Annotated in this window: 44 protein-coding genes; 23 read left to right on the forward strand and 21 right to left on the reverse strand. The window is 64.9% G+C overall.

Going from position 1 to position 42636, the window contains the following annotated elements; all coding sequences use genetic code 11:
* Window positions 1–218 precede the first annotated feature (218 nt).
* A complete protein-coding gene (locus tag AC628_RS22530; protein ID WP_050426020.1) occupies window positions 219–404 on the forward strand; it encodes a hypothetical protein in 186 nt (61 codons plus the stop codon).
* Between the two features lie 24 nt (window positions 405–428).
* Here the strand turns inward: AC628_RS22530 and AC628_RS22535 are convergent, their stop codons facing one another.
* Window positions 429–1640 carry an ABC transporter substrate-binding protein gene (locus AC628_RS22535; protein ID WP_074128913.1) on the reverse strand — a complete coding sequence of 404 codons (1212 nt, stop codon included), beginning with the start codon at window positions 1638–1640 and terminating at the stop codon, window positions 429–431.
* A 351-nt stretch (window positions 1641–1991) separates the two neighbouring features.
* Here AC628_RS22535 and AC628_RS22540 point away from each other — a divergent pair, with 351 nt between their 5' ends.
* Complete coding sequence (locus tag AC628_RS22540) at window positions 1992–2357, forward strand: hypothetical protein (protein ID WP_074128914.1); 366 nt, start codon at window positions 1992–1994, stop codon at window positions 2355–2357.
* Between the two features lie 152 nt (window positions 2358–2509).
* On the opposite strand, the gene AC628_RS22545 is transcribed toward AC628_RS22540, so the two are convergent.
* The 5 genes from AC628_RS22545 to AC628_RS22565 all read right to left on the reverse strand — a co-directional run bounded on the left by AC628_RS22545 (window position 2510) and on the right by AC628_RS22565 (window position 6841).
* Window positions 2510–3283, reverse strand: a complete 774-nt coding sequence (locus AC628_RS22545; protein ID WP_074128915.1) for a CPBP family intramembrane glutamic endopeptidase — start codon at window positions 3281–3283, stop codon at window positions 2510–2512.
* A 10-nt stretch (window positions 3284–3293) separates the two neighbouring features.
* A complete protein-coding gene (locus AC628_RS22550) occupies window positions 3294–4937 on the reverse strand; it encodes an acyl-CoA dehydrogenase family protein (protein WP_074128956.1) in 1644 nt (547 codons plus the stop codon).
* Between the two features lie 136 nt (window positions 4938–5073).
* Window positions 5074–5526 (reverse strand): hypothetical protein, encoded by a 453-nt coding sequence (locus AC628_RS22555; RefSeq protein ID WP_074128916.1) that lies wholly within the window; start codon window positions 5524–5526, stop codon window positions 5074–5076.
* Between the two features lie 26 nt (window positions 5527–5552).
* Entirely contained in the window at window positions 5553–5966 is a 414-nt protein-coding gene (locus tag AC628_RS22560) for a hypothetical protein (RefSeq protein WP_074128917.1), read from the reverse strand.
* Between the two features lie 128 nt (window positions 5967–6094).
* Window positions 6095–6841: a M15 family metallopeptidase gene (locus AC628_RS22565; protein WP_143201748.1), complete on the reverse strand. Its 747-nt coding sequence runs from the start codon at window positions 6839–6841 to the stop codon at window positions 6095–6097.
* A gap of 202 nt (window positions 6842–7043) precedes the next feature.
* Here AC628_RS22565 and AC628_RS22570 point away from each other — a divergent pair, with 202 nt between their 5' ends.
* The 3 genes from AC628_RS22570 (at window position 7044) to plsY (ending at window position 10127) form a co-directional block, all read left to right on the forward strand.
* Window positions 7044–7997 (forward strand): aspartate carbamoyltransferase catalytic subunit, encoded by a 954-nt coding sequence (locus AC628_RS22570; protein WP_026192854.1) that lies wholly within the window; start codon window positions 7044–7046, stop codon window positions 7995–7997.
* A gap of 5 nt (window positions 7998–8002) precedes the next feature.
* Window positions 8003–9304 (forward strand): dihydroorotase, encoded by a 1302-nt coding sequence (locus AC628_RS22575; protein WP_074128918.1) that lies wholly within the window; start codon window positions 8003–8005, stop codon window positions 9302–9304.
* A 226-nt stretch (window positions 9305–9530) separates the two neighbouring features.
* Complete coding sequence (plsY, locus tag AC628_RS22580) at window positions 9531–10127, forward strand: glycerol-3-phosphate 1-O-acyltransferase PlsY (protein WP_074128919.1); 597 nt, start codon at window positions 9531–9533, stop codon at window positions 10125–10127.
* 137 nt (window positions 10128–10264) lie between these two features.
* On the opposite strand, the gene AC628_RS22585 is transcribed toward plsY, so the two are convergent.
* The gene (locus tag AC628_RS22585; protein WP_074128920.1) at window positions 10265–11503 is read right to left on the reverse strand and encodes an amidase; all 1239 of its coding nucleotides are present in this window, start codon (window positions 11501–11503) and stop codon (window positions 10265–10267) included.
* 103 nt (window positions 11504–11606) lie between these two features.
* On the opposite strand from AC628_RS22585, the gene dprA reads away from it, so the two are divergent.
* Complete coding sequence (gene dprA, locus AC628_RS22590) at window positions 11607–12722, forward strand: DNA-processing protein DprA (RefSeq protein ID WP_074128921.1); 1116 nt, start codon at window positions 11607–11609, stop codon at window positions 12720–12722.
* 153 nt (window positions 12723–12875) lie between these two features.
* Here dprA and AC628_RS22595 read toward each other — a convergent pair whose 3' ends face one another.
* Complete coding sequence (locus tag AC628_RS22595) at window positions 12876–13274, reverse strand: winged helix-turn-helix transcriptional regulator (RefSeq protein WP_074128922.1); 399 nt, start codon at window positions 13272–13274, stop codon at window positions 12876–12878.
* A 99-nt stretch (window positions 13275–13373) separates the two neighbouring features.
* On the opposite strand from AC628_RS22595, the gene AC628_RS22600 reads away from it, so the two are divergent.
* Complete coding sequence (locus AC628_RS22600) at window positions 13374–13982, forward strand: FMN-dependent NADH-azoreductase (RefSeq protein WP_074128923.1); 609 nt, start codon at window positions 13374–13376, stop codon at window positions 13980–13982.
* A gap of 135 nt (window positions 13983–14117) precedes the next feature.
* On the opposite strand, the gene AC628_RS44145 is transcribed toward AC628_RS22600, so the two are convergent.
* Window positions 14118–14285 (reverse strand): hypothetical protein, encoded by a 168-nt coding sequence (locus AC628_RS44145; RefSeq protein ID WP_168193423.1) that lies wholly within the window; start codon window positions 14283–14285, stop codon window positions 14118–14120.
* Window positions 14286–14495: 210 nt separating this feature from the next.
* Window positions 14496–15269 carry an SDR family NAD(P)-dependent oxidoreductase gene (locus AC628_RS22605; RefSeq protein WP_074128924.1) on the reverse strand — a complete coding sequence of 258 codons (774 nt, stop codon included), beginning with the start codon at window positions 15267–15269 and terminating at the stop codon, window positions 14496–14498.
* Window positions 15270–15434: 165 nt separating this feature from the next.
* Here AC628_RS22605 and AC628_RS22610 point away from each other — a divergent pair, with 165 nt between their 5' ends.
* Window positions 15435–15911 carry a winged helix-turn-helix transcriptional regulator gene (locus AC628_RS22610; protein ID WP_074128925.1) on the forward strand — a complete coding sequence of 159 codons (477 nt, stop codon included), beginning with the start codon at window positions 15435–15437 and terminating at the stop codon, window positions 15909–15911.
* Between the two features lie 367 nt (window positions 15912–16278).
* Here the strand turns inward: AC628_RS22610 and AC628_RS44150 are convergent, their stop codons facing one another.
* On the reverse strand, window positions 16279–16452 hold the full coding sequence (locus AC628_RS44150) for a hypothetical protein (RefSeq protein ID WP_168193424.1): 174 nt from the start codon (window positions 16450–16452) through the stop codon (window positions 16279–16281).
* A gap of 295 nt (window positions 16453–16747) precedes the next feature.
* Between AC628_RS44150 and topA the strand changes: the two genes are divergently transcribed.
* The 7 genes from topA (at window position 16748) to AC628_RS22650 (ending at window position 25597) form a co-directional block, all read left to right on the forward strand.
* Window positions 16748–19510, forward strand: coding sequence for a type I DNA topoisomerase (topA, locus tag AC628_RS22620; RefSeq protein WP_074128927.1), 2763 nt, complete (start codon window positions 16748–16750; stop codon window positions 19508–19510).
* Window positions 19511–21868, forward strand: coding sequence for a ribonuclease R (gene rnr / locus AC628_RS22625; RefSeq protein ID WP_074128928.1), 2358 nt, complete (start codon window positions 19511–19513; stop codon window positions 21866–21868).
* Window positions 21859–22296 carry a DUF983 domain-containing protein gene (locus tag AC628_RS22630; RefSeq protein ID WP_050425570.1) on the forward strand — a complete coding sequence of 146 codons (438 nt, stop codon included), beginning with the start codon at window positions 21859–21861 and terminating at the stop codon, window positions 22294–22296. The genes rnr and AC628_RS22630 overlap by 10 nt, the downstream gene beginning before the upstream one ends.
* Window positions 22297–22332: 36 nt before the next feature.
* The gene (locus AC628_RS22635) at window positions 22333–23082 is read left to right on the forward strand and encodes an NUDIX hydrolase (protein ID WP_074128929.1); all 750 of its coding nucleotides are present in this window, start codon (window positions 22333–22335) and stop codon (window positions 23080–23082) included.
* A gap of 257 nt (window positions 23083–23339) precedes the next feature.
* Window positions 23340–24665, forward strand: coding sequence for an LLM class flavin-dependent oxidoreductase (locus AC628_RS22640; protein WP_074128930.1), 1326 nt, complete (start codon window positions 23340–23342; stop codon window positions 24663–24665).
* A gap of 127 nt (window positions 24666–24792) precedes the next feature.
* Window positions 24793–24960, forward strand: coding sequence for a 50S ribosomal protein L33 (gene rpmG, locus AC628_RS22645; protein WP_018271988.1), 168 nt, complete (start codon window positions 24793–24795; stop codon window positions 24958–24960).
* 118 nt (window positions 24961–25078) lie between these two features.
* Window positions 25079–25597, forward strand: coding sequence for a hypothetical protein (locus AC628_RS22650; RefSeq protein WP_245321272.1), 519 nt, complete (start codon window positions 25079–25081; stop codon window positions 25595–25597).
* Between the two features lie 98 nt (window positions 25598–25695).
* Here the strand turns inward: AC628_RS22650 and AC628_RS45435 are convergent, their stop codons facing one another.
* The 3 genes from AC628_RS45435 to AC628_RS22660 all read right to left on the reverse strand — a co-directional run bounded on the left by AC628_RS45435 (window position 25696) and on the right by AC628_RS22660 (window position 29033).
* On the reverse strand, window positions 25696–25827 hold the full coding sequence (locus tag AC628_RS45435) for an inositol phosphorylceramide synthase regulatory subunit KEI1 (protein ID WP_244485707.1): 132 nt from the start codon (window positions 25825–25827) through the stop codon (window positions 25696–25698).
* A 72-nt stretch (window positions 25828–25899) separates the two neighbouring features.
* A complete protein-coding gene (locus AC628_RS22655; protein WP_074128932.1) occupies window positions 25900–27297 on the reverse strand; it encodes an ammonium transporter in 1398 nt (465 codons plus the stop codon).
* Window positions 27298–27800: 503 nt separating this feature from the next.
* Entirely contained in the window at window positions 27801–29033 is a 1233-nt protein-coding gene (locus tag AC628_RS22660; RefSeq protein ID WP_074128933.1) for an MFS transporter, read from the reverse strand.
* Between the two features lie 133 nt (window positions 29034–29166).
* Between AC628_RS22660 and AC628_RS22665 the strand changes: the two genes are divergently transcribed.
* Both AC628_RS22665 and AC628_RS22670 read left to right on the forward strand, forming a co-directional pair.
* Complete coding sequence (locus tag AC628_RS22665; protein ID WP_074128934.1) at window positions 29167–29763, forward strand: TetR/AcrR family transcriptional regulator; 597 nt, start codon at window positions 29167–29169, stop codon at window positions 29761–29763.
* A 127-nt stretch (window positions 29764–29890) separates the two neighbouring features.
* Entirely contained in the window at window positions 29891–31093 is a 1203-nt protein-coding gene (locus AC628_RS22670; protein ID WP_143201749.1) for a serine hydrolase domain-containing protein, read from the forward strand.
* 116 nt (window positions 31094–31209) lie between these two features.
* On the opposite strand, the gene AC628_RS22675 is transcribed toward AC628_RS22670, so the two are convergent.
* Together AC628_RS22675 and AC628_RS22680 are read right to left on the reverse strand one after the other, a co-directional pair.
* A complete protein-coding gene (locus tag AC628_RS22675; protein WP_074128935.1) occupies window positions 31210–32583 on the reverse strand; it encodes a PleD family two-component system response regulator in 1374 nt (457 codons plus the stop codon).
* A 15-nt stretch (window positions 32584–32598) separates the two neighbouring features.
* Complete coding sequence (locus tag AC628_RS22680) at window positions 32599–32964, reverse strand: response regulator (RefSeq protein WP_016845968.1); 366 nt, start codon at window positions 32962–32964, stop codon at window positions 32599–32601.
* Window positions 32965–33192: 228 nt separating this feature from the next.
* Here AC628_RS22680 and AC628_RS22685 point away from each other — a divergent pair, with 228 nt between their 5' ends.
* Both AC628_RS22685 and AC628_RS22690 read left to right on the forward strand, forming a co-directional pair.
* Window positions 33193–33492: a DUF3572 domain-containing protein gene (locus tag AC628_RS22685; RefSeq protein WP_074128936.1), complete on the forward strand. Its 300-nt coding sequence runs from the start codon at window positions 33193–33195 to the stop codon at window positions 33490–33492.
* A complete protein-coding gene (locus AC628_RS22690; protein WP_143201750.1) occupies window positions 33471–34781 on the forward strand; it encodes a DNA polymerase IV in 1311 nt (436 codons plus the stop codon). Before AC628_RS22685 ends, AC628_RS22690 begins: the two co-directional genes overlap by 22 nt.
* Window positions 34782–34908: 127 nt before the next feature.
* On the opposite strand, the gene AC628_RS22695 is transcribed toward AC628_RS22690, so the two are convergent.
* Both AC628_RS22695 and AC628_RS22700 read right to left on the reverse strand, forming a co-directional pair.
* Window positions 34909–35310 carry a RidA family protein gene (locus AC628_RS22695; protein WP_074128937.1) on the reverse strand — a complete coding sequence of 134 codons (402 nt, stop codon included), beginning with the start codon at window positions 35308–35310 and terminating at the stop codon, window positions 34909–34911.
* 235 nt (window positions 35311–35545) lie between these two features.
* Entirely contained in the window at window positions 35546–36409 is an 864-nt protein-coding gene (locus tag AC628_RS22700) for a cell envelope integrity EipB family protein (RefSeq protein ID WP_168193425.1), read from the reverse strand.
* A gap of 263 nt (window positions 36410–36672) precedes the next feature.
* Here AC628_RS22700 and AC628_RS22705 point away from each other — a divergent pair, with 263 nt between their 5' ends.
* The 4 genes from AC628_RS22705 to AC628_RS22720 all read left to right on the forward strand — a co-directional run bounded on the left by AC628_RS22705 (window position 36673) and on the right by AC628_RS22720 (window position 39776).
* Window positions 36673–37140, forward strand: coding sequence for a RidA family protein (locus AC628_RS22705; protein WP_021078295.1), 468 nt, complete (start codon window positions 36673–36675; stop codon window positions 37138–37140).
* A gap of 3 nt (window positions 37141–37143) precedes the next feature.
* Window positions 37144–37896, forward strand: coding sequence for a glycerophosphodiester phosphodiesterase (locus tag AC628_RS22710; RefSeq protein WP_074128938.1), 753 nt, complete (start codon window positions 37144–37146; stop codon window positions 37894–37896).
* A gap of 155 nt (window positions 37897–38051) precedes the next feature.
* Window positions 38052–39302: a GNAT family N-acetyltransferase gene (locus tag AC628_RS22715; protein ID WP_074128939.1), complete on the forward strand. Its 1251-nt coding sequence runs from the start codon at window positions 38052–38054 to the stop codon at window positions 39300–39302.
* A gap of 51 nt (window positions 39303–39353) precedes the next feature.
* On the forward strand, window positions 39354–39776 hold the full coding sequence (locus tag AC628_RS22720; RefSeq protein ID WP_074128940.1) for an HIT family protein: 423 nt from the start codon (window positions 39354–39356) through the stop codon (window positions 39774–39776).
* 108 nt (window positions 39777–39884) lie between these two features.
* Here AC628_RS22720 and tsaA read toward each other — a convergent pair whose 3' ends face one another.
* The 3 genes from tsaA to AC628_RS22735 all read right to left on the reverse strand — a co-directional run.
* Complete coding sequence (tsaA, locus tag AC628_RS22725) at window positions 39885–40376, reverse strand: tRNA (N6-threonylcarbamoyladenosine(37)-N6)-methyltransferase TrmO (protein WP_074128941.1); 492 nt, start codon at window positions 40374–40376, stop codon at window positions 39885–39887.
* A gap of 3 nt (window positions 40377–40379) precedes the next feature.
* Entirely contained in the window at window positions 40380–41360 is a 981-nt protein-coding gene (locus AC628_RS22730; protein ID WP_074128942.1) for a Bug family tripartite tricarboxylate transporter substrate binding protein, read from the reverse strand.
* Between the two features lie 254 nt (window positions 41361–41614).
* Window positions 41615–42636 (reverse strand): lytic transglycosylase domain-containing protein (locus tag AC628_RS22735; RefSeq protein ID WP_245321273.1); only part of this gene is annotated, 1022 nt, incomplete at its 5' end.

Here is a 42636-nt window from a genome sequence, read left to right on the forward strand (position 1 = left end):
GTTGCCTGGCCTTCCGCCGTGCGATGTTTCGCCATCCTGGCGCGAAGCCTCGCGTCGGGCTGGGATTTTGTGAAGGTCCGAAACGATCACCTCCCGGTTCGATCGGGCCAACGTTGCCACCCGGGGTGCCGTCCGGGCCAGGACACGCACAGCCATCGATTAGGACGCGCGCGGGTTGCGGGAATCAGCAATGATCGTTCCGCTAGGGACCGTGACCAATGCGTGCCAACAGATTCAAGAGCTGGACCGAGAACGAAGAGCGCCTGCTGGTTGCGCTGCACGAATCCGGGATGAACCACCGGCTGATCGCGCTCAAGCTGCGCCGGACCGAGGCCGGGGTCGATAACCGGCTCGCGCAGATCATCCACCGGCCGCGACCAGCCGAGGACGGGTCTCGTGCGTGACCACCGTCGCGCTGCTGATGACAGCTATTTTCTGCGCGCGTCGGTGAATGCCGTATCGAGCACATCGCCGATCGGCTGCCAGCTGCGGCCGTCGAATTGAAGCAACCGCAATTGCTCGACCGGTCGAAAGTGACTGGTGTTGATCCTGATGCCCGGGAGCAAAGCGGATGCCTGATAATCCCTGATCGCCGCGGCCTGCCTCATGACGTTTTCGCGCGACAGATCGTTGCCGCATTGCTTGAGCACCTGGACCATCGTTTCGGCGGCCGCATAGCCATAGACGGCGGCAGCGTCGTCCTTGCCGCCGGCTTTGGTATATTTGTCCAGGAAGCTGTGCCAGGCGCCCTGATCTTCCCTCCAGGCCGGATCGCTCGCATCCTTCAGGAAGGCGGCGGTGATGACGCCGGTCGCATTCTCGGTGCCGGCCGGCTTGAGCACCGTCTCGATCGATGACGCCATCTGGTTCACGACAAACACCGGCCGCCAGCCATGGTCGGCCGCCGCCCGGATCACCTTGGCGGCGTTTTCCGGCACGCCGGCAAACACGAAGACCTCGGCGCCGGATTGCTTCAGGATCGATATGTGGCCGTCCAGATGCTGATCGTCGACATCATAGGCGATGTCGACCCTGATGTTGTGGGCGACATCGCCCAGCCCTTGCACCAGCCCCTTGAACAATTCACGGCCGAACTGGTCATTCTCCCAAAGCGCCACGATCTTCTTTCCGGGATAGAAAGCCTGGATGTAGTTGGCGTAGATCCGCCCCTCCTCGCGGTATGAAGGCTGCCAGCCCATGGTCCACGGATAGGCCGACGGCTCGCCGAAGTCCTGATCGCCGGAGGCAACGAAAAGCTGGGGGACCTGCCGTTCGTTGAGATACTTCCGCACGGCAAGATTGTCCGGCGTCCCGAACGAACCGAACATCAGGAGCACATTGTCGGTCTCGACGAGAATGCGCGTGAGGTCCATGGCATTGGAGGCGTCGGACAGATCGTCGTAGGACATGAAGCGGATCTTGCGGCCGCCAACTCCGCCGCGTTCGTTGATCATGTCGAAATAGGCGGCTTCCGCCTTGCCGATCTGGCCGAAGATTTCCAACGTGCCGCTATACGGCATCAGATTGCCGATCCGGATTTCGGTATCGGTGACGCCCTGGTCGCGCACCTGCTGCGTGATGGCGCCGAGAGACACCAGCGCGACGACGCTAGCCAACAGAGTTCGGAACAACGTAGCCATGGGAAGAGCTCGCACGACGGCAGCCGCCGCTGCCTGGTTTCGATCCGGCCCGCGCTCGTTCATTGATCTAGATCATAGCACTGTGACGGGGATGGTGGCAGCCTCTACGTCAGGTTCCAATGGGCGACGATGCGCGCCCCTACTGGTTACGGATTATCACGCGGCAGGCGATTTTGGCGGCATCACGATTCCGATCGTGATCGCCGCGGTAGAGCTTTAGGCGCGCCCTCATAGGACAATCACTTCGGCTTTGCGCTCGAAGGCCGACGTCGGCTTCGGTGGATGCCTGCGTTGGGCCAAACTCACCTGGCATGCTAGAGAGTAGGACCTAGGAAGTCAGTCAGGGCGCCCATGGATGAACGATCGAAGCCAGTTGAGGCCATCGTCGGCGAAAAGCTGAGTGCCATCACTTTCGTGTTGGATTATTGGCAACTGCAGTTCGACGGACCAAGCATCAATGCTCTTACACGCTTGGAAGTATCCGCCGACGGAGTGGCCCTGCGCGATGGACATGACCAGTTCAGAAATCTCATCTGTGATCAAATAGGCAAAGTCGTCGCAGGCGTCGCGCTCACACGGCCGGAATCTTTCACGATCACCTTTGAAGATCGATCCGAGATCAAAATCTCACTGAAACGGGAAGACTATCGAGGGTCCGAAGCGATGATCTTCTTTGGTCATAACTCACCGACCGTGGTGGTTCAGGCAGACGATTAGGCCTAGTTGCAAGACCTGCGGATGCTCGACGCGGTAGCCGCCGTCGCCCTATCCCCGTCATTGCGAGCGAAGCGAAGCAATCCATCTTTCCGCTTGCCGAGACATGGATTGCTTCGTCGCTTCGCTCCTCGCAATGACGGTTGGATAAGGCGTTACGACCCCGCCAGCCACCAGGTCTGGATCGTCGCCGCGAGATTGTTCAGCCCGTGCAGCAGGATGGTCAGCCAGGTCGAGCCGGTGCGGAAGCGCAGATAGCCGAACAGGAGCCCGATCGTCAGCACCTGGCAGAGGAAGAACCAGTCGTACTGCAGGTGCATGATGGTCCAGACCAGCGATGACAGCAGGATCGCGCCATACGGGCCGAGCGCGGATTCCGACCAGCCGCGATAGAGCCAGCCGCGAGCGAACAGTTCCTCCCAGAGCGGCGCAGCCACGGCGAAGGCGATCACCAAAAGCCACAGCGCGCTATGCTCCTGCGCCGATTTCAGCACGTCGCCCATGAAGCCCGGCGTCACCTCGCGGCCTGTGGCGCGGGACACCATGTCCCAGGCGCCGACCAGCACGATGAGCGAGACGATGCCGATGATCACGTTCTTCCACGACGTCCCGCGCAGCCCGAGATAATCGGCGAACGAAATCCGGGTCCGGCGGATCGCGAACCACAGCACCAGCAGCACCATCGGCAGGCCGGCGAGCACCGAGAGCGAGATCGTCAGGCCGTCGGCGACCACATGGGTGATGCCGGCCGCCGACAATTCGCCGCCCTGCGCGATGATGCGGTAGACAATGACGGCGACCTGGCCGAGGAACATCGCAGCGAAGATCAAAAGGCCCCACAGTGCGGTGCCCCAGAACTTCCAGACCCGCGGAGGGCGTGGCGGAGCATCGGGAACGGCAGGCGGCGTATTGAGATTGAGAGCGTCCATCAGCAAACCTTTATGGCAACGCCCGCGCCAGCAGCGCGCGCTGATCGGCATCGGAGAGGTCCACCGCGCCGTACATGCCGGCGTGGCGTTCGGCAAGCCGTGTCGCCGCGAACAGCTCGGCATTGTCAGGCGAGACCTGGTTGAGCGCCGCGGCGGCCGCCAGCAGCGCCAGCTGCTCGACCGCCAGCCGCGCGATGCGCTCGCTGTCCGGACGGCGGAACGCTTGTCCGATCGACGCAACCGCCTCAACGGCGCCCGGCAAGCCCCTGGTCGCGTCGGCGAGCGCACGCAACACCGCGAGCGCGGCATCGGCCTCGCGGCCGAGCGCGCGCAACACGTCGAGGCACATCACGTTGCCGGAGCCTTCCCAGATCGCATTGACCGGCGACTCCCGGTAGTGGCGCGCCAAAATGCCTTCCTCGACATAGCCATTGCCGCCGAGGCACTCCATCGCCTCATAGAGGAAGCCAGGCGCGCTCTTGCAGGTCCAGTATTTGATCGCCGGCGTCAGCAACCGCATGTAAGCGGCCTCGCCTGCATCGCTGGGCGCGCGGTCGAAGGCGCGGCATAGCCGCATCACCAGCGCGACCGACGCCTCGACATGCAGCGCCATGTCCGAGAGCACCGCCTGCATCAGCGGCTGGTCGGCGAGATGCTTCTGGAACACGCTGCGATGCCGCGCGTGATTGAGCGCATGCGCCAGCCCCGAGCGCATCAGGCCGGCAGATGCGATCGCGCAATCCTGCCGCGTCAGCTGCACCATCTGGATGATGGTGCGGATGCCCTTGCCCTCCTCGCCGATCAGTTCGGCATAAGCGCTGTGGAATTCGACCTCGGACGAGGCATTGGAGCGGTTGCCGAGCTTGTCCTTCAGGCGCTGGAAGTGGATCGCGTTGACGGTGCCGTCGGGCGCAAAGCGCGGCATGAAGAAACAGCTCAGGCCGCCGTTGGTCTGCGCCAGCACCAGGAACGCGTCGCACATCGGCGCCGACATGAACCATTTGTGCCCGGTGATGCGCCAGGCGCCGCTATCGGGCTCGGCGCGCGTCATGTTGGCGCGCACATCGGTGCCGCCCTGCTTCTCCGTCATGCCCATGCCGAGCGTCATGCCGCGCTTGGTCCACCACGGCGCAAAGCTCGGGTCATAGGCGCGCGTGCCGATGACCGGCATCGTCTTCGCCAGGATCTCCGGCTGCGAAGCAAGCGCTGCGACCGAGGCGCGCGTCATCGTGATCGGGCAGAGATGGCCGGTCTCGACCTGGGAGGCGATGTAGAATTTCGCCGCGCGCACCACCTCGGCCGCGCCGCCGGCCGGCTTGCCGTCCGCGGCCCCGGTCGAATTGTGCACGCCGGCATGGGCGGAGTGCGCCATCAGCTCGTGATAGGCCGGATGAAACTCGACCTCGTCGCGGCGATTACCCCTGGCATCGAAGGCGCGCAGCTTCGGTGTGTTCTCATTTGCAACGCGGCCGCGTTCCGCCATCACGGCGGAGCCCCAATGCTTGCCGAAATCGGAGAGCTCAGCTGACGCCGACGCCCCGCCATTGGCGGCCACCGCGGCCACGAGCGGCGCGTCCGCCGCGAACAGGTCGATGTTCTCAAACGGCGGCGACTGGTTCAGCACGTCGTGGGTGGCGAACGGAGCCTGCGTCATGGTCTCCTCGGGATTGGTCTTTCTGCGCACATGATACCCGGACAACTGGCCTGCTCCGGTCGGGGATCACGGCAGCTGGAATCGAGGGATAATAAGCCCGCGCGCCGGCGCGGGGCAGCGAAAAATGCGCACTCGGCTAGATGCTTCCGTGGCTCGGCGCGTGGCGGCCGAGCTTACGATCCAGCCAGTCGTTGGCGCGGGTCTTGTTGGCGTCGTTGCGGGACGCCTGGACCGGGAAGATGTCGCCGGCGTGCAGCGGCCGGTCGTCGGGATAGGCCGCCATCTGCAGATTCGACTCATGCGTCGCCCCATCCACCGGGGAGACATAGGCAAACCGGATCTCGATCTTGTGCTTGATGTCGTAGCCCTGCCATTTCGGATGTTTGCGCGCCAGAAGCTCGGTTAGTTCGCACGGCAGCAGATCGGACGTCGAGCTCCGATTTCCCTCCGTCTTTTCCAGATAGCATTGCTCCTTGACGCTGCTGACGCGGGCGTCGATCGGGCGGAAATTCACCCGCTTGTCGAACTCGCGATAGGCATAGAAGCCGGCAAGGCCAATGGCGATCATCCCGTAGACGCCGACACGCATGACGAGCTCCCAAACCGCCGCGACGATCAGATCGTGCGCGTCTTGTCCGCCTTGGTCTTGGAGGCCAGCACCGGAAACACGTCGCCGGCGTGCAGCGGCTTGCCGTTGGGGAAGTAGGACATCTGCAGGCTCGACTGATGCGAGACGCCATCGACCGGCGAGACGTAGACCACGCGCACCTCGATCTTGTGCCTCAGGTCGTAGCCCTGCCACTTCGGATGCTCCTTGCGGAGCAACTCGGCAACCTCACAACGGGTCAGGTCAGAGGTCCACGTCGTCTTGGTGATGACGCCGCGCTCGACCTTTTCGAGATAGCATTGCTCGTTGACCGCGCTGATGCGTGCATCGACACGCTGATAATTCGCACCCTTGTCGTATTGATCGTAGATCGCGATGCCGGCGGCGCCGACGGCAATAAGTGCAAAGGCTGCAAAACGCATGCTTCGTTCTCCCGCAATGCCCGCACCTCACACGGCCACAATTAAAGAGTGTTGAAAGAGCATTCAGCCACTTATGCGATGGCAAGCTTTGTCTTGCCGAAATGCCTTGGATTTGAGGAAATCCGGCGCTAGTGCGCGCGCGTGATCGGGAAATCGTAGGCCGAGCCACCGGCCCCCGGCAGCGAAAAGTGCCACCATTCCTTTGAATAATTCACAAATCCCTGACCGGCCATCGCCGCGACCAGCATGCTCCGCCAGCGCCTCTGCGCCGGCGTGATCGAGCCCGCAGCGGTGTGGGCCTTGACATCGGAACAGTCATAACCGGTGCCCATGTCGACGCTGCCTTCCGGGGCGCGCGCGGCGACCGGCGCAGTGCAGTCGGCATAGTCCTTGGCCGGATCGAATTTGCGCGAATTGTCGGCGGTCAGATCGACCAGCGTGAGGTCGACCGCGGCACCGGTCGAATGCCCCGAATGCGTGGCGATATAGCCGAGGCGGAACAAATCGGCCTTCGAGAACGCCGGGTTATAGCGCCGTTCGGCGGCGGTCTCCTTGCCGCTCCTCGACCATGCCACCATGTCGGCGACCGCGCGGGTCGGCCGGTAGCAGTCGAACATCTTCAGCGACAGTCTTTGTCGCGCCAGTTCCCGCTGCACGGCCTTGAGGCGCAGGCCCACGCCCCGCTTCACCACGCATTCCGCCGCGTCATAGCCCGCGATCGGCCGGCCGATAAAGTTGTTCGCGCCGGCGTAGCGGATGTCCTGGATGATGGTCGGATCGATGTCGCGCAGGAACGCGAAGTCGCCCGGAAGGCCCTGGGCAAGGACAGTTGAGACCAAGCCCGCAACAGCGACGAGGATCCCGACAATTTTCAAGCTCTCCCTCCGGCGCAGCCGCCGGGCTGGTCCCGGCCGTCCACGTCTTGTTCCGGAAAGACCAGCAAAAGCAAGCGATCGGTGGCCCGCCAGGCTCGGGCATGGCGGCCGAGAAGGCGGCCACATCTTACTCGGGGAAAACTCATCTGGCCCCTCTTCGCGCTTGCCCCACCGGCCATCCGCGCCTATAGCTCTGGCTTTAATGACCCCATCATTAAAATCGACTTTTGTCCTCGGTCACCGGCATCTGCTGGGCATCGAGGGCCTTTCCGCTGACGACATCACGGGCCTGCTCGACCTCTCCGAGGAGTATGTCGAGCTCAACCGCCAAGTCGACAAGAAACGCGCCAGTCTGCGCGGCCGCACCCAGGTCAATCTGTTCTTCGAGGCCTCGACGCGGACCCAGTCCTCGTTCGAGATCGCCGGAAAACGCCTGGGCGCCGACGTCATGAACATGTCGGTGTCATCGATGTCGACCCGCAAGGGCGAGACCTTGATGGACACCGCCGTGACGCTGAACGCGATGCATCCCGACATCCTGGTGGTGCGCCACCACGCCTCCGGCGCGGTCGAGCTGCTGGCACGCAAGGTTGACGGTTCCGTGATCAACGCCGGCGACGGCAGCCACGAGCACCCGACCCAGGCGCTGCTCGACGCGCTGACGATCCGCCGCAACAAGGGCCGGCTCGAGGGGCTGACGATCGCGATCTGCGGCGACGTGCTGCATTCGCGCGTGGCGCGCTCCAACATCTTCCTGCTCAACACCATGGGCGCCCGCGTCCGCGTGGTAGCACCCTCCACGCTGCTGCCGCCCGGGATCGAGCGGATGGGCGTCGAGGTCGCGCGCGACATGCGCGAGGGACTGAACGGCGCCGACATCGTGATGATGCTGCGGCTGCAGCGCGAGCGCATGAACGGCTCCTTCGTGCCGTCGTCGGGCGAGTATTTCCACTATTTCGGCCTCGACCAGAAGAAGCTCGGCTACGCCAAGCCGGACGCGCTGGTGATGCATCCGGGCCCGATGAATCGCGGTGTCGAGATCGACACCTTCGTCGCCGACGGCGCGCAATCGCTGATCCGTGAACAAGTCGAAATGGGTGTGGCGGTGCGCATGGCAGTGCTCGAAGCGCTCGCCCGCAACCTGCCGAACGCGTGAGACCGATGCTGACTGACCGCCGCCCCATCCTGCTCGCCAACGCCCGCGTCATCGATCCGTCCCGCGACTTCGACGGTCCGGGCGACGTCCTGATCGCCGACGGCGTGATCCGAGACGCCAAGCGCGGCATCGGCGCCGCCGGCGTCCCCGAAGGCACCGACATCGTCAACTGCGCCGGCAAGATCGTGGCCCCCGGCCTGATCGACATGCGCGCCTTCGTCGGTGAACCCGGCGCCAGCCATCGCGAGACGTTTGCGTCCGCCAGCCAGGCCGCCGCCGCCGGCGGCATCACCACCATCATCTGCCAGCCCGACACCTCGCCGGTGATCGACAATTCGGCGACCGTCGACTTCGTGCTGCGGCGCGCCCGCGACACCGCGATCGTCAACATCCATCCGATGGCGGCGCTGACCAAGGGCATGCAGGGCCAGGAGATGACCGAGATCGGTCTGTTGAAGGCCGCCGGCGCGGTCGCCTTCACCGATGGCGACCGCAGCGTCACCAACGCCCAGGTGATGCGGCGCGCGCTGACCTACGCCCGCGATTTCGACGCGCTGATCGTGCATCACACCGAGGACCCGCATCTGGTGGGCGAAGGCGTGATGAACGAAGGCGAGTTCGCCACGCGGCTCGGCCTCGCCGGCATTCCGACCGCCGCCGAGTCGATCATGCTCGAGCGCGACATGCGGCTCGCCGGGTTGACCGGCGGGCGCTATCACGCGGCCTCGCTGACCTCGACGGAGTCGCTGGAGATCCTCAAGCGCGCCCGCGACGCCGGCCACACTGTCTCGGCCTCGGTCTCGATCAACCACGTGACCCTGAACGAGAACGACATCGGCCCCTACCGCACCTTCCTGAAGCTGGCGCCGCCGCTGCGCACCGAGGAGGACCGTAAGGCGCTGGTCGCGGCGCTGGCCTCCGGGCTGATCGACGTCGTGATGAGCGATCACAATCCGCAGGACGTCGAGGTCAAGCGGCTGCCGTTCGCGGAAGCGGCGAGCGGCGCGGTCGGCCTGCAGACCATGCTGCCGGCAGCGCTACGGCTGATCCACAATGGCGAGATGGACTTCAAGACGCTGATCCGGGCGATGTCGACGCGGCCGGCGGAACTGCTCGGCCTGCCGGGCGGCACGCTGCGCGCCGGCGCTCCGGCCGACGTCATCGTGATCGACGCCGACACCCCCTGGGTGCTCGATCGCGACGATCTCAAGTCGCTGTGCAAGAATACGCCGTTCGACGACGCCCGCTTCTCTGGCCGCGTGACGCGGACCATCGTCGGCGGACGCACCGTGTACGAACACGTCTAAATCGGAGTGGAACCTAACGCGCCGCGAGTTGCGACATCGCCTCCATCGTCGTTCCAACGACGATGGCCGCGACGTAAACGACAAACAAAACCTGCTCCAGCCGCCTGCGAACAGAAGCCATGATAAGCTCCCTCATTTCCACGGCCATGGTGCGGATCGATGGTTAATATTTCATTGATGGATTCGTCCAAATTGGACCGGACCGGCCGTCCAGGGAGCCACCGCGATGTCTGCTGACGCGTTCCTGCCGGTCGCCTTCCTGATCGGCTATCTCCTGGGCTCGATCCCGTTCGGCATGGTCCTCACCCGCCTCGCCGGCACGCAGGATCTGCGCACCATCGGCTCCGGCAATATCGGCGCCACCAACGTGCTGCGCACCGGCCGCAAGGGTCTCGCCGCGGCGACGCTGATCGGCGACATGCTGAAGGGCACGGTTGCCGTCATCATCGCGGGGACGATCGGCGGCCCGAACGCGGCAATGCTGGCGGCGCTCGGAGCGTTCCTCGGCCACCTCTTCCCGGTCTGGCTGAAATTCCGCGGCGGCAAGGGCGTCGCGACCTATCTCGGCGTGCTGCTCGGCCTGTTCTGGCCGGCGGCGCTGATCTTTGCCGTGGTCTGGCTCGGCACCGCCTACACCACACGCTACTCGTCGCTGTCGGCGCTGATCGCCGCGTTCGTGACGCCGCTGTTCCTATGGTGGTTCGGCCACAACGCGCTGGCGTCGCTGTTCGCCGTGCTGACGCTGCTGTTGTTCTACATGCACCGCGAGAACATCAAGCGCCTGCAGGCCGGCACCGAAGGCAAGATCGGCGAGAAGAGGTAGCTCTCCGTCATTCCGGGGCTCGCGCAGCGAGAACCCGGAATCCATTGGGCCGCGCGTATTGCCGTGAAATGGATTCCGGGCTCGCGACTGCGTCGCGCCCTCAGGTGCGCAATTGCGCACCGGGGGAATGACAACGGTTATTTCCTCAGCGCTTCCTCGACGAAGCTCGCCGCCGCCAGCGCCTTCGCGTCGTCGCCGAAGCCCGCAATCACGGTCACGCCGACGGGCAATCCGCCCTCTGCGGTCAGGGTCGGCACGTTGACGCAGGGCACGCCCATCAAGGTCCAGAGCCGGTTGTAACGGGGATCGCCCGTCGACGTCAGGCCCTTGGGCGCCGCGCCCGGCGCCGACAGCGTCAGCAGCACGTCGACTTCGGTGAGAACAGTGGCGAGCGCCTGCCGCGCGCGCACCGTGACGTCCATCGCCGCGTCGTATTCGGCTGGCGTGCCGCCCTTGCTCTCGTCGAGCCGGCCGCGCAGCAGCGGCGGCATCGCATCGTAGTTCTGCCGGTATTCCCAGGCGAGCGACTGGTGCGCCTCGAACTCCTGCACGTCGGGATGGATCCGCCACGCCTCCGCGATGACGTCAGGCACGGCAATCTCGCGCACCGTCGCGCCCGCCTGCTCCGCGGCGCGCGCGGCCCTCTGCAACGCCTCCGCGCCGAATGGTTCAGGCGCGCCGGCGAACGCCTGCGTCACCACGCCGATGCGCGGCGCCGCGAGCTGCGCTGGCACCACGAGGTCAGGCCGCCTCGTCATCGCAGCCAGCCCCAGCGCGACGTCGCGCACGTCGGCGCCAAACAGCCCGACGGTATCGAGCGTCCATGAAAAACACTTCACGCCAACGGTCGGCAGCAGCCGGTAGCTCGGCTTGATCGCGGCGACGCCGCAGAACGAGGCCGGCCGGATTACCGAGCCACCGGTCTGCGTGCCCAGCGCCAGCGGGATCATGCCGGCGGCGACCGCGGCTGCCGAGCCCGACGACGACCCGCCCGGCGTGTGCCCATGATTGCGCGGATTGAGCGTTGCGGTCGGATCGGTCGCCGCAAACGCGGTCGTCGTGGTCTTGCCGATGATGGTCGCGCCGGCCTGCTTCAGCGCCATCACGACCGGCGCATCGGCGCGCGGCTGATGGCCGCGGTAGATCGCAGCACCCATCTCGGTCGGGAAATCGGCGGTATCGATGATGTCCTTGATTCCGACCGCAATGCCGCGCAACGGCCCGGCAGTTTGCGCTCGGGCGCTCTTGTCATGGCAGACAAAGGCGCCGATCGCGTTGTCCTGCGCACCGATCGCCTGCAGCGATTGATCGATGGCCGCTTCAGGCGACAGCGCGCCCCGCTCGATACGCGCTTGGAGGTCGGCAAGTGAGATCATGGGCAGCTTCCCTGGCATTGGCGGCTGCTTTTAGCGCGTTGCGCCGAGCTGCGCCAATGTCGCAGTTGATCACAATCTCAGGTTGGGCGAAGCTGCACCCCGCATGCATGACCGGTCCCCCAGCGCAACAAAACTCACCGACACCGAACGGCTCAACCGCCTGCGGCTGATCCGCTCCGACAGTGTCGGCCCACGCACCTTTGCATCGCTGCTCCGCCATTTTGGCGATGCGGCGCAGGCGCTGGAGCGCCTGCCGGATCTCGCGCGCCGCGGCGGCGCATCGGGCCCCTCGCGCATCTGCACCGAGGCTGATGCGGCCGCGGAGCTCGCGGCCTGCCGCAAGTTCGGCGTCGACCTCGTCGCACCGGAGGAAGCGCATTATCCGGCGCGGCTTGCCACCATCGACGATGCACCGCCGCTGCTCGGTGTGCGCGGTGACCGCAACAGTCTGATGCGGCCGATGATCGCGATCGTCGGCTCCCGCAATGCCTCCGGCGCCGGGCTGAAATTTGCGGGCGCGCTGGCGCGTGATCTCGGGGATGCCGGCTTTGTCGTGATCTCGGGCCTTGCCCGCGGCATCGACCAGGCAGCACATCGCGCCACCGTCGCGAGCGGCACGGTCGCCGTGCTGGCAGGCGGCCACGACAGGATCTATCCGCCAGAGCATGAGGATCTGCTGGCCGCGCTGCTCGCGCGGGGCGCGGCGATCTCGGAGATGCCGCCCGGCCACGTGCCGCGGGCGCGCGACTTTCCCCGCCGCAACCGGCTGATCTCGGGCGCCTCGCTCGSCGTCGTGGTGGTGGAGGCSGCGCACCGTTCGGGCTCGCTGATCACGGCGCGGATGGCGGCCGAACAGGGCCGCGAGGTGTTCGCGGTGCCGGGCTCGCCGATCGACCCGCGCGCCGCCGGCGCCAACGATTTGATCAAGCAAGGCGCCACGCTGGTCACTGAAGCCGCCGACGTAATCAATGCGGTCACGCCGATCATGGAGCGGCCGATCATGCTCACCGCGCGCGAAGACGACGAGCCGCTGGATTTTGCCACGGATGGCGGCGATCGCGCCCGCATCATCAATCTGCTCGGGCCGAGCCCGATCAGCCTCGACGATCTGATCCGGATGGCGGACGTCTCGCCCGCAGTCGTCCGCGCCGTGCTGCTGGAGCTCGAGCTCGCCGGCAAGCTCGAGCGTCACGGCGGCGGGCTGGTGTCGATGATCTGATCAGTCGCGCGATCTCTCACCGTCATCCTGAGGAGCGCGGAACGCGCGTCTCGAAGGATGCACGGCCCGACTGTGGCCGTCGACCCTTCGAGACGCCGCTTCGCGGCTCCTCAGGGTGACGGGTCCATAGTCTCAGCGCGCTGAAGCTGGAAATCACTCCGCATTCCGCGCATCGAAATCATTTCGCGCGCCCTCGATCTCCGGCAGATGCGCGAAGGCCCATTCGCCGAGCGCCATCACAGGCACGGCGAGCCCGCGGCCGAGATCGGTCAGTTCGTAGTCGACCCGAGGCGGAATTGTCGGAAACACCGTGCGCGTCACCAGACCGTCGCGCTCCAGCCCGCGCAGGGTCAGCGTCAGCATGCGCTGCGAAATGCCGTTGATCATGCGCTTCAGTTCGTTGAAACGGCGCGGTCCGTCGCGCAGCAGCATGATGACCAGCACACTCCATTTGTCGCCGACGCGCGACAGCACAGAGGCCACCCCGCGGCAGTCCTGATGCTCCGCCGGATTGGGCGGCGGGCCGGTTACATACATGTGCTCGGGTTTCATCGGTGTGCTCGGGTTTCAAAAATGTGCGTTCTTGCGGAGATTTAGGGCGGTCACTCATATAGCGCCAGTTACAAACCTATACCAAAGGTGACCTCAGCCATGAAACTTCTGCACATCGACTCCTCGGTCCTCGGCCCCCACTCCGTCAGCCGCCAGGTCTCCGCCGCCGCCGTCGAGCGGCTGCGCCAGGCCAATCCCGGCCTGGTCGTGAGCTACCGTGACCTCACCCAGACCCCGCTCGCCCACCTCTCCGGCCTGCACCTCGCCGCCAGCCAGGGCGCAGCCCCCGATCCGTCGGTGCGCGACGACATCGCGACCGGCCAGGCGGTCCTGGACGAATTCCTCGCCGCCGACATCGTCGTGATCGGTGCTCCGATGTACAATTTCACCATTCCGAGCCAGCTGAAGGCCTGGATCGATCGCGTCGTGGTCGCGGGCAAGACCTTCAAATACGGCGCCGGCGGCGTTGAGGGACTGGCCGGTAACAAGCGCGTCGTCATCGCGATCTCGCGTGGCGGCTATTACGGCGCCGACACGCCGATGGCCGCGCTCGAGCACCTCGAGACCTATCTGCGCGGCGTGTTCGGCTTCATCGGCGTCCGGAATCTCGAATTCATCCCTGCCGATGGCATCCAGGTCGGCCCCGAGCATCGCGAAAAGGCGGTCGCAGGCGCGCTGCAGGCCGCCGGCAGCCTGAACGCTGCCTAGTTCCGGAGCAGCTGTCGTCACCCGCGAAAGCGAAAGCGGGTGACCCAGTGTTCCAAAGGCGGTCGTGATTGAACCGATGGGCCGCGGCGTACTGGATATCCCGCACGCGCGGGGTATGACGGATGTGAGGGAGCCTCAGAACCAGACGCCTTGGATGCCGCAGATGACGGCGATGAGCGAAATCAACAGGCCGATGCCGGAAAACAGCGCGACCGTCACAAGCTGTGCCGAGTCTGACGAGTCTGAATTGTCGGACGCAGACGAAACCTTGATCGGGGTCGCAATACGAACTGCTTTCGGCATGACGGCACTCCAAATGATTTCGTGGTGAAAAAAATCCCGCCCTGTTCAAGAGTCCCGGGAACACGTCAAAGGTTCAAGCATGGTCCGGAAAACTGCAAAGCGGTTTTCCGAAGAGATCACGCTTAGACAACGAAGCGATGATAGTCGTGCACGACAGCGGCCGGTGTGATCCGTTTCACACCGGCCGCTCCGTACAATGAGAAACAGATTTTAGCCGCGATAGATCGGCGCCCCGGCGGGCGACGCCGTTGAGCCGCCATCGATGAACAGTTCCTGCCCCTGCACATGGGCCGCGTCGTCGGAAGCCAGGAACAGCACGGTCTTCGAGATGTGATCGGGTTCGCCGATCCGCCCGAGCGGGGTGGTCATGCCGATCCGCTGCTCGAACGCCTTCTCGGCCTCGGGCGTTGCGATCGCAGCACCCCAGATCGGCGTACGCACCGCGCCCGGCGCCACCACGTTGACACGGATGTTGCGCGGCGACAGTTCTGACGCCATCACCCGCGCCATCGCGCGCACACCGGCCTTGCTCGCGGCATAGGCCGAGTAGCCGGGATTGCCGAGCACCGAAATCACCGAGCCGTTGAGGATGATCGACGCGCCGTCGTTGAGATAAGGCGCGACCGCCTGCACGGTGAAGAACACGCCGGTGAGATTGGTGCGGATCACATTTTCGAATGCCGCGAGTGTGGTGCCGCCGACCGGCGTCTGGCCGGGAATGCCGGCATTGGCAAACAGCACGTCGTATTTGCCGAACTTCTCGGCGCCCTGCTTCACCGCGTCTTCCAGCGCCGCGACGTCGGTGGCATCGGCCACGACAGCGAGCGCTTTCGGTCCGAGTTCCCTGGCCGCCGCCGCCAGCGTCTCCTTGTTGCGCCCGGTGATGACGACCTTGGCGCCTTCCGCCACGAACAGCTTTGCCGTCGCGAGCCCGATGCCGCTGTTGCCGCCGGTGATCAACGCCGTCTTGTTTGCCAGTCTCATGTCCGCCTCCAATGTGGTTGCATTATTAAACTTCGTTGCCTACCTAGGGCATCGGGTTTAATATTGCAACCACACAAGGTCGTGATGGCTCATCAAAGCGTTTTCGAGCGAAGTGGATACCGGTTCGCGTGAAGAAAACGCGCCAAAACAAGATTCCGGAGATGCGTGGTGAAGAGAACCAGCCTTGCAGGCGACAGTTGCCCGGTGGCACGCGCGCTCGACGTGTTCGGCGACTGGTGGTCGCTTTTGATTATCCGCGACGCCAGCCTTGGCCGGCGCCGCTTCGGCGAATTCCAGGCCAGCCTCGGGCTTGCAAAGAACATCCTCGCCACGCGGCTGCGCACGCTGGTCGAGCGCGGCATCCTGAAGACGGTCCCCGCCTCCGACGGCAGCGCCTATCAGGAATATGTGCTGACGCCGAAGGGCCACGGCATCTTTCCGATCCTGGTCGCGCTGCGGCAATGGACCGAGGAATTCGACGAGCATCCGGACGAGATCGCGACCATCATGGTCGACCGCGACAAGGGCAAGCCGGTGAAGAAGCTTGCGCTGTTGTCGCAGGACGGCCGCGTACTGGGCGCGGCCGACACGACGCTGAAGCTGAGGCCCGCGCGGAAGGCGGCACGGCGCGTGTCGGCATAGCGCTCTCCACCGTCATTCCGAGCCCGTCTCTTGGCGCGAAATTGCGCGAGAACGTAAGGCGCGTCAGCATCCTCACCTGTCATCGCCCGGCTCGACGGGGCGATCCAGTACGCCGCGGCTTCTCGGCTCAAGCTCAGGCGTCTCTGGAATACTGGATCACCCGCTTTCGCGGGTGTTGACACCGCGTGTTTGACATCTTGAATCGAGAACCCATCCTCATCGTCGTCCTGACGCAAGCCAGGACCCATTACCCCAAATCTCAGCTGTTGCGCGACGCTTGGGCCGCAATCCCGTTCATCACCGAATGCGGTGGTTATGGGTCCTGGCCTTCGCCAGGACGACGAATGGAGAGCGCCCCACCAGCCGCTCACGACAGCTTCCTTCGGCTGCGCGCCCGCAACTGCTCGTCGGCCTCCAGGCGGGTCATCGCGAGCAGATGGTCCAGGATTTCGAATTTGTGGCGCTGGGCGAGTTTGGCGAGTTCGGACGCTGCGGCTGCGATCAGGACCAGGGCGTCATCCGGGCCGCCCTCCCCAGCCATGTCGTCGCTCGCTGGTCGCCGCCGGCCGGGCGGCTTGCGCTTCCGACCGCCCCCTGTGCTGCTCAAAAGGCCTAATCCGATTCCCACCCCATATATAAAGAGATACGTCCTTTCCGGCCGCAACTCTAGGGCGCATTTTTCAACCCTTGAGATAGGAACTCCACAGTTTGAGCCCCACCTTCAATATCTGGCGATTTGACACCGACCGCCCCAGCACCCATGTTCGCCCCGACACGGCGGGCCGCGAGTCTAGCGGAATTCGCCTTCAAGTTTTCCCGTAAGCTATTGGAATGACATGAATATCGTCATTGTGGAGTCGCCGGCCAAGGCCAAGACGATCAACAAATATCTGGGGTCCTCCTATGAGGTCCTGGCGTCGTTCGGCCATGTTCGCGACCTCCCGGCCAAGAACGGTTCCGTCGATCCGGACGCCAATTTCCAGATGATCTGGGAGGTCGATGCCAAGGCCGCGAGCCGGCTCAACGATATCGCCAAGGCGCTCAAGGGTGCCGACCGCCTGATCCTCGCAACCGACCCTGATCGCGAGGGCGAGGCGATCTCCTGGCACGTGCTGGAGGTGATGAAGGAGAAGCGCGCGCTGAAGGACCAGAAGGTCGAGCGCGTGGTGTTCAATGCCATCACCAAGCAGGCCGTCTCCGAGGCGATGAAGGCGCCGCGCCAGATCGACGGCGCGCTGGTCGACGCCTATATGGCGCGCCGCGCGCTGGACTATCTGGTCGGCTTCACCCTCTCGCCCGTGCTGTGGCGCAAGCTGCCCGGCGCCCGCTCGGCCGGCCGCGTGCAATCGGTCGCGCTGCGGCTGGTCTGCGACCGCGAGCTCGAGATCGAGAAGTTCGTGCCGCGGGAGTACTGGTCGCTGGTCGCGACGCTGCTGACGCCGCGCGGCGAAGCCTTCGAGGCGCGCCTCGTCGGCGCCGACGGCAAGAAGATCGCCCGGCTCGACATCGGGTCCGGCGCGGAAGCCGAGGACTTCAAGAAGGCGATCGAGGCCGCGCTGTTCAAGGTCGCGACCGTCGAGGCCAAGCCGGCGCGGCGCAACCCGCAGGCGCCCTTCACCACCTCGACCCTGCAGCAGGAAGCCAGCCGCAAGCTCGGCTTCGCGCCGGCGCACACCATGCGCATTGCGCAGCGGCTGTATGAAGGCATCGACATCGGCGGTGAGACCACCGGCCTCATCACCTATATGCGAACCGACGGCGTGCAGATCGATCCGTCCGCGATCACCCAGGCCCGCAAGGTGATCGGCGAGGATTACGGCAACGCCTATGTGCCGGACGCCCCGCGCCAATACCAGGCCAAGGCCAAGAACGCGCAGGAAGCGCACGAAGCGATCCGCCCGACCGATCTGTCGCGCCGCCCGGCCACCATTGGCCGCAGGCTCGATGCCGATCAGGCACGGCTCTATGAACTGATCTGGAAGCGCACCATCGCGAGCCAGATGGAATCGGCCGAGCTCGAACGCACCACCGTCGACATCGAAGCCAAGGCCGGCGCCCGCGTGCTGGAGCTGCGCGCTTCCGGCCAGGTCATCAAGTTCGACGGCTTCCTTGCGCTCTACCAGGAAAGCCGCGACGACGAGGAGGACGAGGATTCGCGCCGCCTGCCCGCGATGAGCCAGGGCGAGGCCGTGAAGCGCCAGAGCCTCGCCGTCACCCAGCATTTCACCGAGCCGCCGCCGCGCTTCTCGGAAGCATCGCTGGTGAAGCGGATGGAAGAGCTCGGCATCGGCCGTCCCTCGACCTACGCCTCGATCCTGCAGGTGCTGAAGGACCGCGGCTACGTCAAGCTCGAGAAGAAGCGGTTGCACGGCGAGGACAAGGGCCGCGTCGTGGTCGCGTTCCTCGAGAACTTCTTCTCGCGCTATGTCGAGTACGACTTCACCGCCGATCTCGAGGAGCAGCTCGACCGCATCTCGAACAACGAGATCGCCTGGCAGCAGGTGCTGCAGGATTTCTGGCGCGGCTTCATCGGCGCGGTCAACGACATCAAGGACCTCCGCGTCGCCGAGGTGCTGGATGCGCTCGACGAGATGCTCGGCCCGCATATCTATCCGCCGCGCGCGGATGGCGGCGACGTCAGGCAATGCCCGACCTGCGGCACCGGCCGGCTCAACCTCAAGGCCGGCAAGTTCGGCGCCTTCGTCGGCTGTTCGAACTATCCGGAATGCCGCTACACGAGGCCGCTGGCAGCCGACAGCGCCGAGAGCGCCGACCGCATCCTCGGCACCGATCCCGATACCGGCTTCGATGTCACGGTGAAGGCCGGCCGCTTCGGCCCCTACATCCAGCTCGGCGAGCAGAAGGATTACGCCGAGGGCGAGAAGCCGAAGCGCGCAGGCATTCCCAAGGGCACCTCGCCTGCCGATGTCGATCTCGAACTGGCGCTCAAGCTGTTGTCGCTGCCGCGCGAGATCGGCAAGCATCCGGAAACCGGGCAGCCGATCACCGCCGGCCTCGGCCGGTTCGGGCCGTTCGTCAAGCACGAGAAGACCTATGCCAGCCTCGAGGCCGGCGATGAGGTGTTCGACATCGGGTTGAACCGCGCCGTGACGCTGATCGCCGAGAAGATCGCAAAGGGCCCGAGCGGCCGCCGCTTCGGCGCCGATCCCGGCAAGCCGCTCGGCGATCACCCGACGCTCGGCGCGGTCGCGCTGAAGAACGGCCGCTACGGCGCCTATGTCGCGGCCGGCGGCGTCAACGCGACGATCCCGAGCGACCGCACGCCCGACGAGGTCACGCTCGCCGAAGCAATCGCGCTGATCGACGAGCGCGCGGCCAAGGGTGGCGGCAAGAAGGTCAAGAAGGCGGCAAAGCCTGCCAAGGCGAAATCCGAAAGGAAGGCTGAAACAGCCGACGGCGATGCCGAGGCCAAGCCCGCGAAGAAGGTCGCGTCGAAGAAGGCCGCCGCGAAACCGAAAGCGGATGCGACCAGCAAGGCGCGCGCGCCGGTCGCTTCCGGTGCCAAGACGTCGCCTGCAAAATCATCGGCACCAGCGAAAGCGCCCGCGAAGAAGAGCGCCGGCAAGGCACGAGGATAAGTGAAACGAAAACCCGACCATGGCTTTCCGGGCCGGGACGCCATCGTCGCCTTCATCCGCGCCAATCCAGGCAAGGTCGGCACCCGCGAGATCGCGCGCGAGTTCGGCCTGAAGAACGCCGACCGCATCGAGCTGAAGCGGATCCTCCGCGAACTCGCCGACGACGGCACGGTCGCCAAGCGCGGCCGCAAGATCCACGAGCCGGCGGCGCTGCCGCCGACCGTGCTCGCCGACATCACCGGCCGCGACAGCGACGGCGAATTGATCGCCACCCCCGCCGAGTGGGACTCCGAGGAAAACGGCACCGCCCCGAAAATCCGCATCGAGACGCCGCGGCGGCCGAAGCCCGGCACCACCGCCGGCGTCGGCGACCGCGCGCTGCTGCGCGTCGAGGTGACCGACGAGCAAGACGGCACACCCTATCGCGGGCGTGTCATCAAGGTGATCGATCACGGGCGCACGCGCATCCTCGGCATCTTCCGCCGCAACCCCGATGGCGGCGGGCGGCTGATCCCGGTCGACAAGAAGCAGGCCGGCCGCGAGCTCAACATCGCCAAGGCCGACAGCGGCGGCGCCGAGGACGGCGACCTCATCAGTGTCGACCTGATCCGCACCCGCGGCTATGGGCTCGCCTCCGCCCGCGTCAAGGAGCGGCTCGGCTCAATTGCCAGTGAGAAGGCGATCAGCCTGATCGCAATCAACACCCACGACATCCCGCAGGTGTTCTCGTCTTCTGCGCTCCGCGAGGCCGAGGAGGCAAAGCCCGCGACCTTGCAGGGCCGCGAGGACTGGCGCGACGTGCCGCTCGTCACCATCGATCCGCCAGATGCGAAGGATCACGACGACGCCGTGCATGCGGAGGTCGACACCGATCCTAACAACAAGGGCGGCTTCATCGTCCATGTCGCGATCGCGGACGTCGCCTACTATGTGCGGCCCGGTTCGGCGCTCGACCGCGACGCACTCCAGCGCGGCAACTCGGTGTACTTCCCCGATCGCGTGGTGCCGATGCTGCCCGAGCGGATCTCCAACAATCTCTGCTCGCTGGTGCCGGGCGAGCCGCGCGGTGCGCTCGCGGTGCGGATGGTGATCGGCGCCGACGGCCGCAAGCGCTCGCATACCTTCCACCGCGTGCTGATGCGCTCGGCCGCGAAGCTCGCTTACGCGCAGGCGCAGGCCGCGATCGACGGCAGGCCCGATGACACGACGGGTCCCCTGCTCGATCCGATCCTGAAGCCGCTGTGGGCGGCCTATGAACTCGTCAAGCTCGCACGCAACGAGCGCGACCCACTCGATCTCGATCTGCCCGAGCGCAAGATCCTGCTGAAGCCCGACGGCACCGTCGATCGAGTGATCGTGCCGCAGCGGCTCGATGCGCACCGGCTGATCGAGGAGTTCATGATATCAGCCAACGTCGCCGCGGCTGAGATGCTGGAGAAGAAGGCGCTGCCGCTGATCTATCGCGTGCATGACGAGCCGAGCCAGGAGAAGGTGCAAAACCTCCAGGAATTCCTGAAGACGCTGGACCTGCCCTTCACCAAACAGGGCGCGCTGCGTCCCGCGCAATTCAATCGCGTGCTGGCGCAGGTTGCGGGTGAGGATTACGAGCCGCTGGTCAACGAGGTGGTGCTGCGTTCGCAGGCGCAGGCCGAATACTCCGCCGAGAACTACGGCCATTTCGGCTTGAACCTGCGCCGCTACGCGCACTTCACCTCGCCGATCCGCCGCTACGCCGATCTGATCGTGCATCGCGCGCTGATCCGCGCGCTCGGCCTTGGCGAAGGCGCCTTGCCGACCGACGAGAGCGTGGAGACACTGGCCGAGATCGCCGCGCAGATCTCCGTTACCGAGCGCCGCGCGATGAAGGCGGAGCGCGAGACCACCGACCGGCTGATCGCGCATTTCCTCGCCGATAAGGTCGGCGCCTCGTTCCAGGGCCGCATCTCCGGCGTGACGCGTGCCGGCTTGTTCGTCAAGCTGGACGACACCGGCGCCGATGGCCTGATCCCGATCCGCACCATCGGCAGCGAGTATTTCAACTACGATGAGACGCGCCATGCGCTGATCGGCACGCGCAGCGGCACCATGTATCGGCTCGGCGATGTCGTCGACGTGCGGCTGGTCGAGGCAGCACCAGTGGCGGGCGCGCTACGCTTTGAGCTATTATCCGACGGTCAGGCAATTCCGCGCGACAGAAAACGCGACGGCAAAAGAGCCGAGCGCCGCGCCGGATTTGGCAATGGCCCGAAGGGATCGGCCAAGAAGGCGCACAAGGAGCGGAAGGCGCGCAACAAGAAGGACCGCAAGCCGGCGAAGTCGAAGCCCGGCAAATCGAAGCGAGGCAAGTCATGGACGTGACACCGCCGACGGTGGTCTGGACCCGCGATGCGGCCGAGTCCGAGAAGCGCGACGTGTGGAGCGCAATGAAGCGCGGGTTCCGCAGCCGTTGTCCACGCTGCGGAAAAGGCAGACTGTTCCGCAAATTTCTGAAATGCGACGGCCATTGCCCGGTCTGCGACCTCGATTTCTCACCGCATCGCGCCGACGATCTCCCCGCCTATCTCGTCATCGTTATTGTCGGCCATATCGTGGTACCGACCGCGTTGTGGATCGAGACCAACTATTCACCGCCGGTGTGGCTGCAACTTGCGATCTATCTGCCGCTCACGCTGTTCGCATCGCTGGCATTGTTGCAGCCGGTGAAGGGAGCCGTGATCGGCTTGCAATGGGCCCTGCGCATGCATGGCTTTGACGAGAATCCCCCTAGCGACATCCCGCCGGTCTAGCTAAACCGGACGATAAGAAGAAATGAAAGGGATGAAATGACTGAAGCTGCCGCCCCTGCCGCCGTCGTCCACCAGGGCGAAAAAGAAGCCGATCATCATGCGTATTTCCGGCCAAAGGATGCCGCGACGCTGATCCTGATCGACCGCTCCGGCGCCAAGCCGAAGGTGCTGGTCGGCAAGCGCCACGACAAGGTCGTGTTCATGCCGGGCAAGTTCGTGTTCCCCGGCGGCCGCGTCGACAAGGCCGACAACCGCGTGCCGGTCGCCGCCCCGATCACGCCGGAGCTCGAAGCCAATCTGTTGAAGGGCAGTCCGAAGATCACTCCCGGCCGTGCGCGCGCGCTCGCCAATGCTGCGATCCGCGAAGCCTGCGAAGAGACCGGGCTCTGCCTCGGCCGCAAGGTCGAGAAGACGGCGAAGCTCGACGGGCCGTGGGCGCCGTTCGCTGACGCTGGCCTATTGCCCGACCCGTCCGGCCTGTTCTTGATCGCGCGCGCGATCACCCCGCCCGGCCGTGTCCGCCGCTTCGACACCCGCTTCTTCACAGCCGATGCCTCGACCATCGCGCATCGCGTCGAAGGCGTGGTGCATGCCGATGCCGAACTGGTCGAGCTCGTCTGGGTCGAGATCGGCTCCGAGCCGCTCGCGGACGCGCATGCGATGACCAAGAACGTGCTCGCCGAGCTTGACCGCCGTCTCGCTACCGGCCCACTCCGCCACGACGCGCCGGTGCCGTTCTTCCACTTCTATGGCGGCAAGATGCATAAGGACGTGCTGGGGGCGTAAGCCAGCCCCCGTCATTGCGAGCGAAGCGAAGCAATCCATGTCACCGCTTGCTGAACTATGGATTGCTTCGTCACTTCTGTGCAAAATTGCTTTGCAATTTTGTCACGAGCTCCTCGCAATGACGACAGTGAGGCGGCTGCGGACTTATCCTCCAGCCGCCCCTCAAATTGCAAAAATCTTCTGGCGCTGCCGGGATGGCGCGCCGCGAAACGCCTCCCTATCTGTTCCGCTAACGACATCAAGAACGGAACGGGGCAATGGCGAAGCGTCAACTCAAGCTCGGCGCATTCATGCGGCCGATCAGCATCCACACCGGCGCCTGGCGCTACCCCGGGGCCTGGCCCGACGCCAATTTCAACTTCGACCATATCAAGACGCTGATCCGCAAGCTCGAGGCTGGCAAGTTCGACGCCTTTTTCATGGCCGACCATCTGGCCGTGCTGAACATGCCGATCAATGCGCTGAAGCGCAGCCACACCGTGACCTCGTTCGAGCCGTTCACGCTGCTGTCAGCACTCTCGGCCGTCACCGAGAATATCGGCCTTATCGCGACCGGCTCGACCACCTTCGATGAGCCCTATCACGTCGCCCGCCGCTTCGCTTCGCTCGACCACATCTCCGGCGGCCGGGCGGGGTGGAATATCGTCACCACCTCCAATCCGGACGCGGCGCTGAATTTCGGCCTCGACGATCACATGGAGCATGCCGAGCGCTACAGGCGCGCCCGCGAATTCTACGACGTCGTCACCGGCCTCTGGGATTCCTTTGCCGACGATGCGTTCGTGCGCGATGTCGAGTCCGGGTTGTTCGTCGATCCCGACAAGATGCACGTGCTCAACCACAAGGGCAAATATCTCTCGGTCCGCGGCCCCCTCAACATCGCCCGCCCCGTGCAGGGCTGGCCTGTCATCGTGCAGGCCGGCGCGTCCGACGACGGCAGACAGCTTGCCGCCGAGACGGCGGAGGCCGTGTTCACCGGTGGTGGCAGCCTGGCCGACGGACAGAAGCTCTATGCCGACATCAAGGGCCGCATGGAGAAGATCGGGCGCGATCCCGAGCATCTGAAGATCCTGCCCGGCGCCTTCGTGGTGGTCGGCGACAGCGTCGAGGAAGCTAAGGAGAAGCGCGCGCTGCTCGACAGCCGCGTGCATTACGACAGCGCGATCGCCTCGCTGTCGGTGATCCTCGGCACCGATGCCTCCGGCTTCGATCCCGACGGGCAATTGCCGCCGATCCCGGAAACCAACGCCAGCAAGAGCGGCCGGCAGCGCCTCGTCGAGGTCGCCGCGCGCGACAAGCTCACCGTGCGCCAGCTCGCCCAGCGCGTCGGCGGTTATGGCGGGCTCGCTTTCGTCGGCACGGCGCAGACCATCGCCGACCAGATGGAGGAATGGCTGGAGGGGCGCGGCAGCGACGGCTTCAACATCATGTTCCCCTACCTGCCGCAGGGCCTGTTCGAGTTCGTCGACAAAGTCGTCCCGGAACTGCAGAAGCGCGGAATCTTCCGCACCGAGTACGAAGGGCGGACGTTGCGCGAAAATCTGGGCCTGCCGCGGCCGAAAAACCAGTTCTTCGAGGGCTAATTGGCCGGAATCGGGATGATTTCGGCCGGGAAATCCTTGACTTTGAGCGGTTTGTGGCTAGTTTCCGGGCCAAACGCGGGCCGATTTGGCCGGCTCCCGATACCCCTTCATTTTCGAGGATTTGCACATGGCCAAAGCGGTCACCATCAAGGTCAAGCTCGTGTCGACGGCCGATACCGGCTTCTATTACGTCGCCAAGAAGAATTCGCGCACCATGACCGACAAGCTGGTCAAGAAGAAGTACGACCCGGTCGCGCGCAAGCACGTCGAGTTCAAGGAAGCCAAGATCAAGTAAGATCGCCTGCTTCTGACGTTTTCAAACGGGGCCCTCGCGGCCCCGTTTTTGCTTTGTGACCTGGCGTCGTCCCTCATGTCGGGCAAGTCCCGGGCACAGGGCTCACATGATCGCAAGCTTGGACGAGGGAAACGTCGGCGGCTACTCGGTCGCCTACGGCCGCGAGGACATCTACTTTCCGGTCTATGTCACCGCCGCGCTTGCCGCGGTCTTCCTGACCGCGACGTGGATCACCGGCGCGATCTGGTGGCTGGCGCTGGCGGCGGCCGCCGCGGGCTTCACCTATTACAACATCCCCCTGCTCGAGGCCGGTCGTCCGACCATCGGGGCCAACCAGTATGGCATCTTCATCCAGGCCTTCGGGCTGATCCGTTGGCGCGCGATCACGCAGATCGACCTCGTCGAGATCGCCGAGCGCGCGATGACCGTCCACGAATTGCAGATCGCGCTCAATGTGCCACTCGGCAGCGCGCTGGTGGCCGACTGGCGCAAGCGGCCCACCTATCGGCTGCTGATGCGCTTGCCGTGGCGCATGGACCATCGCGGCGTGGTCCGCGTCAATCTCGAGCCGTTCGACCGGACGCCCGACGAGATCCACCGGACGTTCCTCAGGATGTGGCGCTACTATCGCAGCTAAAGCGCGATGAGATTTGGCTGAATCGTCATCGCGCTCCAGCTCGTTGTCTGAGCATGATCCTTTTCGGAAAACCGCTTCGCACTTTTCCGGATCAGGCTCTAGCGGCCGCCAAACGCCTCATCAGGCAGATGCGCATCCGCGATGCGCGCATCCGGATTATGTGTGATGGTCATGAACCAAACGAGGCTGAAGAACAGCGACCACGCTGTGTTCCAATAGAACCAGTTCATCGGATCACCTCGAACAGCTTTGATCCGTGCCAGCCGGCAACGATCGCCGGCCGGCGCGGAATGCCGCCAAGTCTACTGCACGACCTCGCCGTGCAGCGCCAGATCCAACCCTTCGCGCTCGATGTCGCGCGTCACGCGAAGCCCGACGAAGAGATTGATCACGAACAGGATGATCAGGCTCACGACGGCATCATACACGAAAACCGTCGCGACGCCGATGCATTGATTGAGGAACTGCCCGGCATTCCCCTCCAGAACGCCGGCCGTTCCACCATACTGCTCGACCGCGAACACGCCGGTCAGCAGCGCTCCGACGATGCCGCCGAGGGCATGAACGCCGAAGCAGTCCAGCGCGTCATCGTAGCTGAACATCCGCTTCAAGCCGGTGCATCCCCAGTAGCAGCAGACGCCGGCGGCGATGCCGATCGCGAAGGCGCCGACCGGCCCGACGAAACCGGAGGCCGGCGTGATCGCGACGAGACCTGCGACGGCGCCCGAGCAGATGCCGACGACCGTCGGCTTGCCCTTGAGCGCCCATTCCACCAGCATCCAGGTGAAGCCCGCCACCGCAGTGGCGATCTGGGTCACCAGCATCGCCATGCCCGCCTGCATTCCGGCGGTGACGGCGGAGCCCGCGTTGAAGCCGAACCAGCCGACCCACAGCAGCGAGGCGCCGATGAAGGTCAGCACCATGTTGTGCGCCGGCCCCGTCTCGACGCGCTTGCCGAGCATGATCGCACACATCAGGCCGGCCACGCCGGCATTGATGTGCACCACGGTGCCGCCGGCGAAATCGAGAACCTTGACATACGCGGCGTCGTTGCCCGCCGAGAAGATCCCGTCAGGTCCCCAGACCCAATGCGCGATCGGCGCATAGACGAAGATCGCCCACAGCCCGATGAACCAGAGCATCGCCGAGAACTTCATCCGCTCGGCAAACGCGCCGGCGATCAGCGCCGGCGTGATGATGGCGAACGTCATCTGGAAGCAGATGTAGACGGACTCAGGAATGGTCGCGGCAAGCGGATTGGGATTGCCGATGCCACCCTTGCCGATGTCGCTCAGGATATCCTTGAGGAACATGCGATCCAGACCGCCGATAAACGGCGTGCCGGAACGAAACGCCAGGCTGTAGGTCAGGACGGCAAACAGGATCGTGACCAGGCAGGTCACCGCGAAACTGGTCATCACGGTGTCGCCGACATTCTTCTTGCGCACCATGCCGCCGTAGAACAGGCCAAGCCCCGGCACCGTCATCATCAGGACGAGCGCGACTGACGTGAGCATCCAGGCGGTGTCGCCGGAATTCGGCGTACACTTCTCGAGAATCTTGCCGCCGCAGGCAGGCGGCGCCGCCGCATCCTCAGCCAGCGCAAGGTCACTGAACAGCAGGCAAAGAAGCGCCACTCCCAGCAGAGCAATCACGATTCTCACGAGCCTCTCGCGCGTGTATGTCGCAGACTCCATCATCGTCCTCCCATCACAAGAAATGCAGGTGTTCGGAATCGGCGCGGCGCGTTCGGAGCGCGAACGCCGAATGACAGCGCGCACCCGGCTATCGGGATGTCTCCAAGTGCGGTGCGGCGGGTGGCGGGATGCAGCGAAGGCGCAGCGGCATCAGGCCGGGCGCGAGGCACAAGCGCCTCCTGCTCGGCGGCGCGGCGGAGGCCGTGGTGCGCGGATGGCTGGAGAATGACGCCGACTAGCCTCATCGCGGCCAGCCCTTCCCATGGGTCCCCAGGCCGGAAAACCCCTGCAACGGTTTCCGGCACGATTTCTAGCCAGATTCAATCAAGATTCGTGCCACCGGCACGTGCCGAGCAACCCATTGAAGGCACTGCAAATTCAATCCACGCGCGGAACGGCTTCGCGCTCCACTGCACGTTCTCGCAGCAAGTGATCGCTGGAAAAATAGGCAGCAATCGGCGACTGCCCTCGTATGGGGCAGTCGCCGGTTTGCCGGGATCGGAAGCTCAGGCGGCCTTGAGCAGCGGCGGCTGCGCCGGCCGGATCAGCGCGAAGGCAAGCTGGATGATGCCGCCGGCGAGCCCGAGCGCGACACCGATGCGCCAGGCCATGGTGTAGGAGCCGAGCGAGTCATAGATCACCCCTCCTCCGTAAGCACCGAGGAAGCTGCCGACCTGGTGGCTCATGAAGGCAAGGCCCTGGATCATCGCCTGCCAGCGCAGCCCGAACATCTCGGCCACCGCGCCCGCGACCAGCGGACCGACGCCCATCCAGAGGAAGCCCATGATGGCGCCGAACAGCAGCGTCGAGCCCGGCGTTGCCGGCAGCATGAAATACCAGGCGAGCGCCAGCGAGCGCAGGATGTAGATGCCGCCGAGCAGCGCGAGCTTATTCCAGCGCTGGCCGGCCCAGCCGAAGAACAGCGAGCCCAGCACGTTGAAGCCGCCGATCATGCCGAGCGTCTGCGCGCTCAGCATCGGATCGAGCCCGCAGATCGCAAGATACGACGGCAGATGCGTGGTCAGGAAAACGAGCTGCATGCCGCAGACCATGTAGGCGCAGGTCATCACCACGAACGACGCGTTGCCGAACGCGGTCTTCGCCGCCGTCGCCGCCGTCGCGTTGCCGATGTCGTCACCGGCAGGCTTCGGCAGCGGAATCTTGTCGACGCGGCCGGCGTACAAGGCCGCTGGAATCATGAAGACCGAGAGGACGACAAAGCCGGCAAGCCCGACGCGCCAGCCGAACCCTTCATTGAGCATCTGGCCGATCGGCGCCGACAACAGCGCGCCGAGCGAGCCCGCGGCAGAGACTATGCCGAGCACGGTCGAGCGCACCGTCTCAGGCACCGCGCGCGCCGCGACCGACATGGCGATCGCATTCGCGGTGCAGGCGAGCGAAAGGCCGATCAGCACACCGGCGCCGATCATGATGCTGACGAGCCCATGCGCCGCCGTCATCAGCACGAGGCCCGCGATGTAGGCCAGCGCACCGACCACCATGATCGGGCGGAAGCCGTAACGCACGGTCATCGCGCCCGCCAGCGGCTGCAGGAAGCCCCAGGCGAGGTTCTGCACCGCCAGCGCCAGCGTGAAATGGGACACCGAGATGCCGATATCGTGCGTCAGCGGCTGCATGAAGATGCCGAGGCTCTGCCGCAGCCCCATGCTCAGCGTGAGCATGATGGAGGCACCGATCAGAATGGGAAGCGTGGGACGCAGGACCTGCAACAGGGGCATTGTTCTTGTTCTCCCAAAGGGGCGCGGCACGCGTGCCGCAGCCTGCGATTCCCGCTTATTTTAGGTACACAGACCTGTGTAATTAGGCTATACGTGGCCGCTGCTGTCAAGCGAAGAGGATCACGGCCGGCGCATGGCTTCCCCGCCTCCCAAACAGACCATGAAAGAGCGGATCCTCGAGACCGCCGACAGACTGTTTTACCTGCGGGGCATTCGCGCCATCGGCGTCGACACCATCGCGGCCGAGATCGGCATCAGCAAGCGCACGCTCTACAATCATTTCCCGTCGAAGGACGCGCTGATCGAGGCCTATCTGCAGCACCGCTTCGTGCAGCCCCGCCCCTCCGACAAGCCGCCGGCCGAGCAGATCCTCGCAACCTTCGATTCGCTGGAGCGGCGCTTCACGGCGAAGGATTTTCGCGGCTGTCCGTTCGTGAACGCGGTGGCCGAGCTCGGACCGGAGGACGAGGACCGTACCTTCAGAAATATCGCGGTTGCCTTCAAGGAAAGCCGCCGGATCTGGTTTCGCGATCTGCTCCGCCAGCTCGGCGTCGCCGATGCCGAGGGACTTGCGACCCAGCTCACGCTGCTGGTCGACGGCTCGATCGCACAGGACCTGGTGCGCGACGATCCGGCAATGGCGCGCGCGGCCAGGGAAGCGGCGCGCGTGCTGCTGGCCAACGCAGGCGTCAAGGTCGCAAGCTCCACAGACAAGAAGCGCGGCGGATAAATCCGGTTGCACAAACAGGTTCCGTTTGGTTGGTAGCGCGGACCACGCGCGACGGCCCGAGCGGATATTCCGTCATGCGAGATGACCGACGACCGCGCGAACGGCGCGGCGCAACAGGGGAACGACCATGGAAGATCTGAAGGTGACGGCCACCGGCTACGATTTCGCGCCGGCACGCGCCGCCATGCAGCGCTACATCGACAACAATCTCCTGTCCGGCATCTCGTCTGCGGTGATGGTGGGTCGCGACCTCGTCGATGTCTCCTGCGTCGGCTGGGCCGACAAGGAAGCGCAGATCCCGCTGCGCACCGACCATATCTTCCGGGTGTTCTCCAACACCAAGCTGATCACCTCCTGCGCCGCGCTGCTGCTGTTCGAGGAAGGCCGCTTCCGGCTCGACGATCCGATCGAGACCTACATCCCGCAGCTTGGCAACCGGAAGGTGCTGCGGCCGGGCGCGACGTCGATCGACGACACCGAGCCGGCGCGGAGCTCGATCACCATCCGCCAATTGCTGAGCCACAGCGCCGGTTTGAGCTACGGCTTCTTCGATCCCGGCACCGTCATCTTCAAGGCGCTGAACGAGCGCGGCGTGCACAATCCCAACACGACCCTGGCCGAGATGGTCGATGTGCTGGCCGGTCTGCCGCTGATCTATCAGCCGGGCACGTCGTGGGAATACTCGCTCGCGATCGACGTGGTGGCGCGCCTGGTCGAGGTGGTCAGCGGCCAGAGCTTCGACAAATTCATCAAGGCGCGCATCCTCGATCCGCTCGGCATGGTCGATACCGGCTTCGTCGTTCCCGAGCAGGATCAGGGACGCCTGGTCGCGTATTACGCGGGCGCCGATCTCATGGAGCCGATGAATCCGGGCCTCACCCGCACCGACAACGCGCCCTTCCCCGGCGCCTATCTGCGCCCGGTCGCACGGCTCAACGGCGGCGGCGGCCTGGTGTCGACGCTGCCCGACATGGTCGCACTGATCCGCGGCCTGCTGCCGGGCGGACCGACCCTGCTGAAGCCGGATACCATTGCAGCGATGATGTCCAACCAGTTGCCGGACGGACAATGGATCCGCTTCGCGATGATGGGCGAGCAGCCCGGCAAGGCGCATGGGCTTGCCGGCGGCATGATCCTCACCCCCTCGCCGATCGACCATCCCGATGCCGCCGGCGAATTCTACTGGGGCGGCGTCGCCGGCACGCAGTGGTGGATTTCGCCCAGAAAGGGCATCGCCGGCGTGATGATGGCGCAGCGCCAGATGGCGTTCGTCCATCCGTTCTCGTTCGAGTTCAAGCGGATGGCCTATGACGCGGTGAAGCGCGGTTGATAGTGCAGCTTCGTAGCCCGGATGCAGCGCAGCGAAATCCGGGAGGCTGGTGCAAGCGGCTCGATACCCCCGGATTGCGCTGCGCTCCATCCGGGCTACGAGACTACCGGAGTTGATTACGCAGCCGCCGAGACCACGCGGTTGCGGCCGTCGTGCTTGGCGCGATAGAGCGCGGTGTCGGCGCGCTTGAGCACGTCGGCGACCGGCTCGCCCTTGCGCTCCAGCGTGGTGAGACCGATCGAGATCGTGACCGTGATCCGCTTGCCGCCCTTGTCGACGGCAAAGGGCTCGCCCGCGATCGAGCGGCGCAGCCGCTCGGCGACCATGCCGGCGACATGCAGATCGGTCTCCGGCATCACGATCACGAACTCCTCACCGCCATAACGGCAGGCGAGATCGATGCCGCGGATCGACTTGCGGATGCGAACGGCGAATTCGCGCAGCACGTCGTCGCCGGCATCGTGGCCGTAGGTGTCGTTGATCGCCTTGAAGTAGTCGATGTCGAGGATCATCAGCGCCAGCGGCTTGCCGCGGATCGAGGCCTGCTCCGCGAGCGTCGCGAGATGGCTCTCCATGTAGCGCCGGTTGTTGAGGCCGGTCAGCGCGTCCGTGATCGCCATCTCGATCGAGTTCTGCACGTTGTCGCGCAGATGATCGGTGTAGCGGCGGCGGCGGATCTGGGTGCGCGCCCGCGCCAGCAGCTCGTTCTTGTCGACCGGACGCAGCAGATAGTCGTTGACGCCAATCTCGAGCCCACGCATCAGCCGCGTGTTGTTGTCGGCATCCGAGATCGCAAGGATCGGCACCTGGCGCGTTCGCTCCAGCGAGCGGGCCTGGCTGCACAGCCGCAGGCCGTCGAAATTATCGAGGCTGAGCGACACGATCAGCAGGTCGTAATTGCCCTCGGCGGCATGGAACAGCGCTTCAGACGGATTGGTCTCGACGTCGACGGTATGCTCGGCGGAGAGGATCGGCGCCAGCTTCTCGTAGGACGACGGCCGGTCGTCGACCAGCAGGATGCGGCCGCCAGCGCCACGATCCGCGATCGCGCTGCGCTCGGGCGCCTGCATGCCGATCTCGAGCGAGGTGATGACGCGCATGCGCAGCTCGTCGGTCATCATCTTCAGCCGCGTCAGCGAGCGCACGCGCGCGATCAGCACGACGTCGGACACCGGCTTGGTCAGGAAGTCATCGGCGCCGGCCTCAAGGCCGCGCACGCGATCGGCGGGACTGTCGAGCGCGGTGACGATGACGACCGGGATGAAATGGGTCGCCGGATTCGACTTCAAGCGGCGGCAGACCTCGAAGCCGTCCATGTCAGGCATCATGACGTCGAGCAGGATGATGTCGCATTCGGCGCGCGCGCAGATTTCCAGCGCCTCGGTCCCGTTGGAAGCGGTCAGCACATCGAAATATTCGGCCGACAGGCGGGCTTCCAACAGCTTGACGTTCGCCGGAACGTCATCGACGACGAGGATACGCGCTGACATTGCACCACAACTCCCCTATCCGATAAAGCGTCGGACAGTCTCAATAAATTTGCCGACCGAGATAGGCTTGGACAAATAGGCTTCGCAGCCGCCCTCGCGGATGCGTTCTTCGTCGCCCTTCATGGCGAAGGCGGTGACCGCGACCACCGGAATCGTGCGCAGATCGGGATCGTCCTTGATCCAGCGCGTGACCTCGAGGCCGGAAACCTGGGGCAGTTGAATATCCATCAGGATGAGGTCGGGGCGCAGCTTGCGGACGAGATCGAGCGCTTCGAAGCCATTGCTGGTGCCCGAAGTCTGATAGCCATGCGCTTCCAACAGATCGCGAAAGAGCTTCATGTTGAGCTCGTTGTCCTCCACGATCAGGACGGTTTTGGCCATCCCGTCCCTCCCAGACTTAGGAAACAGGCCCGGCTGCGGCACCTCACGCACCGCGCGCGGAGCGCGTCGAAAATGTGAATTCAAACTAGCGCCAGAATCGCTCTAACCCGTTAACCCGACATCCAACTTCCGCAGCGTGGTTTCCGTTGCTTGAACACACGCGGAAGACTCGGGCATGATGGGCCTCTCAATAGAGACCATAAGTTAACGGAAAGGCAAACCGGCGCGTTGAAAAAGCCTGTTCACAACCCCCGGGAAGTTGCTGAAATCGTTGCGATTCAGGCGCTCGGTTTCATTGCCGGCGATCCCGAACGGCTGGGCTTGTTCCTGGCCGAAACCGGAATCGGTCCGGAGACGCTGCGGAACGCTGCGTCCGATCCTCAATTTCTTGCGAGCGTGCTCGATTTCGTGATGCGCGATGACGCCACCGTGAAGGCGTTCGCCGCGGCCTCCGAACTGCACCCGACCAACATCGCCGCCGCCCACCAGGTGCTGGGCGACCCGAAATGGGAGCGCGACGTGCCGTGACGACGGCAGCGGCGGCTCCCGACGGCCCCCTCAGTTTCTGCCGGGACTGCCTCGGCGATCTCGATATCAAGGTGAAGCGATGCAGCCATTGCGGTTCGCCGCGGCTGGTGCGTCACCGCACCCTGCCCGTGCTCGCGCTCGCACATATCGACTGCGACGCGTTCTACGCCACCGTCGAGAAGCGCGACAATCCTGACATCGCCGACCGCCCTGTCATCATCGGCGGCGGCAAGCGCGGCGTGGTGTCGGCCGCCTGCTACATCGCCCGCACCTACGGCGTCCGCTCGGCGATGCCGATGTTCAAGGCGCTGGAACTCTGCCCGGACGCGACCGTGATCCCGCCCGATATGGCGAAATATGTCCGGGTCGGGCGCGAGGTGCGCCAGGCGATGCAGGCGCTGACGCCGCTGGTCGAGCCGCTGTCGATCGACGAGGCGTTCCTCGATCTCTCCGGTACGCAACGCGTCCACGGCATGATCCCGGCCAAGGTGCTCGCCAAATTCGCCCGCGAGGTCGAGCGCGATATCGGCATCACGGTGTCGGTCGGGCTGTCCTGCAACAAGTTCCTCGCCAAGATCGCTTCCGATCTCGACAAGCCGAGGGGCTTCGCCACGCTCGACCAGGATGAGGCGCGCGAGATGCTGGCCAGCAAGCCGGTCGGCTTCATCTACGGCGTTGGGCCTGCGACGCAGGAGAAGCTGGTGCAACGCGGGTTCCGCGTCATCGCCGATTTGCAGCGCGCCGACGAGAACGAGTTGATGAAGCAGTTCGCGAGCGAAGGCCGCAGGCTGTGGCGGCTGGCGCGCGGCATCGACGACCGCAGCGTGGTGCCCGATCGCGGCGCCAAGACGATCTCGAGCGAAACCACCTTCGAGACCGACATCCGCGATTTTGCAATCCTGGAAAAACTGCTTTGGAAGCTGTCGGAGAAGACCTCGGCGCGGCTGAAGAGCAGCGACCTCTCAGGTTGCACCATCACGTTGAAGCTGAAGACCGCGGACTTCCGCCAGCGCACCCGCTCGCAATCGATCCAGACCCCGACCCAATTGGCCGCCAAGATCTTCGCGGTGACGCGCGAGATGCTGGCCAAGGAGATCGACGGCACCGCCTTTCGCCTGATGGGCGCCGGCGTCAGCGCGTTGCGCCCGGGCTCGCAGGCCAACGATTCCGACATGCTCGACCGCCGCTCGGCGCACGCCGAACGCGCGATGGATAATCTGCGCAAGAAGTTCGGCAACGCCGCCGTGATCCGGGGCATTGCGTATGAGGGGCCGGGGAAGCCGGAATAGTCCGGGGCTCGAACGCGACCCGAACTCCGTCATTGCGAGGAGCGCAGCGACGAAGCAATCCATCGCTCCGCACGCGCGGAGGTATGGATTGCTTCGCTGCGCTCGCAATGACGGAGAGCGTCTACCCTCAATCCGCGACCGCAATAGCCTCGATCTCGATCAGCCATTCTGGCGCGGCGAGCGCGGTGACGCCGACGAGCGTAGAGGCCGGCGGCTCCATGCCCTCGAAGAACGCCGAGCGCGCCTTGCCGATGATCGGGCGCAGCTCCGGCTTGTAGCCGACCACGAAGGTCGTGATCTTGACGATGTTGGAATAGGTCGCACCGGCGGCTTTCAGCGCCATGCCGAGGTTCTGCATCACCTGCGTCGTCTGCGCGGCGAGATCGCCGGCGCCGACCACCCGGCCCTCCTCGTCAGTGGACACTTGTCCCGAAATATAGATCGTGCGCGCGCCCGAGGCGACGACGACGTGGGAGTAAGCCGGATTGTGATGCAGGCCGCTGGGGCGAAGATGATCGAGCTTGCTCATGATGTGGCTCCCTGACACGCGTGTTTCGGGAAGCGTACTCGTGTCTGATGGTTCCGACCAGAGCAGTCTCGCGGGCTCGCTCCGCTGTCGTCCCGGCGAAAGCCGGGACCCATAACCACAGAGTTGAGTTGTTGAAAGAGGCTGTGGCTCCAACGTCGCGCAATACTCACCTTCGGTGGCTATGGGTCCCGGCTTTCGCCGGGACGACACTGAATGTGCGGCGATAGCCAGCCCCTCACTTGCAGGGCTTGGAATCCCTGACGTCGAACTTGTCCAGTGCGCCGGAGATCACGAAATCGTTGTAGTCCAGCACCAGCGCGCGGGAGACACCGTTTTCGTAGAGCTCGAATGACATCGCGTAGACCGGCGTCTGCTCGCCGTCCTTCGCCCGGGCGTCGCTGTCATAATAGCTCACCGTTACCGGCCAGCGCGTCATGGTCTTCATCGCATCGCTTGCCGTCGACGGATCGGGCGACGACGGCGCGCGATCGCCAGCGATCGGGCGACCGATCACGGTCAGCGTGTTGTAGACCTTCTCGCCATTGTCGGAGCCGTCATAGACGGTCTGCTCGAGCACCGACTTGCCGTCACGGGCGGCGGCGATGATGTGCTGGATCTGCTCGGTCGGGAACACGATCTTGCCGTCGATATTGAACGTCTTCTTCACCGGCTGGGTCAGCTTCACGGTGATATGATCACCGACCCGCTCGGCGATGCCGTCGACCGGCGAGGAGTCACTGTCGTTCATCCGCGTGTCGATCTTGAAGCGGTAGCTTTTGCCCGACGCGTCCTCCCAGGACGTGGAACGCAGATCGGACAGCGTCACCTTGCCCTCGCCGCTGTCAAGCTCGGACACCTGGCGGAATTCGGAGGTGTAGCCTTCGCAGGAATTGCCGGAAAAATTGTAGAGGATGCGCCCGCGTGCATCGCTCACCGAATTGGAGCCGCGTGATTTCACGAGACTAAGATCGTACAGCGCCTGGTGCGCGAGAAACGGCCCGCTCGCGGCGACGGCAGACCCATGAACCAGAGCGGATCCTGCGGCAACGGCGATCGTAAGCACCAGGGCACGCGACGGAGTCCGGAACGGCATGGTCATGGTTTTTCCTCGGGGAGGCAGGGATTCGCCACAATAGTGACGGTGGTATTGCGCCGCAACTGGGGCAAGTCTGACAAAATCGCAATGTATGCCGCGAAATTGCCGGCGTTTTTGTCAGTTTTCCATGCGATTTCGTACGCCGCGGCCACTCGGCCCTCACGCGACCGTCGCTTGCAACCTGCGGCACGATGCGCGAAACAATCGAAACAAACTTGGCCCTGACCGCGTTTCAGGCTTCGTGCAATCCAATTGGGGGACAAAAGATGGCGGGTACCGTCGAACAAAAACTGGCGTCACAGGGCATCACACTTCCCGAGCCGACCTCCCCGGTCGCGAACTATGTCCCCTTCGTCCGCAGCGGAAACCTGCTGTTCGTCTCGGGCCAGGTCTGCTTCAACGCCGAAGGCAAGCTGATCGCCAAGGGCAAGCTCGGGGCCGGCGTCACGCTCGAGCAAGGCGTTGCCGCGGCGCAGGGCTGTGCGATCAACCTGCTGGCGCAGGTCAAAGCCGCGCTCGGCGATCTCGACAAGGTCGTACGCGTGGTGCGATTGGGCGGCTTCATCAACTCCGCACCTGATTTCTTCGACGGCCCGAAGGTCCTGAACGGCGCCTCCGACCTGATGGTCGCGGCCTTCGGCGACAAGGGCCGCCATGCCCGCACCACCGTCGGTGTCGCATCGCTGCCGGCCGATGCCGCGGTCGAAGTCGAAGGCGTGTTCGAAGTCGCCTGATCGATGCGCGCCCCTGATTGGCTGACGAAACGGCCGGTCGCCCATCGCGGCCTGCATGATGCCGCGCGCGGTATCATCGAGAACATGCCGGCCGCGGCCACCGCCGCGGTTGCCGGCAACTTCGCCATCGAGTGCGACATCCAGCTCACCGCCGACGGCGAGGCCATGGTGCACCACGACGATGCGCTCGGCCGGCTCACCGAGGGCTCGGGCCTGCTGGCGACCAAGACGGCAGCCGAGCTGAAGGCCGTCAAGTTCAAGGACACCTCCGAGCAGATGATGACGCTCGGCGACCTCTGCGCGCTGGTCGCCGGCCGCGTTCCGCTGGTGGTCGAGGTGAAGAGCCATTTCGACGGCGATCGCAGACTGGCGCGGCGGATGGCCGAAGTGCTGTCGTCCTATTCCGGCCCTGTTGTCGGCATGTCCTTTGACCCCGACCAGGTGCTGGCGCTGCGCGAGATCATGCCGAACCTGCCGCGCGGCATCACCGCCCAGCGCACCTATGACGACAGTTCCTGGACCAAGCTGACGCCGGCCCAGCGCGACGGCATGCTGTATCTGCGCCACGGCTTCAGGACCGAGCCGCATTTCGTCGCCTTCTGGGTCAACCAGCTGCCGGCGCCCGCGCCCTGGATCGCCCGCAACGTGTTCGGCTGCCCGCTGCTGGCCTGGACGGTGCGAACGCCGGAACAGCGCGAGCGCGCGGCCCGCTATGCCGACCAGATGATCTTCGAGGGCTTTGTGCCGGGAACCTGACATGCCACTGGCAGTCTTGAACTCGTCGCTGCGACGCACGATGTTGTCGGGAGTTGGTCGTCATCGGCGATGGCGGAATGCGGAGCATGATCCGGAAGTGGAGCCAGCTGTTCCGGAAAGATCATGCTCAAAAGAGACACCGGTCTTCACTCTCGATGGCGTCGTCTGAAATCACCCTGGAAGCTGTAGCTGACATCGGCGGCATTCCGGCCGCCGAATGGGACGCCTGCGCCAATCCGAAGGCGGACGCGGACAGCATCCATAGCCTCGACACAATGGCCTCGCCCGCCGCTGCAGGCGATTGCCAGACCGTCGCAAGTTCGAGCTATAACCCGTTCGTTTCCCACGCCTTTTTCGCCGCCGTGGAAGCTTCCAATTCGGCCTGCCCGCGGACCGGCTGGGGGCCGCGCCATCTGATCGCGAAGCTCGATGGCCGGATCGTCGGCGTAGTGCCCTGCTATCTGAAATCGCACTCGCAGGGCGAATACGTGTTCGATCGCGGTTGGGCCGAGGCCTATCACCGCGCCGGCGGCAGCTACTATCCGAAGCTGCAGGTCTCCGTTCCCTTCACGCCCGCGACCGGACCGCGGCTCCTGATCCGCGACGGGGTTGACCGCGAGGTGATCGGCTCCACGCTGGCGCGGGGCCTGCGGGCGCTCTGCAACGCCACCGAGGCCTCCTCGGTGCATGTGACGTTTGCCCGCGAGGACGAGGCAAGGTTCCTCGGTGCGCACGGCTTCCTGCAGCGGACCGACCAGCAGTTCCACTGGCACAACGAGAGCTACAAGACCTTCGACGATTTTCTGGGATCGCTGAACTCGCGCCACCGCAAGGGCATCAAGCGCGAGCGCCGCGAGGCTCTTGCTGCCGGCATTACCATCCACTGGCTGACCGGTTCCGATATCACCGAGGATGCGTGGGACGCGTTCTTCGAATTCTACATGGAGACCGGCTCGCGCAAATGGGGCCGGCCGTATCTCACTCGAGAGTTCTTCTCGCTGATCGGCGAGAGCATGGCCCGCGACGTTCTGCTGGTCATGGCCAAGCGCAACGGCCGCTGGATCGCGGGCGCCATCAACTTCATCGGCTCGGACACGCTGTTCGGCCGCAACTGGGGCGCGATCGAGCATCACCCGTTCCTGCATTTCGAGGTCTGCTACTACCAGGCGATCGATTTCGCGGTTCAGCGCGGGCTCAAGGTGGTCGAGGCCGGCGCGCAGGGCGAGCACAAGCTGGCACGCGGCTACCTGCCGCAAACCACGTACTCGGCGCACTTCATCGCCGACCCCGGCCTGCGCCGCGCGATCGCCGATTACCTCAAACGCGAGCGCGATTATGTCGCCGAGGTCGGCCGCGAGCTCACTGAGGCCGGCCCGTTCCGGAAGACGGTCGACGACGACGCTTGACGTTTCGGGCGCGACCTAGACATTAGCGCTATAAAATTGAGGAGCCGCCGCATGCCCGCCTACGACAACAACAACCCCTTCGCAAAAATCCTGCGCGGCGAGTTTCCGTCCTACAAGGTCTACGAGAACGAGCACGTGCTCGCCTTCCTCGACATCATGCCGCGCTCGCCCGGGCACACACTTGTCATCCCGAAGGCCCCTGCCCGCAACATCCTCGACATCACGCCGGACGATTACGCCCACGTCGCGCGCGCCGCCCACAAGATCGCAGCCGCCGGAATGAAGGCTTTTGAAGCCGACGGCATCACCGTGCAGCAATTCAACGAGCCCGCCGGCGGCCAGGTCGTCTTCCATCTCCACATGCACGTGATGCCGCGCAAGAATGGCGTCGCGCTGCTGCCGCCCGCGAGCCGCAAGGAAGACGGCAAGGTGCTGGAGGCACATGCGGCGAAGTTGGTTGCGGCGCTGAAGTAGCGGCCTCTCCTCGTCATTGCGAGCGAAGCGAAGCAATCCATCGTTCCGCGTGTGCGGAGCAATGGATTGCTTCGTCGCTCCGCTCCTCGCAATGACGGCGGAGGCAACTCACTCCGTCTCGAAATCCCCGGCCTGCGGCGGCGCCAGCGGGGTAAACTCGCAGCGGTCGGGCTTGACGTCGATCAGCGGCGTCTCGTCAAGGCAGTCGAGGCCGCGCACCAGGATGACGTTGCCCTCGACGCCGACCAGCTTGACGATCGAGGTGCCGATCGGGTTGGGGCGCACCGGCGAGCGCAGCGAGAAGGTGCCCCGGGTGTTGCCATTGTTCTTCGGGCTTTGCAGCACGATGTCGCGGCGCGACTGGTGCAGCCAGTACAGCACTTCCAGGTTCGAGTAGAAATCGACGCCCTTGATCGCGGCGACCCAGGGCTCGAAAATCTCGAGCCGGCACACCGGGCCGTCATGCCGCCCCTGCCGCGGCGTCGCCAGCCGCGATGTCCAGGGCGTGCGGATCCGGCCGATGAAGACGAGCCCGGCATCGCGCGCGGTCGGCATGTCGACGGCGACCTCGCCCTGGCGCAATTCCATTTCACGTACCATGTGTCAATCCAATGATAGATTCAGCGCCTTGACCACATCAGCCCATCGCGCGCGATCGGTATCCACGAACTTGTCGATCTCGGCCTGGTTCTTCGCGCGCAGCGGCGGAAAACCGATCTTGACCAGCGAAGCGCGGAACGCCTCGTCGTTCAAGGCCCGGTCGAGGCTCGCCTTGATCTTGCCGGCGATCTCGTCAGGCACTTTCGACGGCGCTGCAATACCATACCAGACGCTGACCGCATAATCGGGGTAGCCGCTCTCGGCAATCGTCGGCAGGTCGGGCAAATCGGGGATGCGCTCGGTCGAGCTGACGCCGAGTGCACGCAGCATGCCTGATCTGACCGGCGGCAGCGCGGTGCCGAGCGTATCGAACATCAGCTGGATATTGCCGGACAGCAAATCCTGCAGCGCGGGTCCGGCGCCCTTGTACGGCACGTGGGTCATCTCGACGCCAGCCATCTGCTTGAACATCTCGCCGGCGAGATGAACCGTGCCGCCGGTGCCGGCCGATCCGAAATTGAGTTTGCCGGGATTCTTCTTCGCGTAGGCGACGAACTCCGCGATCGTCTTTGCCGGTACCGAGGGATTCACCTCCATGATCATCGGCGCATCCGTGATGACAGACAGCAGGCGGAAATCCCTGGCCGGATCGTAGGGCAGCTTCTTGTAGAGCAGCGGATTGAGCACAAAGATCGAGGCCGCCGTCACGAACAGCGTGTAGCCGTCGGGATCAGAGCGCGCCACGGCGTCGGCGCCGATCGCACCCTGCGCGCCGGCCTTGTTCTCGACCACGACCACCTGCTTGAGATCGCGCCCGAGATATTCGCCGACGATGCGGCCGAGCACGTCGGTCGGCCCGCCCGCGGCATAGGGCACCACGAGCTTGATCGGACGCGTTGGATAGTCCGCGGCGCGCGCCGGCAGCGCCGCCACCAGCAACGCCGTCAGAGCAACAATGAATAGCGATGATGCACGCCGCTGCATGCCGTTTCCCCGTTGTTTTCTTTCTTGGGGAACGAGAGTAGCGGATAATGCGGTCGCCGCAATCAGCCGAGCCAGCATTTGCCTGCGATCATCACGACTTCACCGACGATCACGCGTCGCTTCGCTCCTTGCAACGAAGAAACCATGAACATCAGCGTGGCCTCGGTTTAGGTCCATCGCGCGTTTGCACGATACTTGGCAATCATCTCTCGACAGTCGCCCGGATTTCGCTGCGCTCCATTTGGGCTGCGCCATCACGCCCGGTTCTTCAGCACGAAGCATGCCCCGCCCGCCTTGCGGATGCGGTTGCAGAGGCCGTCGGCCTCAGGACGTGTGTCGGCGCCGATGCGCACCTGGTAGAACGTCGCGCTGCCGCGGCTGCGCAGCCGCGAGCCAAGCAGGCTCGGATCCTGATCGCCGATGACGTTGGACAGCCGCTTCATCGCGCGGGCATACATCGCAAGCGCCTTGTCGCGGCTGAAGCCGGCGGCGAGCTGCACGCCCCACACCTTGGCCGCCGACAGCGTGATGTGCTGCTCGAGTCCGGCCACGAACGGGTTGGGCGCGCGCTTCAACAGCGCCATCAGCTCGCGGCAGCTCCTGGCCGGCGGACGCTCCGGCATCTTGCCGTGGTTACGGGCGGCAGCAGCCCAGTCGTCGACGCTGGAGCCGGTGATCGCGGAGACGTAGTTGCGCGTCTCCTGCGGCATGTAGCCGGTGCCGGCAAGCCAGTCCTGCACCCGGCGCGGGCCGGCATTGTAGGCCGCCGCGGCGAGGCCGAGATTGCCGAACTGGTTGCGCAACTCGCTGAGGAATTCGGCCGACTTCGGCAGCGCTTGGACGGGATTGAAGGGATCAAGGAGCCCACGCTCGTTGGCGGTGCCCGGCATGAACTGCGCGATCCCCTGCGCGCGCTCGCCGCTGCGGGTGATCGGACCGATCGCGTCGGCCTGGAAGCGGCTCTCCTGCCAGATCACGCGCGCGAAGAACTCGAGCGGCAAATCGTTGGCCCGCGCCGCCGACTCGATCATCAGGCACATCGCCTCGCGGGTGTCGCTCTCGCGCGCGTCATCCGCAGGCTTGTCGGCTGTGGCCGCAGGTTTCCCGGGCGTGTCGCCCGGTGCCGCAGCAGGCTTGTCGGCAGGCGCCGCGGGGCTATCCGCCGGAGGTGCGGCAGGTTTCTCGGCCTGCGTATCCGGGAGCGTCGCAGGCGGCTCCGCCGGCGCGGGCCCGCTGGTTTCTCGGCGGGCGTCGCGGGCGGCTCGGCACCTGGCGG

This window comes from Bradyrhizobium sp. NAS96.2, from assembly GCF_001908235.1.
Lineage (GTDB): Bacteria > Pseudomonadota > Alphaproteobacteria > Rhizobiales > Xanthobacteraceae > Bradyrhizobium.

Bases quoted from the DNA above. Each gene is read 5' to 3' on its own strand.
- AC628_RS22530 (WP_050426020.1), top strand. From the start codon at position 219: ATGCGTGCCAACAGATTCAAGAGCTGGACCGAGAACGAAGAGCGCCTG.
- AC628_RS22535 (WP_074128913.1), bottom strand. From the start codon at position 1,640: ATGGCTACGTTGTTCCGAACTCTGTTGGCTAGCGTCGTCGCGCTGGTG.
- AC628_RS22540 (WP_074128914.1), top strand. From the start codon at position 1,992: ATGGATGAACGATCGAAGCCAGTTGAGGCCATCGTCGGCGAAAAGCTG.
- AC628_RS22545 (WP_074128915.1), bottom strand. From the start codon at position 3,283: ATGGACGCTCTCAATCTCAATACGCCGCCTGCCGTTCCCGATGCTCCG.
- AC628_RS22550 (WP_074128956.1), bottom strand. From the start codon at position 4,937: ATGACGCAGGCTCCGTTCGCCACCCACGACGTGCTGAACCAGTCGCCG.
- AC628_RS22555 (WP_074128916.1), bottom strand. From the start codon at position 5,526: ATGCGTGTCGGCGTCTACGGGATGATCGCCATTGGCCTTGCCGGCTTC.
- AC628_RS22560 (WP_074128917.1), bottom strand. From the start codon at position 5,966: ATGCGTTTTGCAGCCTTTGCACTTATTGCCGTCGGCGCCGCCGGCATC.
- AC628_RS22570 (WP_026192854.1), top strand. From the start codon at position 7,044: ATGACCCCATCATTAAAATCGACTTTTGTCCTCGGTCACCGGCATCTG.
- AC628_RS22575 (WP_074128918.1), top strand. From the start codon at position 8,003: ATGCTGACTGACCGCCGCCCCATCCTGCTCGCCAACGCCCGCGTCATC.
- plsY (WP_074128919.1), top strand. From the start codon at position 9,531: ATGTCTGCTGACGCGTTCCTGCCGGTCGCCTTCCTGATCGGCTATCTC.
- AC628_RS22585 (WP_074128920.1), bottom strand. From the start codon at position 11,503: ATGATCTCACTTGCCGACCTCCAAGCGCGTATCGAGCGGGGCGCGCTG.
- AC628_RS22595 (WP_074128922.1), bottom strand. From the start codon at position 13,274: ATGAAACCCGAGCACATGTATGTAACCGGCCCGCCGCCCAATCCGGCG.
- AC628_RS22600 (WP_074128923.1), top strand. From the start codon at position 13,374: ATGAAACTTCTGCACATCGACTCCTCGGTCCTCGGCCCCCACTCCGTC.
- AC628_RS44145 (WP_168193423.1), bottom strand. From the start codon at position 14,285: ATGCCGAAAGCAGTTCGTATTGCGACCCCGATCAAGGTTTCGTCTGCG.
- AC628_RS22605 (WP_074128924.1), bottom strand. From the start codon at position 15,269: ATGAGACTGGCAAACAAGACGGCGTTGATCACCGGCGGCAACAGCGGC.
- AC628_RS44150 (WP_168193424.1), bottom strand. From the start codon at position 16,452: ATGGCTGGGGAGGGCGGCCCGGATGACGCCCTGGTCCTGATCGCAGCC.
- topA (WP_074128927.1), top strand. From the start codon at position 16,748: ATGAATATCGTCATTGTGGAGTCGCCGGCCAAGGCCAAGACGATCAAC.
- AC628_RS22630 (WP_050425570.1), top strand. From the start codon at position 21,859: ATGGACGTGACACCGCCGACGGTGGTCTGGACCCGCGATGCGGCCGAG.
- AC628_RS22635 (WP_074128929.1), top strand. From the start codon at position 22,333: ATGACTGAAGCTGCCGCCCCTGCCGCCGTCGTCCACCAGGGCGAAAAA.
- AC628_RS22640 (WP_074128930.1), top strand. From the start codon at position 23,340: ATGGCGAAGCGTCAACTCAAGCTCGGCGCATTCATGCGGCCGATCAGC.
- rpmG (WP_018271988.1), top strand. From the start codon at position 24,793: ATGGCCAAAGCGGTCACCATCAAGGTCAAGCTCGTGTCGACGGCCGAT.
- AC628_RS45435 (WP_244485707.1), bottom strand. From the start codon at position 25,827: ATGAACTGGTTCTATTGGAACACAGCGTGGTCGCTGTTCTTCAGCCTC.
- AC628_RS22655 (WP_074128932.1), bottom strand. From the start codon at position 27,297: ATGATGGAGTCTGCGACATACACGCGCGAGAGGCTCGTGAGAATCGTG.
- AC628_RS22660 (WP_074128933.1), bottom strand. From the start codon at position 29,033: ATGCCCCTGTTGCAGGTCCTGCGTCCCACGCTTCCCATTCTGATCGGT.
- AC628_RS22665 (WP_074128934.1), top strand. From the start codon at position 29,167: ATGGCTTCCCCGCCTCCCAAACAGACCATGAAAGAGCGGATCCTCGAG.
- AC628_RS22670 (WP_143201749.1), top strand. From the start codon at position 29,891: ATGGAAGATCTGAAGGTGACGGCCACCGGCTACGATTTCGCGCCGGCA.
- AC628_RS22675 (WP_074128935.1), bottom strand. From the start codon at position 32,583: ATGTCAGCGCGTATCCTCGTCGTCGATGACGTTCCGGCGAACGTCAAG.
- AC628_RS22680 (WP_016845968.1), bottom strand. From the start codon at position 32,964: ATGGCCAAAACCGTCCTGATCGTGGAGGACAACGAGCTCAACATGAAG.
- AC628_RS22690 (WP_143201750.1), top strand. From the start codon at position 33,471: ATGGGAGCGCGACGTGCCGTGACGACGGCAGCGGCGGCTCCCGACGGC.
- AC628_RS22695 (WP_074128937.1), bottom strand. From the start codon at position 35,310: ATGAGCAAGCTCGATCATCTTCGCCCCAGCGGCCTGCATCACAATCCG.
- AC628_RS22700 (WP_168193425.1), bottom strand. From the start codon at position 36,409: ATGACCATGCCGTTCCGGACTCCGTCGCGTGCCCTGGTGCTTACGATC.
- AC628_RS22705 (WP_021078295.1), top strand. From the start codon at position 36,673: ATGGCGGGTACCGTCGAACAAAAACTGGCGTCACAGGGCATCACACTT.
- AC628_RS22710 (WP_074128938.1), top strand. From the start codon at position 37,144: ATGCGCGCCCCTGATTGGCTGACGAAACGGCCGGTCGCCCATCGCGGC.
- AC628_RS22715 (WP_074128939.1), top strand. From the start codon at position 38,052: ATGGCGTCGTCTGAAATCACCCTGGAAGCTGTAGCTGACATCGGCGGC.
- AC628_RS22720 (WP_074128940.1), top strand. From the start codon at position 39,354: ATGCCCGCCTACGACAACAACAACCCCTTCGCAAAAATCCTGCGCGGC.
- tsaA (WP_074128941.1), bottom strand. From the start codon at position 40,376: ATGGTACGTGAAATGGAATTGCGCCAGGGCGAGGTCGCCGTCGACATG.
- AC628_RS22730 (WP_074128942.1), bottom strand. From the start codon at position 41,360: ATGCAGCGGCGTGCATCATCGCTATTCATTGTTGCTCTGACGGCGTTG.